The sequence below is a fragment of the Mycolicibacter minnesotensis genome (assembly GCF_010731755.1).
GTDB lineage: Bacteria > Actinomycetota > Actinomycetes > Mycobacteriales > Mycobacteriaceae > Mycobacterium > Mycobacterium minnesotense.
On the sequence record NZ_AP022589.1, the window covers coordinates 2171617 to 2228661 of the forward strand.

The window sequence follows — 57045 nt, forward strand, 5'->3', positions numbered from 1 at the left end:
GCTGAACGACGGTGCACAGGTGGTGCTCGACGCTGTCGCCAAGACCGGGCCGGACACACCGGTCTGGACCTTCCTGGGCCCGCGCCCGGCGTCATGGTGGGTGCGTCGGCGGCTGCACGAAGCCACGGTGCATCGCGCCGACGCCGCCCTGGCCCTCGGGGGCGAGTTCACGCTGGCTCTGGAGTTGGCCGCCGACGGGATCGGTGAGTTGCTGGATTTGTTGCCCGCCGTCGTGGCACGCAACGCCGATGCCCTGCCACTGGCCGACGGCCAGAGTGTGCATCTGCACGCCACTGATGACGGGCTCGGATCGGCCGGTGAGTGGACCATCGGCCGGCCCACCGGCACCGACACCGTGCGCTGGGCGCATGAGCACGGCAAAGCGACGGTGGCGTTGCGCGGTTGCGCGCGTGACCTGTTTCTGGTGGCAACGCGCCGGGTCCCGGTGGCCGATACCGACATCACGGTGTTCGGTGACGCCGCGGTGTGGCAGAAGTGGGTCGAGCACACCGCCTTCTGAAATCGCGGTAGTTTTGGCGACCATGAGCACATCGGAGATCGCAACGGTCCTCGCCTGGCATGACGCCCTGGCCGCCGGTGACCTGGACACCCTGGAGCAACTGTCCAGCGACGACATCGAGGTGGCTGACGCCGACGGGGCCGGGCAAGGCCACCAGGCCTTGCGCCGGTGGGCCGAGACGGCCGCGGTCAACGCCGGTATCGGCCGAATGTATGTGCACGACGGCGTGGTGGTGGCCGAGCTGACCCCCGCGGGCCACGGGGTTGCATTCCGGGTGGTGAACGACCACGTCACCGCGGTGTTCCGCCACGCCGACCTGGACGGCGCCTTGGCCGCCACCGACCTCACCGAGGCCGATCGGGTCGACTAACCCGTTAGGCTGAGCGGCATGCGCGGGATCATCCTGGCCGGTGGCTCCGGCACCCGCCTGCATCCGATCACCATGGGCGTCAGCAAGCAGCTGCTGCCGGTGTACGACAAACCGCTGGTGTACTACCCGCTGTGCACGCTGATGCTGGCGGGCATTCGGGATATTCAGGTGATCACCACCGGTCACGATGCGCCGGCCTTTCAGCGGCTGCTGGGCGATGGCAGCGCATTCGGCGTCGACCTCAGCTACGCCATCCAGGACCAGCCCGACGGACTGGCGCGGGCTTTCGTGATCGGTGCCGACCACATCGGTACTGACTCTGTCGCATTGGTGCTGGGGGACAACATTTTTTACGGCGCCGGCTTGGGAACCAGCCTGAGGCGCCACGAATCCCCATCCGGTGCAGTAATTTTCGCGTATTGGATGGCGGATCCTTCGGCGTACGGGGTGATCGAGTTCGACGCCGACGGCTCGGCAGTTTCGGTGGTGGAGAAGCCAACCCGGCCCAACTCCCACTACGCGATACCCGGTCTGTACTTCTATGACAACGACGTCGTTGAGATCGCCCGGGGTTTAGAACCTTCGGCGCGTGGCGAGTACGAGATCACCGATATCAACCGGACGTACCTCGAACAGGGCCGGCTCACGGTCGAGACCCTGGCTCGCGGTACGGCATGGTTGGACACCGGGACCTTCGACTCATTGCTGGACGCCGGCGACTATGTCCGCACCGTGGAGCGTCGCCAGGGCCTCAAGATCGGCGTTCCCGAGGAGGTGGCCTGGCGGATGGGTTTCATCGACGACGACGCCCTGGCGGTTCGTGCGGCCGCGCTGCACAAGTCCGGCTATGGCGACTATCTGATGGGCTTGTTGGATCGGCGGTGACTTCCCGCTTGCGCGGGGTCCGCGCCGGCGAGCCTCTGCTTGATCAGCTCGGTTGAGCGCCGCAGCGACCGCTCCGCGGCGGGGCGGCTGTCGCCCATCCCGACGAACATGTCGACGGTCATCGGCCCCAGGATTCGGCTCAGCGCGCGGCCGTCTTGCTCGAAAGTGCCGACGAGCTCCAAGAGCACCACGCCGTGGATCATGCTCCAGATTCGCCCGGCCAGCTCCACGGTGTCGTCCCCGCGGATTCGCCCGGTGGCAACGATTCGCTCCACGGCCGCGACGAGCTGGTCGAATGCCGCGGTGGCTACCGGCATCTCGGGTACGTGCAGCTTCTGCGGTGCGGCGAGCCCGAACATCAGCCGATAGCGCTGCGGGCTGGCCAACGCGAATTCCCGGTAGGCATAGCCCATGGAGAAGAAGTCGGTCATCGGATCGTCGGTCTTGGGAGCTGAGGCCAGCGCGGCCCCGAAGCGCTGGAATGCCGCCGACACGATGGCCTCGAGGAGCCCGTTCATCCCACCGAAGTGGGTGTAGACGGCCATGGTGGAAGCCCCGATCTCGGCGGCAACCTTGCGGGCCTGCAAAGCCTCGGGCCCTTCACTGTCCAGCAGGCGAGTGCCGGCCTCGATCAGGCGCTCACGCGGACTCGGATGCACCCTTGCCATCCTGCCATAACGGTGTTATACATGGAGGATAACACCGTTATGGACCGGAGGTGTCCGATGACCAACCCGTACCTACAAGGCGGATTCGCGCCGATAGCGCAAGAGCACACCCTCACCGAGCTGGAAGTGACCGGGGCCGTCCCGGACTACCTGGACGGCCGCTACCTGCGCAACGGTCCCAATCCGGTCGGCGAGATCGATCCCGCCTTCTATCACTGGTTCATCGGCGACGGCATGGTGCACGGAGTGCGGCTGCGCGACGGCAAGGCGCAGTGGTACCGCAACCGCTACGTGCGCGGCCCCCAGACCGCTGCTGCCCTGGGGGAGAAGCCGCGTCCCGGCCGGCATGGCGGCCCGTCGGGAATCGGAGCCAACACCAACGTGATCGGGCACGCCGGGCGGACCTTGGCGCTGATCGAAGGCGGCATCTCCTGCTACGAGCTGACCGAGGAGCTGGACACCATCGGGACCTGCGACTTCGACGGCACGCTGTCGGGTGGATACACCGCGCACCCCAAACGCGACCCCGCGACCGGTGAACTGCACGCTGTCTCTTACGCATTCAACCGCGGAAACACTGTCCAGTACTCGGTGATCGGTACGGACGGGCGCGCGCGGCGCACCGTCGACGTCGAGGTCACCGGTTCGCCGATGATGCACGATTTCTCCCTGACCGAGAAATATGTGGTCTTCTATGACCTGCCGGTCACCTTCGACACTCGCCGGGTTGCCGCGGGTGCGGCGCCACGTGGCCTGCGGCTGCCGGTGCGGCTGATCATGTCGGCCGTTATCGGGCGGGTGCGCATCCCGGACCCGATCACTGCCCGCATGCCGATGCCCAAGAGCAGTGTGCGCACCATGCCGTATCGGTGGAACCCGAAATATCCTGCGCGGGTGGGTGTTATGCCCCGCGAGGGAGGCAATGCCGACGTGCGGTGGTTTGAGGTGGAGCCCTGCTATGTGTTCCACCCAATGAATGCCTACGACGAGGGCGACACCGTGGTGCTCGACGTGGTCCGCCATCCGAAGATGTTCGACACCGAGATGCGTGGCCCAGCTGAGGGGCTGCCCACGCTGGAGCGCTGGACCGTCGACCTGGCCGACGGCAAGGTCCGTGAATCACGAGTCGATGACCGGGGGCAGGAGTTTCCGCGGGTGGACGAGCGGTTGGTCGGCAAGCGTCACCGTTTCGGCTACGCCGTCAGCATCGGCAACGGTGTGGTGCCCGATGCGACGCTGCTCAAGCACGACCTGATTGGCGGGTCGACGGCCACACGGTCATTCGGCGAGGGAAAGCAGTTGGGCGAATTCGTCTTCCAGCCCGCCACGGCGGATGCCACCGAGGATGACGGGGTGTTGATGGGCTTCGTCTATGACAGCGTGACCGATACGAGCGAACTGGCGATCTTGGATGCCGCCACACTGGACGACGTCGCGGCCATCCACTTACCGCACCGTGTGCCTGCCGGATTCCACGGCAACTGGGTGCCCACCGGCCAGTAGGAGCGCGCGATGTCCCGGAGGATCGTTAGGTCATCCGATCCTGCTGTGCGCGTGGGCGACTCGGAGCGGGCGCGAGCGGCCGACCAGATCGGCGCCGCATTCACCCAGGGATACCTCGCGATGGAGGAATACGAGACGCGACTGACCCAGGCGTTCGAGGCCCAGACCGCCGGGGCGCTCGCTGAGCTGGTGGCTGATCTGCCTGCTAAACAGATCAGAGGGCGAGTCTCGCGCCGTCGGGCTCAACGCGGTGCGGCCGCCCTAGGGGTGCGGATTCACCTGGGCGCCTACGTGGCGGTGTCGGTGCTGATGATCGGCATCTGGTTGGCGACCGCGGTATTCGCTGGGGCGTGGTACTTCTGGCCGGTCTGGCCGATCCTTGGGTGGGGCATCGGTGTCATCGCGCACGCGACTTCGGTCACGGCTTCCGCTCGCCGCAGTCGCCGAGCCTGTAGTTAGCGTGCTCGGTACTCGAACCTTCCCGCGATAACGACAGGTTCGACGCACGCGCCGCAGATCAGGGCCGGTAGCTGACCAGGAAGTTGCCCAACCGCTCGATCGCGTTGGACAGGTCGCGAGCCCAGGGCAGTGTCACGATGCGCAGATGATCCGGTGCCGGCCAGTTGAACCCGGTGCCTTGGGTGACCAGGATCTTCTCCTGCAGCAACAGGTCCAGTACCAGCTGCTCGTCGTTGTCGATCGGGTAGACCTCGGGGTCCAGTCGCGGGAACGCGTAGAGCGCACCGCGGGGCTTGACGCAGGACACGCCCGGAATCTCGTTGAGCTTGGTCCAGGCGACGTCGCGCTGCTCAAGCAGGCGCCCACCCGGCAGTACCAGATCGTCGATGCTCTGGTGACCACCCAACGCCACCTGGATGGCGTGCTGTGCAGGAACATTCGGGCACAGCCGCATGCTTGCCAGCAGGTTGATGCCCTCCAGAAAGCTGGTTGCGTGCTCCTTGGGGCCGGTGATCGCCAGCCAGCCGGAGCGATACCCGGCGACCCGGTAGGCCTTCGACAGGCCGTTGAAGGTCAAGCACAGCAGATCCGGCGCCAGGGTGGCCAAGCTGGTGTGCTGGGCGTCGTCGTAGAGGATCTTGTCGTAGATTTCGTCGGCCAGCAGCAGCAGCTGGTGCTTGCGCGCCAATTCGACGATCTGGTTGAGAATCTCGCGGCTGTAGACCGCACCGGTCGGATTGTTCGGGTTGATCACGACCAGAGCCTTGGTGCGCTCGGTGATCTTGGATTCCATGTCGGCGATGTCGGGCTGCCAGCCCTGGGTCTCATCGCACAGGTAGTGCACCGGCGTACCGCCCGCCAGGGACGTCGAGGCAGTCCACAGCGGATAGTCCGGCGCCGGGATCAGCACTTGATCGCCGTTGTCCAGCAGCGCCTGCAGCACCATCGAGATCAGCTCGGAGACCCCATTGCCCAGATAGACATCGTCGACGTCAAAGCGGGGGAAGCCCTCGATGAGTTCGTAGCGGGTGACGACCGCGCGCCGCGCCGGCAGAATGCCCTGGGAGTCCGAGTAGCCCTGCGCGTAGGGCAGCGCCTGGATCATGTCGCGCATGATCACGTCGGGGGCATCGAAGCCGAACGGTGCCGGGTTGCCGATGTTGAGCTTGAGGATCCGATGCCCCTCGGCCTCCATTCGGGCGGCCTGGGCGTGGATCGGACCACGGATCTCGTAGAGGACATCCTGCAGTTTGGTGGACTGCGCGAACGTACGCTGCCGTGGCTGACTGCCGGCGGCAGGCCAGGGCATCTGGTGCGGCAACGGATGAGCGGTCACGTCGACAATGGTCCCATAGCTGTCCAATCAAAATTTGCCCGAAAAAAAAGTTGGGGCCGTATGTGCACCCACACGGCCCCAACCTGTTATCTCAGCGTTTGCCCGGCGGCCTCGCGCCGCGCTGGATACCCAGACCCTTCACCGGCGGCTGTTCCTTGGGCGCCTCCGCTGCCGGAGCAGGCTCGGGAGCGGCCTGCTCAGCCTCGGGCTCGGCGACCACCGGCGCGGAAACCGGTTCAGAAACCGGTTCAGAGGCGGCTTGCGCCGGCTCGGCAGCCGGGGCGGCCGCGGCCGCCTTCTTGGCGCCGGGCTTGCGGGCGCCGGCGGCCATTCCCAGGCCCTTGACCGGCACAGCCGCTGCCGCGGGTGCCGTGGGCTCGGCCGGTGCGGCAGGTTCAGCCGGTGCGGCAGCGCTTGCCTCGGCGGCTGGGGCGGCGGCCGGGGCGGCTTTCTTGGCGCCGGGTCGCTTGGCGCCACTGGCCATGCCGAGCCCCTTCACGGGTGCAGCAGGTGCGGCGGGTGCGGCTGTGCTGGCCTCGGGAGCGGGGGCAGCCTCGGCGGCGGCCGGGGCCGCTTTCTTGGCGCCGGGTCGCTTGGCGCCACCGGCCATGCCGAGCCCCTTCACGGGTGCAGCGGGTGCGGCAGCGCTGGCCTCGGCTGCGGGAGCGGCAGGTGCTGCGGCCGCCTTCTTGGCGCCCGGGCGCTTGGCGCCACCGGCCATCCCCAGACCCGTGACCGGAGCAGCGGCCTTGACCTCGGCGGCCGGCTTGTCGGCCGTCGAGGTGGCCACGGCAGCCGCTGCCGGTGCCTTCTCTTCGACCTGCTTCGGGCCCGCCTTGGCGGCGGCCTCGGCAGCGGTGCCCTTGGCCGGCAGCGTCACCGCGGCCATGTCGAGGGACTCCAGCAGCAGCTGGGCGATGTCTCGCACGTCCACGCCCTCGCGACCCGAGGCCTCGATGCGGTCGTCGATGCCGTCGCTGACCATCACCCGGCAGAACGGGCAGCCGGTGGCGATGGTGGTGGCGCCGGTGGCCAGCGCCTCGTCGACGCGGTCGTGGTTCACCCGCTTGCCGATGTGCTCTTCCATCCACATCCGGGCTCCGCCGGCGCCGCAGCAGAACGAGCGGTCGGCGTTACGCGGCATCTCGACGAGGTTGGCGCCGGATGCCTCGACCAGCTCGCGCGGCGGCTCGTAGACCTTGTTGTGGCGGCCCAGGAAGCACGGGTCGTGGTAGGTGACTTCCCGCGACACCGGAGCGACCGGAATCAGCCTCTTGTCGCGGACCAGCCGGTTGAGCACCTGGGTGTGGTGCAGCACCGTGTATTCGCTGCCCAGCTGCGGGTATTCGCGAGAGATCGTGTTGAAGCAGTGCGGGCAGCTGGCGATGATCTTGCGGTCGGGCTTGTCCAGGCCGTCGAACACCTCGTTGAGCATCTCGACGTTCTGCGAGGCCAACTGCTGGAACAGGAACTCGTTGCCGGCACGCCGGGCCGGATCGCCGGTGCAGGTCTCGCCGGTGCCCAGCACCAGGAACTTCACGCCCGCAGCGGCCAGCAGTTCGGCGGTCGCCTTGGTGGTCTTCTTGGCGCGGTCCTCATAGGCGCCCGCGCAGCCCACCCAGAACAGGTACTCGAAGCCGTCGAAGCTGTCGACGTCTTGGCCGTAGACCGGGATGTCGAAGTTGAGCTCGTCGATCCAGGCGGTGCGCTCCTTGGAGTTCTGCCCCCAGGGGTTGCCCTTGTTCTCCAGGTTCTTGAACAGCACACTCAGCTCGGAGGGGAACTCCGACTCCACCAGCACCTGGTAGCGGCGCATGTCCACGATGTGGTCGATGTGCTCGATGTCCACCGGGCACTGTTCCACGCAGGCGCCACAGTTGGTGCACGACCACAGCACGTCGGGGTCGATCACGCCGCCTTGCTCGGCGGTGCCCACCAGCGGCCGGACCGCCTGCGCCGGGCCGGAGCCGCCGATGCGCTCGAAGCCTTTCTCCGGGACGTGGTGTCCGGGGGCCGGGGCGGCATCGGCCAGGTCGACCTCGCCGGTCGGCATCGGCTTGTCGCCGAGCAGGTACGGGGCCTTGGCCATCCAGTGGTCACGCAGGTCCATGATGACCAACTTGGGGCTCAGTGGCTTGCCGGTGTTCCAGGCGGGGCACTGCGACTGGCAGCGGCCACACTCGGTACAGGTGGCGAAGTCGAGCATGCCCTTCCAGGTGAAGTCGTCGATCTTGCCGCGGCCGAACACCGCGTCCTCCGGCGGGTTGTCGAAGTCCAGCGGCTCGCCCTGGTATTCGATCGGCAACAACGGACCCAGCGCGTTCGGCAGCCGCTTGAACGTGACGTTGATCGGGGCCAAGAAGATGTGCAGGTGCTTGGAGTTCAGCACGATCAACAGGAAGCCCAGCGCCACCGCAACATGCAGCAGCAGTGCGGAAGTCTCGATGATCTCGTTGACCTCCAAGCCCAGCGGCGCCATGAGCTTGCCCATCAGGTGAGACAGGTAGGCAGCCTTGCCGTAGGGCAGGGTGCCGGTGTTGACCGCGGCCCCGCGCAGCAGCAGGAAGGTCCAGACCACGTTGAGGATCATCACGAGGATCAGCCACGCGCCGCCGTTGTGCGAGCCGTAGAACCGCGACGACCGGCCATGTTCGGTCGGATTGCGCAGAACGCGGATGATCATGAACACGAAGATCGACAGGGTGACCGTGGTGATGAAGAAGTCCTGCAGGAAGCCCAGGGCGCTCCAGCGGCCGACGATCGGGATGGTGAAGTGGGAGTTGAACATCTGGCCGTAGGCCTCGATGTAGACCGTGATGAGGACGAAGAACGCCCACATGGTGAAGAAGTGGGCGATCCCGGGGATGTTCCACTTCAGCAGTTTGGCCTGGCCGGCGACCTCGCGGATCTGCGTTTCGATCCGCGACTTGATGTCGTTGGTCCGCTCAGCGCCGACCTTCTGGCCGGACGTGACCAGCCGGAAGAGCCAGAACACTCGGCGGGCGGCCAGCAGTACGACAAGCCCTGTCAGGGACATGCCGAGCACCAGCCGGATCAGCATGTGGACATTTTCGGTCACGGAGAACCTCTCCCATCACAAGTTACCGGCCAGTAACTTAACCCTGGTTACTGGCGGGTAACTTATCGCCAATCGTGCGCAGCACCTGTTCAAGCCCTGCAAGGTGCTCGCTCATAGTGCCACCCCGAGGCGGTTCAGCGCGACGAAGGTAGGCCTAACTGAATCGGCCGGCAACCGCGTGGACCGTCGCGCTCCGGCCAGCGGGCTGGGTCTGATTCAGAAGCCGGGCAGCGGGATGACGATCTCGGGCGGCCGCCGCGTCGTCGTCGGGGTGCTGGGTTCAGTGGGGGCGCTCGGCGTTGTTGAGGTACTCGACGGCGCCGTCGTGGTGGGCGTTTCTGGGGTGCTCGACGTGGTGGGCGGTGCAGTGGTTGTCGTGGGGGTTGGTTCGGCCGTGGTGGACGGCGGCGGTTCGGTCTCGGTCGACGGCGCCGGGTTCTCGCCAACAGCGGTGCTGGGAGTCGCCGGTTCCGGCGCCACGGGTTCCGCGGCAGGTGCGGTCGTGGAAGTCGTCGACGTTGTCGTCGGTGCGGTCGTGGCCGGTTCCTTGTGGACCAGCCCGACCATTCCCCACACCAGCAGGGCCAGCAGGATCGCCGTCAGCACTCCCAGGCCGATCAGAGCGACTGGTCGCAGATACCAGGGAGTCGGGGGTGTCGGCTCCGACCACAGTGGCTGGTGTTCGGTGGGCTCGCGCTGCTCGCTGTAGTAGCCCGGCTCGCCGTAGTGGCCGCCGTAGCCGAGATCGGCCCGCTGGGTGGGCTCGCTGTTCTGGTCCTGCGGCGGTCGGTTCACGCACACCGAGGATAGGGGCCGCGCCTGACGAAACCCCGCGACGAAACTGGCCGAAATCCGTCAGTTGACCGAGTGTCGGCGGGCGACAAGGGCGAACACTGCCCGCCAGCCGAGCAGAAACACGGCGGTCACTGTGGCCGCGACCAGGACGAAACTGCGTGCCACGCCGGCCGAGGTCGCTTCCCGCAGGAGCATGCCGACCAGCACCGTCGATATCCAGACTGTCACCCCGGTCGGCAGCACGGCAGTGGGAGCACGCCAGCCGCGAGACAGTAGCCAGCCCACCGCCGTGCCGCTCAGAAACGGCCATGCGGTGGTTGCCAGGCCGCTGATCGTCAGGCCTTCATCGTGGCTACGACGGCCGAGGGCGCAGAAGATCAGGACGGCCACCACGTCGATACCAAGCCAGGCGGGTTGCCGCGGTGATTGCATGCGGCGACAGTACCGGGCCGCGTGCCTACCGATACGGGGGAATCGTGATGACCGTCGGCAACTGGGGGACCTTAGGCACGGGCGGGATGGTGACCACCGAGGGCAACGAGGGCAGGTGCGGTCGGTGGCGGTGGGGTGGCTCGCTGGGCGCCGGGGCCTGCTGGACCGGCGGTTGCTGGGGTGGGGCCTGTCGTGGCGGCGCGGCAGATGGCGCCGTGGTGCTGGGTGCGCTGGACGAGGCGCTGGTCGAACTGCTGCTGGTACTGGTCGTGGTGCTGGTGGCGCTGGACGAGCTGGTCCCCGGGGCGGTGCTCCCGCCGCCGGGTCCGCGGCTGGTCAGTTGGATGATTCCCCAGACCACCAGCGCAAGCATGACCGCGATGAGCCCGAACCAGGCGACCAGCACCGATCGTCGGCGGAACCAGGGAATGGCGGGCGTCGCCGCGAAGTCCGAAGCCGCCGGGGTGGGCGGCTCCTCGAAGGGGTTGTAGGCGGCGTATTGGGTGGGGGCGTCGCCGGGGCCCTGGCCGGGACCGCCGGGATTGTGCCCCGGGTTGGGGGGACCGAACGGTGCCGGATGGGGGCCGGGCGGCAGTGGGCCGCGCTGGCCGTAGGGCGTGAACCGAGTCTGGTCCTCGCTGGGTTTGTCGGAGCCACCTGAAGATCCGAAGCGCGCCATTTCATCGATCGTAACGGAAAGCGCTGACTGCGACGGGCGCTGAAAATCAGAAGGTGTCGACCTTGTCGATGCTGACGACCATCCCGTGGCCGGTGCGGTCGTTGGTGAACCGAGTGCCGTCGATATCGGCTTTGATGGTCCAACCCGCGGCCTCATACATCAGGTAATCGATCGTGACCACCGGGATGTCGCCCAGATTGCCCAACACCCACTGCACCGTCCCGTCGGCGCTGACACTGACGCCGTTGGTGTGATGTCCGTCTTTGAGCGGGCTGTTGGTGAACTCCGCCTCGCAGTCGACCTGTGGTGAGGAGATCTGGCAGCGGGTGCGGCCCGATTTCGTCTCGATGAACACGTAGCCGTTGTCGTCGGGAGGCAGCGGAATGACCTCGGCCGGCCGGTTCGGGGTGACCGGGGTAGTCGGGGCCGGAGGGTTCGGCGGCGCGGTGCTGGTCCGGGGCGGGCGAAAAGACGGCTCCGCCGGCCCTTCTCCGCCCGGCACGGCCGTCGGGTGACCGTCGACGGTGCTACTGCATCCGGCCAGTAGCAGCGCGGCCGCCAGCGTCAGCTTGACGAACGTCCTGGGCCTCGTCTGGTCTGGTTTCCGCACGCATTCCCCCGCCGACGTCACTTGCGGCCAGCGTACGCATCCCGTGACTTTCGTGGCTGTAGTGACGCGCGGTACTGCCGGTGCGACGCCTGGGTCAGGAGAAGTCGCGGAACGCCAGGGCCATGCCGAGCACCGCCGTCACCGCGGCGAGCCCGTAGCCCACCAGCGACCACCAGCCGGCATGCAGGTATGCGGTGACGGCCACGATCGCGATGGCGCAGAAGAACAGCACCATTCCATACAGCGGGGGTCTGGCTGCGTATCGGTTGCGGGCCATGGGCGCTCGAGCCTTCTACTCGTCCGGGTCCGGCTGTGCGGCCACAGTCGGCGACTTCTCGGGGGGGTGTTGCACGGTCGCGGCGTGCACCCGATCACGCACCAGGTACCAGCCGCCGACCAGAGCCGGTGTGCCGATGAGCAGAACGCCCCAGATGAACGGGCCGCTGCGGTGATCGAACAGCATCAGCACCAGGACGCAGCCCAGGAAGGCCAACGTCGCGTATCCGCTGTAGGGAGCCATCGGCATCCGGAACGAGGGCCGTTGCAGCACCCCGGCCTTGGCCAGGCGCAGCATGCGCAGCTGGCAGACCACGATCGTCGCCCACGACGTCATCACCCCGACCGAAGCGATGTTGAGCACGATCTCGAACGCCTGGCCGGGACGAAGCGCGTTGAGCAGCACACCCAGCAGGCCCACGCTGCTCGTGAGCAGAATGCCGCCGTAGGGCACGCCGTTCTTCGATATCTTGCCGGTGAACGCGGGGCCGCTGCCGTTGACGGACATCGATCGCAGGATCCGTCCGGTGGAGTACAGCCCGGCATTGAGGCTGGAGAACGCCGCCGTCAGCACCACCACGTTCATGATGCTGCCGGCCCCGGTGAAGCCGACCTTGGAGAAGAACGTGACGAACGGGCTCTGGTGCTCTTTGAAGGCGGTGTAGGGCAGCAGCAGCGCCAGCAGCACCACCGACCCCACGTAGAAGATCGCGATCCGGGCCACCACCGAGTTGATCGCTCGCGGCATGACCTTCTCGGGATCGGGAGTCTCGCCGGCGGCGGTTCCCACCAGCTCGACCCCGGCGTAGGAGAACACCACTCCCGAAGTCACCAACACCAGGGGGATCAGGCCGGTCGGCAGGAAGCCGCCGTTGTGGGCGATCAGTTGCAGGCCGGTCTCCTGGCCGTCGACCTGGTATCGGCCGCCCAAGAAGATGGTGCCGACGATCAGGAACGTCAGCAGCGCGATCACTTTGACCAACGCGGCCCAGAACTCCAGCTCGCCGAAGAGCTTCACCGAGATCAGGTTCATCGACAGGACCGCCAGCAGCGCGATCAAGGCCAGCGCCCACTGCGGGATCACCGCGAACAGGTGCCAATAGTGGAAGTAGGCGGCTATCGCGGTGGTGTCCACGATGCCCGTCATCGACCAGTTCAGGACGTAGAGCCACCCGGCGACGAATGCGGTTTTCTCCCCGAAGAATTCGCGCGCGTAGGAGACGAACGATCCGGTCGTCGGCCGGTGCAGCACCAGCTCGCCGAGCGCACGCAGGATGAGAAAGACAAAGGCGCCGCAGACCGCGTAAGCGATGAACAGGCCCGGCCCGGCCGAGGCAAGCCGACCGCCGGCACCCAGGAACAACCCGGTGCCGATAGCGCCGCCCAGGGCGATCATCTGCAGCTGCCGGGGCGCCAGGTCTTTGCGGTAGCCCTCGTCCTCGCGGGCCAGCGTCGCCTGGGAAGCCAGGTGAGAGTTGGGGGCTTGTGCCATCGCGCTATTTACCGTGCCTGTCGTCGTGAGGTTCGTGCCATGGTGTCAGAGGCGCCCCGAGTAGGCCAGCCCTGATAGCCGAGGTGCCTCCGGCGTGGCGGCCGCCGTGGATTACCACGAACGACTGCTATCTTGCGGTGCTCCCAAGCCGGTTTACGCCGGGCCGCCGAGTCAGCCGAAGCTGAGCGCCGCGCTGGCCGCGACCCGAGGACGGTACGTAAGGGCTGGTTAGGGTTGAGGTCATGGCCGATCGACCCGCGCGAGTCGCAGACGTGCACGAAGTCGCCGCGGCTATGCCCCACGTAACCAGAATCGAAGGGCCGAAAGGCAATCCGATCTACCAGGTGGGCGGTAAATCGTTTGTGTTCTTTCGTACCGCACGGCCCGATGCCACGGACCCGGTAACCGGCGAGGCCTACCCCGATGTCATCGTGATCTGGGTGGAGTCGGACGCCGACAAACAGGCCCTCATCCAAGACCCCACCACACCGTTTTTCACCACTGACCATTTCAACGGTCACCTGTCCGTTCTGGTTCGGGAGGCAGACTTGCACACGATCAGCGCGAGTGAACTGACCGAAGTGCTCCAGGACGCCTGGCTCTCTCGCGCTTCGAACAGGCGAAGAGCCGCCTGGCTGGCTACCTGCGGCAACGACGGTTCGGGCCGATGAACTGGCGGATCGGCGTGGTCGGGGCCGGCATCGCCGGGCTGGCGACCGCGATCGGGCTGCAGCGTCGTGGCCACGATGTCACCGTCATCGAACAGCGGACCGACACGTCATCGGGCGCGGGGATCAGCATCTGGCCCAATGCCCTGGCCGCCTTGGACCACCTCGGTCTCGGTGACGCGGTCCGCGCGGCGGGCGGCGGCATCACTGCAGGCGCGGCCCGCTGGCACGACGGGTCGTGGCTGCGCCGCCCCGAGACGGAACGAATCGTCAGGGCGCTCGGCGAACCGCTCGTCGTCGTGCAACGCTCCGCACTGCGTGACGTACTCACCCACGCGTTGCCGGTGGGCGCCGTCGAGTACGGCCTTGCCGCCACTGCGGTGACGACCGCCGGTGACGTTGCGCAACTTCACTTTTCTGACGGCTCAACCCGCACTTTCGACGCCGTAGTCGGCGCCGACGGCACTAACTCGGCGGTGGCTCGCCATCTCAACGGCCCACTGAGCCAGCGCTATGTCGGGTATACGGCCTGGCGTGGAGTCGCCGCTTATGCCCTCGATCCAGACCTGGCCGGGAAAACCCTGGGGCCCGGGGTGGAGACCGGTCATATCCCCATGGGCCCGGACCTTACTTACTGGTTTGCCACCGAGCGGGCGCCCGAGCCGCGACGGGCGCCGGAGGACGAGCTGGCCTACCTGCGGGCGAAGTTCGCCCGGTGGGCCGACCCGCTGCCAGGCATTCTCGCCGCGACCGATCCGTCGGACGTGCTGCGCGACGACCTCTACGACCGCAGTCCAGCCCGGTGCTGGGCGCGAGGTCCGATCCTGTTGGTCGGCGACGCCGCCCACCCGATGCGGCCGCACCTCGGGCAGGGCGGATGTCAGGGTTTGGAGGACGCCGCGATCTTGGCCGAATTCGTCGGGCAGGAGCCCGACCTGCCGACCGCATTCACGCGGTTCGCCTCCTTTCGTCGTCGACGGGTGGCATCGGTGGTGCGGGAGTCGGCGTGGCTGGGGCGGGCCGTCAACGTGCGGTCGGATCTGCTCAGCGCCGTCATCAGCCGCTCCAGTGCGATGGTCCCGGAGTTCGCGCTGATGAGGCATATGGCCTCGATCGCCGCGCGAACCGCGTTCGTGCTGCCTCCGGGTCCCAGCCGCTGATCAGCGGAACCGCTCCGATCTCGACAGCCGTGGCGCCCGCGGGCCGACAGCTGTGAGCTGGCGGGAACAAACCCGGGACCCAGCCCGTTGACCACATCGACAAGTTGAGTCATAAGCACTCAAGTCTAGGTTGACAGGAAGGCCGCTCGAGGAGCATTCTTGAGCGCAGTCCGCTCAGACTAGGGATATCGTCTATCAGGGAGGAATCACAATGGCTCGTGCGGTCGGAATCGACCTCGGGACCACCAACTCGTGCGTCGCAGTGCTGGAGGGCGGCGACCCCGTCGTCGTAGCCAACTCAGAGGGCTCGCGCACCACCCCGTCGGTCGTGGCGTTCGCCCGCAACGGCGAGGTTCTGGTTGGCCAGCCCGCCAAGAACCAGGCGGTCACCAACGTCGACCGCACCATCCGCTCGGTCAAGCGCCACATCGGCACCGACTGGAAAGTCGAGATCGACGGCAAGGACTACACCTCGCAGGAGATCAGCGCCCGCGTGCTGATGAAGCTCAAGCGCGACGCGGAGGCCTACCTCGGTGAGGACATCACCGACGCGGTCATCACCGTGCCGGCCTACTTCAACGACGCCCAGCGCCAGGCCACCAAGGAAGCCGGCCAGATCGCCGGCCTGAACGTGCTGCGCATCGTCAACGAGCCGACCGCGGCTGCGCTGGCCTACGGCCTGGACAAGGGCCACAAGGAACAGACCATCCTGGTGTTCGACCTCGGTGGCGGCACCTTCGACGTCTCCCTGCTGGAGATCGGCGAAGGTGTGGTCGAGGTGCGGGCCACCTCCGGCGACAACCACCTCGGTGGCGACGACTGGGACGACCGGGTCGTCGACTGGCTGGTCGACAAGTTCAAGGGCACCTCGGGCATCGACCTGACCAAAGACAAGATGGCAATGCAGCGGCTGCGTGAGGCCGCCGAGAAGGCCAAGATCGAGCTGTCCAGCTCGCAGAGCACCTCGATCAACCTGCCCTACATCACCGTCGACGCCGACAAGAACCCGCTGTTCCTCGACGAGCAGCTCACCCGGTCGGAATTCCAGAAGATCACCCAAGATCTGCTGGACCGCACCCGCAAGCCGTTCCAGTCGGTGATCAAGGACGCCGGTATCTCGGTATCGGAGATCGACCACGTGGTGCTGGTGGGTGGATCCACCCGGATGCCCGCGGTCACCGACCTGGTCAAGGAGCTGACCGGTGGCCAGGAGCCCAACAAGGGCGTCAACCCCGACGAGGTTGTCGCCGTGGGTGCCGCGCTGCAGGCCGGTGTGCTCAAGGGCGAGGTGAAAGACGTTCTGCTGCTTGATGTCACCCCGCTGTCCCTGGGTATCGAAACCAAGGGCGGCGTGATGACCAAGCTGATCGAGCGCAACACCACCATCCCGACCAAGCGCAGCGAGACCTTCACCACCGCCGACGACAACCAGCCGTCGGTGCAGATCCAGGTCTTCCAGGGTGAGCGCGAAATCGCTTCGCACAACAAGCTGCTCGGTTCGTTCGAGCTCACCGGAATCCCTCCGGCCCCGCGTGGTGTCCCGCAGATCGAGGTGACTTTCGACATCGACGCCAACGGCATCGTGCACGTCACCGCCAAGGACAAGGGCACCGGCAAAGAGAACACGATCAAGATCCAGGAAGGCTCCGGCCTGTCCCAGGACGAGATCGACCGGATGATCAAGGACGCCGAGGCGCACGCCGAGGAGGACCGCAAGCGTCGGGAAGAGGCCGACGTACGCAACCAGGCCGAATCGCTCGTCTACCAGACGGAGAAGTTCGTCAAGGAGCAGCGTGAAGCCGACGGTGGCTCGAAGGTTCCCGAGGACACCCTCGCCAAGGTCGACTCCGCTATCGGTGACGCGAAGAAGGCCCTTGATGGCACCGACATCGGCGCCATCAAGGCGGCGATGGAGAAGCTGGGCGTCGAGTCACAGGCGCTGGGTCAGGCGATCTACGAGGCCACTCAGGCCGAGCAGGCGGCCAATGACGCCGCGTCCGGCGGGTCTTCCCGGGACGACGACGTCGTGGACGCAGAGGTGGTCGACGACGGAGACGTCAAGTGAGCTCGGAGGGTTCAGCGAACTCGACCGATCTACCTCCGGAGAGCGTCACCGTCACCGACAAGCGGCGTATCGATCCCGAAACCGGTGAAGTGCGTGAAGGTTCCTCCGGTCCGGCCCCCAGTGGGCCGGCACCGGAGGAGTCGGGGGTCGATGATTCACAGGTCGACCCGCTGGCCGAGCTCACCGCGGACCTGCAGCGCGTACAGGCGGACTTCGCCAACTACCGCAAGCGTGCGCTGCGTGATCAGCAGAATGTCGCGGACCGCGCCAAGGCCGCCGTGGTGACCGAGCTGCTCGGGATCCTCGACGATCTGGATCGGGCCCGCAGTCACGGTGATCTGGAGTCGGGTCCGCTGAAAGCGGTGGCGGACAAGCTGTCCGGTGTTCTCACCGGGATGGGACTGTCCGCGTTCGGTGCCGAGGGCGACGAGTTCGACCCGTCCCTGCATGAGGCGGTCCAGCATGAGGGCGAGGGCAGCCACTCGGTGATCGGTGCCGTGCTGCGGCAGGGCTACAAGCTGGGTGAGCAAGTGCTGCGGCACGCGATGGTCGGCGTGGTCGACACGGTGCCCGGCGCGGGCTCGGTCGTCGACGGCGACACCACTGAAGACAAATGACAGGTAAGGAGGTGACGCGTCATGGCTCAGCGTGAATGGGTCGAAAAGGACTTCTACAAGGAGTTGGGCGTCTCCTCCGACGCCAGCGAGAAAGAGATCAAGAGCGCCTACCGCAAGTTGGCCTCCGAACTGCATCCGGACCGGAACCCGAACAACCCGGCTGCCGCGGATCGCTTCAAGGCGGTCTCCGAGGCCTACAGCGTGTTGTCCGACGAGGCCAAGCGCAAGGAGTACGACGAGACCCGGCGGCTGTTCGCCGGCGGTGGCTTCGGGCGGCGCTTCAGTGGCGGCGGCGAGAACTTCGATCGGTTCTCCACCGGTGGTGACGGCAACGAGTTCAACCTCAACGACCTGTTCGGTGCGGCCGGCCAGACCGGCGGGGCCAACATCGGTGATCTCTTCGGCGGCCTGTTCGGGCGGGGCGCGCAGCAGCGGCCCAGCCGGCCACGTCGCGGCAACGACCTGGAGACCGACTCGGAGCTGAGCTTCCTGGAGGCCACCAAGGGCGTGGAGATGCCGCTGCGGCTGACCAGCGCCGCGCCGTGCACCAACTGCCACGGCAGTGGAGCGCGGCCCGGCACCAGTCCGCGAGTGTGCGTTTCTTGCAACGGATCCGGGGTGATCAGCAGCAACCAGGGTGCCTTCGGGTTCTCTGAGCCGTGTACTGACTGCCGCGGCAGTGGGTCGATCATCGAGCACCCGTGCACGGAGTGCAAGGGTACCGGTCGGGCCGCTCGGACTCGGACCATCAATGTGCGGATTCCGCCGGGAGTCGAAGACGGCCAACGGATTCGGCTGGCCGGTCAGGGTGAGGCCGGCCTGCGCGGCGCACCCTCGGGCGACTTGTACGTGACGGTGCGGGTGCGTCCGGACAAGGTCTTCGGCCGCGATGGGGATGACCTGACGGTCACCATCCCGGTGAGCTTCTCCGAACTCGCTTTGGGTACCACCCTTTCGGTGCCCACATTGGATGGCAAGGTCGGTGTTCGCGTACCCAAGGGCACCGCCGATGGCCGGATCCTGCGCGTGCGGGGCCGCGGTGTGCCCAAGCGCGGCGGCGGCAACGGCGACCTGCTGGTCACGGTCAAGGTCGCGGTGCCCCCGAACCTGGAGGGCTCGGCGCAGCAGGCGCTGGAGGCCTATGCGGAAGCGGAGCGTTCCAGCGGATTCGACCCGCGGGCCGGCTGGGCGGGTAACCGATCATGAGCGCGGGAGAGAACTCCCGTACGTTCCTGATATCGGTGGCCGCCGAGCTGGCCGGGATGCACGCCCAGACGCTGCGCACCTACGACCGGATCGGGCTGGTCAGCCCGCGCCGCAGCTCCGGCGGCGGACGGCGCTACTCCGAACGCGACGTCGACATGCTGCGAGAGGTGCAGCGGCTGTCGCATGACGAGGGCGTCAACCTGGCCGGAATCAAGCGAATCATCGAGCTCACCAACCAGGTCGAGGCCCTGCAGTCGCGGGTCAAGGAGATGGCTGCCGAGCTGGAGAGGTTGCGTGCCAACCAGAGTCGCGAGATCGCGGTGGTGCCCAAGAGTACCGCTGTGGTGGTCTGGCAACCGCGTCGCTGATTTTCTCGCGGGGTTAGCTGACCCGGATCGAGAACTGGGCCACGCCTGGTTGCCCTGGTCGGGCGAGCGCATAGCCCCCGCTGCGCAGCGCGTCGGTGGGCGCGGCCATGGGCTCGAAGCAGACCACATCTTCGGTGGCCGGCGCGTAGATCTGTGCCGCCGGATATCCGTGGTCGAAGCGGACCTCGATGCGTCGGTCGCCGCCGGAGACCGCGAACACCGACCCATCCGCCACCTCGTCGAAACCGTGGTCGAAAGCCTTGTCGCCCAACACCTCTGTGCTGGCCGGGTGAGGCGCGAGCTCGCCGGTGGGTAGGCCGTGCGCATCGACGACCCGGGACCGCATCAGCGGGGTGTCGATGCGCCACTGGGGCCGCGGTGCGTCGGGCAGCTGGAAATAGGGGTGGAAGCCGAAGCACAGCGGCACCGCCGCCTCGCCGGTGGCAGTGACCTTGGTGCGCATCGTCAAGGTGCGGTCGGCGAGCGTGATCGCCAGCTCCAGAAGGTGCGGGAACGGGAATGTCGCCAACAGGTCTGGTCTGGAGCCGAAGTCCAGCTCAGCGGTCAGCGTAGATACTGACCGCGCAGTCACCCGCCAGCCGGTGTCTCCTGCGAGGGTGCCGTGGATCGGTGCGCCGAAGGCGTCGGCGTGCACCCCACCCAATCCCGGGGTGAGCTTCACCGAAGTTGCACCGACCCGATAGTCGTTGCCGCTGAGTCGATTCGCCCACGGATACAACAGGGGAATGCCCATGGTCTTGTGTGCGTCGAGGTAGGCGGCCACTCCGTGGCGCTGGCCGAGCAGTTCTGCTCCGTCATCGCACAGCGACGTCCCGATCATGCCGGCTTGTGGCACGAACGTCGCGGTGAGCCGCGACGAAGAATCCGACAAGACGCAAGGCTCGAGATCGCTCACTTCTCACTCCGATAGCGGGTCGTGTTGAATGCGTTGTGGGGGAGCTCCTTTGGCGATCAGCGCGGCCACCGTCGCGCGCGTCATCTTTGGTCCTCCGCAGACCAGGATCTGCCGGTCGCCCCAGCCGCCGTAGCGGGTGACCACCTCTGCCAACTGCCCGGTCTGTCGCACGTGCAGCCCTCGTGGCGGTGTCACATCGGGGTAGTCGCCGGCCCATCCCGGATCTCGCGCGTACTCCGAGACCGGAGTCACCGACAGCCACGGGTTGTGTGCCGCGATCTGCCACAGGATGGGCAGGTCGTAGAGCTCACAGGGATACCTGCCGCCGAAGAACAGGTGCACGCGGGGGTTCACCGCCCACCGGGTGAGGTCCATGATGATCGACCGCAGCGGCGCCAACCCCGTGCTGCCGGCCACCATCAGGATGTCGCCGGCGTCCCGGTCAACGTGCAGTCCGCCGTGCGGGCTCGACAGTCGCCACCGGTCACCGGGCCTGGTCTCATGCACGACCGCGGTGCTGACCAGACCTCCGGGCACTACGCGGACGTGGAACTCGATGGCCCCGGTCACGTCCGGCGGCATGCTTGGGCTCAAGTAGCGCCATGACCGCGGGCACTGGGGCACCTCGACTTTGACGTACTGGCCACTGTGATAGGGCAGCGGCTGATCCAACTGCAGCCGCACCACGGCCAGGTCGCGCGAGACCCGGAGGAACTCGACGACGGTGCCGTCCCACCATGCCGGACCCTCTTCGGCATCGGCGGCACCGCCCATCACCCCGACGATCAGGTTCAGTGCTTCACGGGCGGCGTCGTCGACGGCCGTGGTCCACCGGTCGGCCAAGGCGTCACGCAGGGCTGCGAAGAGCACCTGACGAACCACTACGTAATGACGTTGCGTCACACCGTACTTACGGTGATCGCGTCCCAGCTGGGCCAGGAACGACACGGGAGTCTGAGCTCGCTGAGCGATGAATTCGCCGAATACCCAACTCATGGCGTGGGCAAAGGCAGACCGCGAGGTGGTCAGGTCAGCGGGAAACAGGTCACGCACCGAGGGGTCAGTGCCAAACCATCGGGTGAAGAACTGGGCGACCACTCCGGAACCGTCGGGTGGCTCGGCAAATGCCTCGTGCAGGACGCGCAATGCGTCACGGTCGTCCAGGCCCACGGCCGCGATCTTAATGCGGGCGCCGGCTAGAGCGCGTGAATCCCGTTGTAGACCACCATCGCACCGATGAGCACTAAGACGACGGCGACCAGCGCGGCGTGCTGCTGCTCCATCCAGTCCTTGAGTCTGATCAGAGTCGGATCAAGCCGGTGACTGGCCGCCAGGTAGCCCAGAACCGGAATCGCCACCGAGGACGCGGCGAGCGCGACGAAGAAGACGGCCGACGGCCAGCTGTCGGTGAGGCGCATTCCGGCACTGCCGATGGCCAGGCCCGCGGCCGCGCACATGAACAACACCTCCGGTCGAACCACGGCCAGCACCGCGGCCGTCACTCCGGCGCGCAGGGGTGTCATGGAGGTGAAGGAACGCATCCAGCGCGGCATCTCGCTGGGTCCGTGCCGGTTCGCCCAGCGGTAGACCCCGAACGCCATCAGCGCCCCACCGACCACGATCCGCAGCCACGACGCCCAGGTCGGTGGCGACTTGTGCAGCCCGCCCAGCAGGCCGGATATCGCGATGAAGGCGACGGTCAGGGCGGCCAGGGCTGCCAGCCAGCCGATCAGAAAGGCCAGCCCGCTCTGGCGGGGACGTGCGGAGCTCAACACCAGCACCGCCGGGATGACGGTGAGCGGGGAGAGTGCCACCACCAGGGCGAGCGGGATCAACGCGGTCCACACCGAAGCCAGGCTGGTCGTCATAGCAGCACCGTAACGGACATGTCCCGATTGACCTGGTAGCGACGAAGCCACTCTTGCCTGATACCCATACGGGGTATAGGTTTCATGGAACAGCTACGAGAGGCGGACATGTCTTCCACGTCAGAATGCCGCGACCGGCCACGCCCGGCGGGCCCCGCCGGGCGCCGCTTCGGGGCGGCGGGAGTGCTTGCCGCGCTGACCTGCACGCTGGCGTGTTGCCTGCCGGCTGTCCTGGTGGCGCTCGGGGTCGGAACGTCAGCCGTCGCCGGGGCGGGGCATGCCGGACACGGGGCCGGCCAATCCCCGGGGTGGTTGGCCGTGCTCCTCGAAGCGCTACATCGGATCAGCCCGGTCCTCTTGATCGTGTCCATCGTGCTCGTCGCCACTGCGTTGGGGCTGCGCCGCCGCGCGGCCGTGTTGCCCGCACTGATCGCCGGTGCGGTGCTCTACCTCAGCGTGCACGGGCAAGCCGATCCAGTGGTCATGTACGTCGGGATGGCACTGGGCTACGGCGTTTGGGTAGCCCTGTATCTCTGGACGCGTCCGCGACCAGGCGTGGACGCCTGCGGGGCATCAACCCTGTGACGGAGTGGTCCCGCTGAGCTCGGCTCGCACCAGGCTGGTTGCGAACTTCACCAGCTCGTCGCGGCTGACGTGGAGCCGGCCGTCGGCCCAGTCGAGCACTAAGGCGGTGAGTCCGCCGGACAGTGCGCTGGCGCTCATGGCTTGAATCGCGGTGACCGACGATGAGCCACCATTGCCGGCCGGGCCGGCCAACGAGCTCAGCAGGCCGGGCAGGACGTCGGCTCGGTGGTCGGCGAGCAGGCTGCTGGACTGCGGCTCGCGCAGCAGGATCCGTAGGCGCCGGGGATCCTCCTCAAAAAAGGCCACCGCGCTGTTCAGTGCCACGCCGATCGGAGGCACTTTGCCGTCGGCGCCGACCATGAGCGTGAGCAGTTCGGCGTTGCAGTGGTCATACACGGCCAGAACCAGTTCGTCGGTGTCGCTGAAGCTTTCGTAGAAGTATCGAAGGCTGAGGCCCGCCAGGCGGCAGGCCGCGCGCATGGTGACGCCTGCCGTGCCCCCGGTGCCCATCAGCTCGATCCCGGCCTGGACCAACTGGGCCCGGCGAACCTGGGCGCGGTCATCATGGGTCTGACCGCGCCATACCCGCGGCGCTCTGGTCTCCATCGCCCACCCTCATCTCAAGTTATAGGAATCAATTGATTCTACTTGTACCGCCTGACAGCATAGGGGAACCAAACGATTCCCATCATGTCGAAAGGCGGGCGCAATGTTCGATGAGGCACTTTTCCGCGAAGCGATCGCCAAACCGCGGCTGCGGCAGCCGCTACCGCAATACCTTGCCGGAAACCGGGCCGGCGGCAAAGTTCCGGTGCTCACCGAGCCTGAGCTCAACGCCATGACCGAGCAGTGGTTCGTCGACCTGGATCGCAAGGTCGCCTATTACGCCGATCGTGGGATCGACGTGGCGTTCACCGTCGAATGGGCCAAGAAGTATTGGTGGAGTTGGCTGATGCGGGACATGTCGCTCAACCACGAGCTCTATACCCCGGACCTGCGCTACAAGGACCCCACCACTTTTGGGCGAACCATCGTGGGGTTGGAGGAGTTCGAGCGCTATAACTTCGCTTTCCTCGACGCCATCCCGGACTGGCGCTATGACCCGCTGCCCGGCCAGATCTACTTCGACATCACCCCAGAGGGTGAGGCCCGGATCGTCGTCCGCTATATCGGTAGCGGTCATTTCAGTGGAACGTTGAAGTTCTATCCCTACGACGATTCCGCCCCGGCGATCCATGGGGTGGGCACCTTCGTGCAGTGCACCGCGGTCGACCGGTACCACTTCAACTCCGACGGACTGATGTACGAAGGGGAGACGCTGTTCGATCTGCTCGACGCCACCCAGTCGGCGGGAGTGCTGCCGTCGGACGACAGTTGGTTGTTCCGGGCGTTGATGGGTGCTTCCCGACTGCCCCGAATGGTGCAGAACGCGCGCCGGACTCTGCGGCTGGCCTGAGCCGGCGCGACCTTTGGCAGAAATATAGACCTGAGCGGAACAGACTCAACCTTGACGGCGTTGGACAACACGACAAGCATTTTCGGCGGGCCGTATGTGGGCCCGCTCTGACCCCGAATGGAGGTGTCGTGGACTCGTTCAACCCGACCACCAAGACGCAGGCAGCTCTGACCGCGGCTTTGCAGACGGCAACCGCCGCCGGCAACCCTGAAATACGGCCCGCGCATCTGCTGCAGGCCCTGTTGACCCAGAACGACGGGATCGCCGCGCCGCTGCTCGAGGCGGTCGGTGTCAACCCGGCGAACATCCGCACCGAGGCCCAGCACCTGATCGACGTGGCGCCCCAGGTGACCAACTCCAACGCGCAGCCGCAGCTGGCGCGTGACGCGCTGGCGGCGATCACCGTCGCCCAGCAGCTGGCCACCGAGATGGACGACGAGTACGTCTCGACCGAACACCTGATGGTGGGCCTGGCCACCGGTGACTCCGACGTCGCCAAACTGCTCACCAGCCACGGGGCGTCACCGCAGGCGTTGCGGGAGGCGTTCGTCAAGGTCCGTGGCAGCGCGCGGGTCACCAGCCCGGACCCGGAGGCCAGCTACCAGGCATTGGAGAAGTACTCCACCGACCTGACCGCCCGCGCCCGCGAGGGCAAGCTTGACCCGGTGATCGGCCGGGACACCGAGATCCGCCGCGTGGTGCAGGTGCTGAGCCGACGCACCAAGAACAACCCGGTGCTCATCGGTGAGCCCGGTGTCGGCAAGACCGCGATCGTGGAGGGCCTGGCCCAGCGGATCGTCGCCGGCGATGTCCCGGACAGCTTGCGCGACAAGACCGTTGTCTCTCTGGACATGGGTTCGATGGTGGCCGGCGCCAAGTACCGCGGCGAGTTCGAGGAACGGCTCAAGGCTGTCCTCGACGAGATCAAGGACTCCGCGGGCCAGGTGATCACCTTCATCGACGAGCTGCACACCATCGTCGGCGCCGGTGCCACCGGTGAGGGCGCGATGGATGCCGGCAACATGATCAAGCCGATGCTGGCCCGTGGTGAACTCCGCCTCGTCGGCGCCACCACACTCGAGGAATACCGCAAGTACATCGAGAAGGACGCCGCGCTGGAACGCCGCTTCCAGCAGGTCTATGTCGGTGAACCCTCGGCGGAGGACACCGTAGGCATCCTGCGTGGGCTCAAGGACCGCTACGAGGTGCACCACGGTGTCCGCATCACCGACTCGGCGCTGGTCGCCGCGGCCACCCTGTCCGACCGTTACATCACCTCGCGGTTCTTGCCGGACAAGGCGATCGACTTGGTCGACGAGGCCGCGTCACGCCTGCGGATGGAGATCGACTCCCGGCCCGTCGAAGTAGACGAGGTCGAACGACTGGTGCGCCGGCTGGAGATCGAAGAGATGGCGTTGAGCAAGGAATCCGACGACGCCTCCAAGGACCGGCTGGTCAAGCTGCGCGCGGAACTGGCCGACTACAAGGAAAAGCTGGCCGAGCTCACCACCCGGTGGCAGAACGAGAAGAGCGCCATCGACGTGGTCCGCGAGCTCAAGGAGCAGCTCGACGCCCTGCGTGGTGAGTCCGACCGTGCCGAACGCGACGGCGACCTGGCCAAGGCTGCCGAGCTGCGGTACGGCCGTATCCCCGAGGTGGAGAAGAAGCTCGAGGCGGCGCTGCCCAAGGCCGAGGCCCGTGAGCAGGTCATGCTCAAAGAAGAGGTCGGCCCCGACGACATTGCCGACGTGGTCAGTGCCTGGACCGGTATCCCGGCCGGGCGGCTGCTGGAAGGCGAGACCGCCAAGCTGCTGCGGATGGAAGAGGAGCTGGGCAGGCGGGTGGTCGGCCAGCGCAAGCCGGTGCAGGCGGTGTCGGACGCAGTACGGCGCAGCCGTGCCGGGGTCGCCGACCCCAACCGGCCGACGGGCTCCTTCCTGTTCCTGGGGCCCACCGGCGTCGGCAAGACCGAGCTGGCCAAGGCTCTGGCCGACTTCCTGTTCGACGACGAACGGGCCATGGTCCGCATCGACATGAGCGAGTACGGCGAGAAGCACTCCGTGGCTCGGCTGGTCGGGGCGCCCCCGGGCTACATCGGCTACGACCAGGGCGGCCAGCTGACCGAGGCGGTGCGTCGCCGGCCCTACACCGTGGTGCTCTTCGACGAGGTGGAGAAGGCCCATCCGGACGTGTTCGACGTGCTGTTGCAGGTCCTCGACGAGGGCCGCCTCACCGATGGCCAAGGCCGGACCGTGGACTTCCGCAACACCATCTTGACCCTCACCTCCAACTTGGGCTCTGGTGGCACCGAGGAGCAGGTGATGGCCGCGGTACGGGCGGCGTTCAAGCCGGAGTTCATCAACCGGCTCGACGACGTGCTGATCTTCGAGGGCCTCAACCCCGAGGAGCTGGTGCAGATCGTCGACATCCAGCTCCAGCAGCTGGCCAAGCGGCTGGCCCAGCGCCGCCTCACCATCGAGGTCTCTTTGGAGGCCAAGAAGTGGCTGGCGCAGCGCGGATTCGACCCGGTTTACGGTGCGCGTCCACTGCGGAGGCTGATTCAGCAGGCCATCGGCGACCAGCTGGCCAAGATGCTGCTGGCCGGACAGGTGCACGACGGCGACGTGGTGCCGGTCAACATCGGCGTGGATGGCGAGTCGCTGGTCCTGGGCTGAGAGTTCCCTCACGCGCAGGCCCCCCGGAAGCAGTTCCGGGGGGCCTTAGCGCTGTCTGAAGCTCCTTTGCGGATGCGGTGTTCAACCTGATCGGTTAGCCTGGCCCTTACTGAGAGATTCCGGTGTTTTCCTGCACCGTTGTTCATCTGGAGGGGTAACCATGTCAGCTCGTCGCCATCGTCTGGTGGGCGCCGTCGGTGCCGTGGGAGCCGTCCTGGCACTGGGTGCCCCCGCCCCTTCGGCTCAAGCCGACTGGGACGACCTGTTCCAGCCCTTCATCGACGCGATCAGCTGGGTCGACCCGGGCATCGCCGCTGACACCGATCCGGGTGCCGCGCTGGCCTCGTTGGACTCCCTGTTCAACGGCTGGTACCAGGACCTCATCTACACCCCCCTCAACAGCATTGCTCCGTGGCTGTTCGGATCGACGTTGGACCTGCCGGGCAGTGCCGCGGCCTACGGACCGGACACCCCGCTGGCCGACCTGCCGGACAGCTTCACCGTTCCGATGGACGTCAACCTCACCACCCAGCCGGTGATCAGCGTCTCGGTCGGTGGCGGCGCAGACGTCGATGTCCTGGTCGACACCGGTGCGGCAGGTCTGGTCGTGCCGATCTGGAACATCAACCCCTTCGGTATCACCGGCCTGCCCACCGGCTTCAACATGGGTCAGTTCGGTGGCGCACTGAACTACTTCTACGTGGAGCTGCCCACCACGGTCACCTTCACCGGCGAGGGCGGGGACACGCTGACCGCCGATACCACGGTGGACGCCGTGCTGTTCGCGTTCCCGTCGGATTTGAATCCCTTCGGCTCCTGGTCCATCGAGAGCTACCTGGCCGGCTCCTCCACCGGAATCCTGGGGATCGGACCGAACGCGCTCGGACCGACCCCCGACCACATTCCGACCGCCGATCTGCCCGGCACCCTAGGCAACGGTGTGCTGATCGACCAGGCCAACAACCAGCTGATCTTCGGGAACAACCCGTATGAGGGCGGCACCGTGATCAACGGCGCGCCCTGGTCGCCCCTCTACGTAAGCATCAACGGCGCGCTACCCACCCAGGTCAACGGCGTCATCGACTCCGGTGGGGTCTTCGGCACCATGCCGTCATCGGCGCTGACCAACTCGGGTGTGACGCCGGTCAACGGCTACCTGCCGAACGGGACCCAGATCCAGGTCTACACCCCGTCCGGGCAGCTGCTGTACCAGTACACCGTCGGCAACACGCCCTACTCGGACAACCCGGCCGACGGAGCCGTGCGCAGCCCGTACGTCACCAACGGGACCAGCATGAACACCGGAAACTGGCTGTTCGCCCAGGAACCGGTCTACATCAACTACCAGGTGCCCGGCGGGCAGACCATCGTCGGCGGCACCCTCATCGAACCCTGATCCACCGACCCCGCTGAGCGGCCCCGCGAAATTTGGCGGTTTCTTGGGTGAATCCCCTGGTGTTCTGCGCCCTTGACTGGGTTAGCTGACGCCCTCGGTCGCGGCTCATCGGATGCCCGCGACCTCCTGCGGGGAGGTTCGGAAGATGACGGCTCGTCGGTGCACGATCGGCGTCACGGCAGCGGCCGGGGTGCTGCTCACCCTGGGGATCTCCGCTTCGCCGGCTCACGCCGACATCGATGATCTGTTCCAGCCCATGATCGACGTGCTCAGCGCGATGGACCCCGGGATAGCCGCAGACACCGACCCCGGTACCGCGCTGGCTTCGCTGGACACGCTGTTCGACGGCTGGTATCAGAACCTCGTCTACACCCCGATCAACGACCTGGACCAGTGGATCTTCGGTGGAGCCGCCGACGCGGGCGTGGCAGGCAGTGCCGCTGCGTCGGGCTTGGCCGCCACGATCCCGGACACCTTCACCGTCCCCTTGCAGGTCAACGCGGCCACAGAGCCGGTGGTGGACATCTCGGTGGGTGGCGGGGCAGCGGTGCCCGTGCTGGTCGACACCGGCTCCTCGGGCCTGACCATACCGATCTCGGACATCAACTGGGCCGGCATCACCGGCCTGCCCACCGGTTTCAACCTGGGCCAATACGGCGGCTCGCTGGACTACTTCTATGCCGAGCTCCCGACCACCGTCACCTTCACCGACGCCGCCGGGGCCACCGTCACCGCCGATACCACCGTCGACGCGGTGCTGTTCGCCTTCCCTGCCGACTTCAACGTCTTCGGTCCCTGGTCCATCGGCGACTACCTAGGGCCGGCAAACGTGGACGGCGTACTGGGCATCGGGGCCAATGCTGTCGGTCCCAGCCCCGACAACATTCCCACCGCGGATCTTCCCGGGGATCTGGGCAACGGTGTACTGCTCGATCAAACCAACGGAGCGATGGTGTTCGGGGACAACCCACTGACCGGCGGGACCACGGTCGACGGGTCGCCCTACGCCACCCTCCTGGTGAGCATCGACGGCCAGCCACCCCAGTCCGTCAGCGCGGTGATCGATTCCGGCGGGGTCTACGGCACGATGCCGGCATCGGTGCTGGGCAACGTCACGCCGACCGCCGGCGGCCTCCTGCCGGACGGAACGACGGTTCAGGTCTACTCCGCAGACGGTTCGACGCTGCTCTACTCCTACACGGTGAACTCGGCCGCCGCCGGCTCCCTGAGCCCGAGCGTGCTCGCCGGCAGTGGCGCCACGATGAACACCGGCAACATCCCGTTCGCTCAGCAGCCCGTCTATATCTCCTACGTCAACGGGTCCACCATCTTCGGCGGATCCAACGCGATCGAACTGTGACGTGACCTGCTGGAATACTGCTGATACAGGGTTGTGATCAGGAACCATTCTCAGTTCGGGGCCGAGAACAGATACGCTAGGCGCAATGGTCCCGCTTTGGTTTACGCTGTCCGCGCTGTGTTTCGTCAGCGCGGCCGTATTGCTGTACGTGGACATCGACCAGCGGCGCGGCCGCAGTCGGCGCCGCAAGTCCTGGGCTCGCTCCCACGGTTTCGACTTCGAGCCCGAATCCGCTGAGATCCTGCACCGCTGGAAGCGCGGCGTGATGTCGACGGTGGGCGAAGCGCCGGTGCGCAATGTCGTACTCGGCCAGATCCGCGGCGAAGCCGTCTACATCTTCGATCTGGACGAAGTGGCGACGGTGATCGCGCTGCACCGCAAGGTCAGCACGAACGTGGTCGTCGACGTGCGGCTCAAGGGCCTGAAAGAACCGCGCGAGAACGACATCTGGTTGCTCGGCGCGATCGGCCCGCGGATGGTGTACTCGACCAACCTCGACGCCGCCCGGCGGGCCTGCGACCGGCGAATGGTGACATTCGCCCACACCGCCCCGGACTGCGCGGAAATCATGTGGAACGAGGCGAACTGGACGCTGGTGAGTATGCCCGTCACCAGTACCCGCGCCCAATGGGACGAGGGCCTGCGCAGCGTCCGCCAATTCAACGACCTATTGCGGGTGCTGCCACCCAACCCACGCAGCCAGCCCGCCGACGCCGTTGGCGCCTCAGCGGGACGGCGCAACGGGCAGCCCAGCCGGCCGCTGGGGTCAGCGGGCGCCACCGAGGCGTCCGAGGACAGTGCGGGTGAGCAGGTTCCGGCGGCGGCATCGCGGCCGGCCGCGTCGGCACCGGGCGGTCCCGCCCCGGCGGCCGAACCGCTGCCACGGCGCCGGCCGAGCCGGGAGTCTTCGGACGTGCTGCACGCCCCGGGTGGCCGCAACGGTCGGCAGACCGCCCACCACCAGCGCTGACGGCCGACGCCGGTCCACACTGGCGGCTTCGTTAGGCTGTCCGTCATGTCTCGCCCCGTTGCCGTGGTCACCGGACCCACCTCCGGGCTGGGAGCGGGCTATGCCCGCCGCTACGCCGCTGACGGCTACGACGTGGTCCTGGTATCTCGCGATGTCGATCGCCTCGAAGCGCTGGCCGCCGAGCTTCGCGGCAGCTACGGCGGAGCCGTCGAGGTGCTGCCCGCCGACCTGACGGACGCCGACGGCCGTGGGCGAGTGGCCGAGCGCCTACACGCCGGAGTGCGGGTGCTGGTCAACAATGCCGGCTTCGGCACGTCCGGGGAGTTCTGGACCGCCGACCCCGCTCTGTTGCAGTCGCAACTGGACGTCAACGTCACCGCGGTCATGCAGCTGACCCGGGCCGCGCTGCCCGCGATGATCGAGGCGGGTGGCGGCAGCGTCATCAACATCGCCAGCGTCGCCGGGTTGCTGTCGGGACGCGGCTCGACGTACTCGGCGTCCAAGGCCTGGGTGGTGTCGTTCACCGAAGGCCTGGCCGGCGGCCTGCACGGCACCGGCGTCGGCATCCACGTCGTCTGTCCCGGCTACGTCCACACCGAATTCCATGAGCGCGCCGGAATCGACATGGCCACCTTGCCGTCGTTTATGTGGATGGAGGTCGACGACGTCGTTACGGCGAGCCTGGCCGACATCGCCCGGGGCGAGGTGGTCAGTGTGCCCGGCCTGCAGTACAAGACATTGGTAGGCGTCAGCAGGTTGATTCCGCGCGGACTGTCGCGCACGCTGACCAACACGTTCGGGAGGGGCCGTGGCCGCACTTAACAACGACGAACGCCAAGAGCTGGCCGCGCTGGTGCGTGAGCTCTCGGTGGTGCACGGCCGCGTGACGCTGTCCTCGGGGGCCGAAGCCGACTACTACGTGGACTTGCGCCGCTCCACCCTGCACCACCGTGCGGGCGCCCTGATCGGGCGGCTGGTGCGTGAACTCACCGACGATTGGAACTATGTCGCCGTGGGCGGCCTGACGCTGGGTGCGGACCCAGTGGCGACCGCGGTGATGCACGCTCCGGGACGTCCGATCGACGCATTCGTGGTGCGCAAGTCGGTGAAAGCCCATGGCATGCAACGTCTTATCGAAGGCTTCGACGTGGCCGGTCAACCGGTGCTGGTGGTCGAGGACACCAGCACCACTGGTGGTTCGGCGTTGACGGCGGTGCGTGCGGTGCGTGAGGCCGGTGGGCAGGTGGTCGGTGTGGTCACCGTGGTCGACCGTGCCACCGGAGCGGCCGAGGCCATCGAGGCCGAGGGCGTGCCGTACCGCAGTGTGCTCGGGCTGGCCGAACTGGGCCTGGGCTGAACGCCCCGAGGACGGTTGTGCGCAGACTGATCGCGATGATGGCGGCGTTGGCCGTGACCTGCGCGGCCGCCTGCTCGGATTCCGCCGCAACCGGGCCCTACGGCGCCCAGGGAGCCCGGATCGATTCGGCCCTGACCGTGCTGGGCTGGGAGATGACCGTCTCCAACCTGCGCTGGGAAGTCGACTACGCACTGATCGACGTCACGGCTCAGGTCGTCGGCGCCCCGAATGCCCCAGCTCCACACGCCGCGGCCGGCGACCTGCGATTCGGGGTGTATGGCACCCCCGCGCATCCGATCGAGGCCACGGGCCTGGGCAGCTGCGCCTTGCTGGGGGAGTTGACGCCGACGCCGCTGTCGGCCAAGGACCCCGACCGGTTGAACGGAACCGTCTGCCTGGGGCCACTCAAGGAACGCAGTGCCGTGCGTGGGGTCTATGTCTATTCGCCCGCAGACCGGATCAAAGACACCACGGTGGCCTATGCCGCGGCGTTCCCGGTGGGGCTGGCGCCGGTCAACCCGGGAGACACCGGTCTGCAGCTCACCACTCAAGGCGTGGCGGCCTACCGGGCCGACGGCATGCCGCTGGCGCCGACGGCCCTGGGTGATCCCAAGGCGTTCACCGGCCTCGGTTATATGGTGCTCAATCTGTCTGCTGACGCGGTGGCAGGCCATTACCTCGACGGGGCTAAGGCACGTGGCGGACCGCTGATGCTGGTCGCCGGACCGTCGACGCCCATGCCCGGCTTGGGCGCGGATTGTCGCGCGGCCGGCTCCTCGGTCCTGATCCTGCCGGAGGCGACGCTGAACTCGGTGCACGTACCGACATCGCTGTGCACGCACGGCGAGATCAACTCCGCCCTGCTGTACCCCTCGGTGTCGGTGGTAGGCACCCACGCCGCCGTGTGGACCACTTCGTGAGCGAACCCGGCGACTCTCCCGGTCCTACCGAGTGGTTCTCGCCGGCCAACGGGGTGGGACCGTGGCAGGGGCAATGGCCCAGCGATCCCCGCTTCGACCCGGAGTTGCTGCGCGAGGGAGATCGCCGCAACGTCGTCGACGCCTACCGCTACTGGACCCGCGAGGCTATCGTCGCCGACATCGACAGCCGGCGCCACCGGCTGCATATCGCGATCGAGAACTTCGGGCACGACGCCAACATCGGCTCGGTGGTGCGCACCGCCAATGCCTTCGCCGTGCACACCGTGCACATCGTGGGTCGCCGACGGTGGAACAGGCGGGGCGCCATGGTCACCGATCGCTATCAGCGGCTACTGCATCACGAAACCGCCGATGATCTCTTGGATTTCGCCACCGCGCACAGCCTCGCCGTTGTCGCCGTGGACAACGTGGCCGGAGCGACGCGCCTGGAGCAGACTGCGTTACCCGCCGACTGCGTGCTGGTGTTCGGCAGCGAAGGACTCGGCATCAGCGATCAGGTTCGCGCCGGCGCGGACCTGGCGGTGTCGATCGCCCAATTCGGCTCGACCCGCAGCATCAACGTCGGCGTAGCCGCCGGAATCGTCATGCACGCCTGGATCAGCCGGCATGGACACCTCGACCAGGCCTGGTAGGGCAGGATCTAGGGCCATGGATCTGCTCTGGGCTAATCGGGCCGAAAGCGCCGAGGCCGCCGTCACCGCGAGACACCTCAAGTCGCTCTGGCACCTGCCGGGCACCCAGCTCGGGGTGGTGGCGTGGCCGCCGATCCGGCGCGCCCCCCATTGGCACTATTGGTGGCAGGCACACCTGCTGGACTGCCTGGTCGACGCCCAGCTGCGTGACCCGCAACCGGAACGGGCCAACCGGATCAAGCGGCAGATCCGCACCCACCGGCTGCGCAACGTGGGCCGCTGGACCAACGCCTACTACGACGACATGGCCTGGCTGGCGCTGGCGATCCAGCGCGCGGCCGGCGTGACCGGTGTCGACCGGCGCCGCGCGCTGGGCACCTTGACTCGTGAGCTGACCGACTCGTGGATGCCCGAAGCCGGCGGCGGCATTCCGTGGCGCAAGGACGAGCAGTTCACCGAGCCGTTCTTTAATGCCCCCGCCAACGGTCCGGCGGGGATCTTCTTGGCCCGCGAACCCGGCTGGCTCGACCGTGCGAGGGAGATGGGCGACTGGATCGACGCCACCCTGATCGACCCGGACACCGACTTGGTTTTCGACGGCATCAGGGGTGGTTCGCTGGTTCGGGCGCAGTACACCTACTGCCAGGGGGTGGTGCTCGGGCTGGAGACCGAGCTGGCCGCGCGTACCGGTGCGCCGCGACATGCCGAGCGGGTCCACCGGCTGGTGGCCGCGATCAGCAAGCACATGGCCCCGGGTGGAGTGATCAAGGGCGCAGGCGGCGGTGACGGCGGGCTGTTCGCCGGGATCACCGCCCGCTACCTGGCCTTGGTTGCCACCGACCTGCCGGGGGAGTCCGACGCCGACGCCCAGGCGCGTGACACAGCCGGCAAGCTGGTGCTGTCTTCGGCGAAGTCGGCCTGGGACTACCGGCAGTCCGTCGACGGGTTGCCGCTGTTCGGTGCGTTCTGGGACCGGATCGCTGGGGTGCCACGCGCAGATGGTGCGGTGGCCACCTCCATCGCCGGCGCAGTACGTGAGTCGGAGGTGCCCGAACGTGACCTGTCGGTGCAGGTGGGGGGCTGGATGCTGATGGAGGCCGCGCACGTCGTCGCGACCGTGCCCGCGCAATGACTCTGCGCTGAGGGTGCGGCCTACTCGGAGTTCTGCGCCGTCAGCGCAGAGTCAGTGCCAACCGAGGGTGCGCGGCGGCTGCGGAAGGCCTTCGCTGTGGCGATGAACGCCGGGATCATCGACACGAACAGGATCGCCAGGACGATCTTTTCCAGATTCTCGTGGACGAACGGAACGTTGCCCAGGAAGTAACCCAGCGTCGTCACCCCGCCGCCCCACAGCACGCCGCCGACAATGTCGAACGCCAGGTAAACGGGATAGCGCATGTACGACACACCCGCCACCACCGGCACGAATGTTCGGACGAACGGTGCGAACCGCGCCAGGATGATCGCCCACGGCCCGTACTTCTCGAAGAAGGCGTGCGACTCGGTGACGTAGTGCTTCTTGAAGAAGCGGGAGTCTTCCTTCTTGAACAGCGCCGGCCCGATTCGCCGGCCGATGAAATAGCCGCACTGATCGCCCAGGATCGCCACGACGGCCACCGCGGGTGCCAGTATCCAGATGTCGGGGGCCAGTCCCTTGGCGGCCAGCAGGCCGCCGGTGAACAGCAGGGATTCCCCCGGCAACAGGGGGAACAGCAGACCGGTCTCGATGAAGACGACCACCAGGATGGCCGGCAGTACGGCGCCGTGGAAGATGCCCCCGGCGCCCAGCCAGTACATCGGATCCAGGAAGCCGGGCATCGCGACCACGGTGGTGCTCATGAGGCACCAACATACCGGGGGGCACCGGCGAAACCGCCCCTGCGATACTCGAAGGCAGTTTTGGTCAGCTCAGAGGAGAGATTCCCCATGCCCATCGCCACCCCCGAGATCTACGCCGAGATGCTGGGCCGCGCCAAGGAGAACGCCTACGCGTTCCCGGCGATCAACTGCACGTCGTCGGAGACCATCAACGCGGCGATCAAGGGCTTTGCTGACGCGGGCAGCGACGGCATCATCCAGTTCTCCACCGGCGGAGCCGAATTCGGCTCTGGACTGGGCGTCAAGGACATGGTGACCGGTTCGGTGGCACTGGCCGAGTTCACCCATGTGATCGCCGCCAAGTACCCGATCAACGTGGCCCTGCACACCGACCACTGCCCGAAGGACAAGCTGGACGGCTTCGTCCGGCCGCTGCTGGCCATCTCGGCCGAGCGCGTCAAGGCCGGCCAGAACCCGCTGTTCCAGTCGCACATGTGGGACGGCTCGGCGGTACCGATCGATGAGAACCTGACCATCGCGCAGGAGCTGCTGGCCAAGGCGGTGGCCGCCAAGATCATCCTCGAGGTCGAGATCGGCGTGGTCGGCGGCGAAGAGGACGGCGTGGAAGCCGAGATCAACGAGAAGCTCTACACCTCGCCGGAAGACTTCGAGAAGACCGTCGCCGCGCTGGGCGCCGGCGAGCAGGGCCAGTACCTGCTGGCCGCCACCTTCGGCAACGTGCACGGTGTCTACAAGCCGGGCAACGTGGTGCTTCGCCCGGACATCCTGGCGCAGGGCCAGCAGGTGGCCTCGGCCAAGCTGGGCCTGGCGCAGGGCTCCAAGCCGTTCGACTTCGTGTTCCACGGCGGCTCGGGATCGCTGAAGTCCGAGATCGAGGAAGCGCTGCGCTATGGCGTGGTGAAGATGAACGTCGACACCGACACCCAGTACGCGTTCACCCGCCCGATCGCCGCGCACATGTTCAGCAACTACGACGGCGTGCTCAAGGTGGACGGCGAGGTCGGCAACAAGAAGACCTACGACCCGCGCAGCTACCTGAAGAAGGCAGAGGCCGCCATGACCGAGCGGGTCATCGAGGCCTGCAACGACCTGCACAGCGCCGGCAAGAGCCTCAGCAGCTAGGCGTTGACTCTGCGTCCACGGCGGAGAAGTCCGAGTGACCCCCGCCGTGGGCGCAGAGTCAATGAGGCTGGGCTAGCTGCCGTGGGACTGGCAGATCTTCCACTGGTCGTCGCGGAACTGCAGGTCAAAGCTGCGGGTTGAGCGGACCCGCGGCTCGTAGGCCATGAATGCGGTGACGTTGGCCTCGGCTTGACCGTCATTGACCACGACCTCGTCGATGCTGGCCACCACCGGATACTGCTTGGCCGCCGCGATCCGCCGGTAGGTGTCGTCCCAGGTCTTCTGGTCGTAGTTGACGTAGCGGTCGCGGATGTCGCCGCAGGTGAGGCTGCGCAACGCGGCCAAGTCACCGTTCTGCATGGCGACGTCGAAGTTCGAAATTGTGGTGCGGACGTGCTCTTCCTGCGACGCGGCCGCCCGAGTGTCGCGGGTCAGCCACAGCGTGCCCAGCACCGCGATGGCGGCGAGCGCCAAGATGATCAGGATCACCGCCATCACCCAGCCCCAGCTGCGTGACACGGTGGCTGGCAGTTTGACGCCAAGCCGCGCCGGAATCTGTTGCGGTATCGCCTTCCCCGCATCGTCGCCTTGCTGGGCGATCAGCTCGGTCTCGGCGTCACCCACCGACGGGATGACCTCGGTGTGCCCGGCATCGAAACCTGGGGCGGTGAAGCGGCGCTCCGGTGAACCGTCGGGCGCGGGTGCGGCGGGTGGGACCTCGGTGGTGATCACTTCGGTGACGGCCTCGGCTTCCGCCGCTGACTCGTGATCCGCTGAGGTGACAGGCTGAATCTCGGTGACCTGCTCGTCACCGTCGGGCTGATCTGTGGGAGTGGCCGTGGCGCCTTCGGTCGGCTCGGCGTTGTCCGGTTCCGGTGGGTTCGGCATGAGTGGCTGATCCTCCAATGTCCGCCGGCTGATTCGGATCGGCTGCCGCCAGTTTACTGAGCCAGCCGCCGGCTTGCGGGAGTGGCTGGCCGGGGACGGCACAATGGATGGCGTGACTCTCTCCGGTGATCTCCTCAGGCCCGAACCGATCTTGCTGCCCGGCGACCCCGAAGCCGAGGCCGGCCTGCGGGCCAACCAGAACCCTGCGATTGTCGCGGCCGCGCATCCGGCGGCGTCGGTCGCATGGGCGGCGCTGGCCGAAGCGGCGTTGGCCGAAGACAACGCGGTCACTGCCTACGCGTATGCACGCACCGGGTACCACCGGGGCCTGGACCAGCTGCGTCGCAACGGCTGGAAGGGATACGGTCCGGTGCCGTATTCGCACGAGCCCAACCGAGGTTTTCTGCGCTGCGTCGCCGCGCTGGCGCGTGCCGCCGACAACATCGGGGAGACAGACGAGCTGGCGCGCTGTCTGCAGCTGCTTGACGATTGCGACCCCGGCGCCCGCTCGCCGCTGGGGCTGAGCTGACCGCCGGCGCCATCAACTGATCGAGCAGCCCGCGCCCTGCCCGGGCGGTTCCACCTGCACGGTGGCGTGGGTCAGCCCGCGCGCCGCCAGGACTGCCCGCGCGTCGGCGAGCACCCGGCCGGCGTCGCTGGTGGCCCCCAGATGGGCGGTGGCCATGTCCCGGCCCGGGACCAGCGTCCAGACGTGCAGGTCGTGTACGTCGGTGACCCCGTCGAGGGCGGCGAGCGCCGCGCGGAGTTCCGCGACATCGATATGGCTCGGTGAGGCCTCCGACAGGATCCGCAGTGCAGCGCCGGCCAATGCGAACGCGCGCGGCAGCACCCACAGCGCGACGAAGACCGCGACCACCACGTCGGCGTAGGGCCATTCGGTGGTGAGGGTGACGATTCCAGCGATCAACACCCCCACACTGCCCACGGTGTCGGCGATCACCTCGAGATACGCGCCGCGCACCGCCAGGCTCTGTGCGGAGTCCGACCGCAGCAGCAGCGCCACGCCGATATTGACCACCAGCCCGGCCAGGGCGACCACGATCATCGGCATACCGGGCACGTCCGGCGCGGTGCCGATGCGGCGGATCGCCTCGGTGAGGATGAAGGTGGCCACCCCGATCAGCAACACCGCGTTGGCGACCGCGGTGAACACCTCTGCGCGGTGCCAACCATAGGTGCGCGACGGTGACGCGCTGCCCCGCCGGGCCAGCATCACCGCTGCCACGCCCATGAACAGGGCGGCCAGGTCGGTGAGCAGATGGCCGGCGTCGGCCAGCAGCGCCATCGAGTTGATGGTGATCGCGGTGGTCAGTTCGATGGCGAAGAACGCGGTCAGGATCGCGGCGCCGAGGGCCATCCGGGACAGTCGGGTGTCGGTGTGACGGTGTTCATGGCCGGCGCCCATGGGAGGTGAATATAGGCCGACGGTCCCGTTTACGGGCGTGAAGTGGGGTTCACGTACGCCCGGGGTTGGCCCTCGATCTCACAACCAGGAGCTCCAGAACTGGGTCAGGCTCAAACCCCAGGACACCAGTGCGCGCGGGACGTCGAACAGGTCGAAGAACCACAACACCAGCGAGAAGAACTTGTGGTTCACGGCGGGCGAGGCGAGCAGCAGCATCATCAGCACCAGCAGACCCCACTGCTGGAACGGTGCGACGGCGCGGCGCGTCGCGGGGCTCAGATGGGGCTTCAGCGCGCCGTAGCCGTCCAAACCCGGCACCGGCAACAGGTTCAGCACCATCGCCGTCAACTCCAGGAATCCCAGAAACGCCACCCCAGACCAGAACACGGGGTGCGCCGGGTCGTAGAGCGTCCGAGCGGCGCTCAGCAGGAGTACCGCCAGGATCAGGTTTGCTGCCGGTCCCGCCAGGCTGACCAGTGTGCGTCGACGCGGTGTCATGAACGAGGTGTTCACAAAGACCGCTCCGCCCGGCAGCCCGATACCGCCCAACAGGATGACTACCATCGGCAACACCAGGGATAGTGCCGGATGGGTGTAGCGCAGCGGGTTGAGGGTCAGATAACCGCGCATCTGCACGTCGTGGTCACCGAAGCGCCACGCCGTGTAGGCGTGGCCGAATTCGTGCAGGCACAACGAGACCAGCCAACCGGCGATGACGAACACGAACACCCCGGCGTAGGCCAGCGGCCGGATCTCCTCACCCGCCTGCCACGCCAGCGTTCCGCCGAGGGCCGTCAGGGCCATCAGCGCCAGGAACACTGGACTGGGACGAACCGCCTGGCCGCGCAGGGGATGGACGTTCACGCCCGTGAACCTATCGGCTGCGTCGACGGTGCGCCGTCATCGGACCAGCAGCCAGTCCTCGATGTGACGGTAGAAGGTAGACCGCTTCACCGTTCTGCTGCTGAAGGTGCCGTCGCGGACCACCACCGCGCCGGTGGTGCCCAGCTGCGCTGCGCGTCCCGTCGCCCAGCGGGCCACCCGGCCGCGCCGTCGCGGAACCCCGGCGCGCAGGCCCGGTGCCACGCCGATCGGCTGAATCAGCACTTCGGCCACCTCGCCGTCGAACAGCGTGGTGTCGTCCACGACGCCCTCCCCGCGCAGCGCCTGCGCGCCGTCGACCGGGAGCCACCGGCCGACACCGACCAGGGCGGTGCCGGCGTCGTCGCGGATCAACGGTGCCGGTCGGCCCGCGCCGCGCCGTGCTAGCCGTGCCGCCCGCCACCCGGCCGGGAGCCGGTAGGCGGCAGTGGCAGGCGTACGCCGTCGTGGCGCGTAGCCGACTTCGATGTCGAGGCGGTCGGTGCGCAGCAGCCGGGTCAGAGTTCGCGCCAGATCCGCGTCGGTGCCCACCACCACCAGACGGCGGTAGCGATCAATTGCGGCATCCATCAGATTGACGTCATTTTCGCCTCCGACCTGCACAGTTGGCAGTCCGCGGAGGGGTCGTGGCAGGGGTAGTCCGGCAAAGAGCAGCACGGTGGTTTCAGGCGGCATCGAGGCTCTTAATGCCGTTAGTGGCGTTCAACACGCTCCTTGTGAATCGCTTCGGATAGGCTCATTCCCCGGCTGGACCACAGTAAGCCAAGACAGTTAGCGAGAAATCCATGCCGGCAATCGTCGTCATCGGCGCCCAGTGGGGCGACGAGGGCAAAGGTAAAGCCACCGACCTACTCGGAGAACGAGTGCAGTGGGTGGTGCGCTACCAGGGTGGCAACAATGCCGGCCATACGGTGGTGCTCCCCACAGGTGAGAACTTTGCGCTGCACCTGATCCCCTCCGGGGTCCTGACGCCACACGTCACCAACGTGATCGGCAATGGTGTGGTGGTCGATCCCGGGGTACTGCTCGAGGAGCTGGCGGGCCTGGAAGGCCGTGGCGTAGACACCTCGAGACTGTTGATCTCCGCCGACGCACATCTGCTGATGCCCTATCACGTCGCGATCGACAAGGTCACCGAGCGCTACATGGGCAGCAAGAAGATCGGCACCACCGGCCGCGGCATCGGGCCCTGCTATCAGGACAAGATCGCCCGGATCGGGATCCGCGTGGCCGACGTGCTCGATCAGGAGTCACTGGCGAACAAGATCGAAGCCGCCCTGGACTTCAAGAACCAGGTGCTGGTCAAGATCTACAACCGCAAGGCACTGGATCCCCAGCAGGTCCTCGAAGATCTGCTGGAGCAGGCCGAGGGCTTCAAGCACCGCATCGCCGACACCGGCCTGCTGCTGGGTGCCGCGCTCGACCGCGGTGAGAACGTGCTGCTGGAAGGCTCGCAGGGCACCCTCCTCGACGTCGACCACGGAACTTATCCGTACGTGACGTCGAGCAATCCGACCGCGGGCGGCGCGGCGGTGGGATCCGGCGTCGGGCCGACCCGCATCACCACGGTGCTGGGCATCCTGAAGGCCTACACCACCCGGGTCGGCTCCGGGCCGTTCCCCACCGAACTGTTCGACGCTCATGGCGAATACCTGTCCAAGACCGGCGGCGAGGTCGGGGTCACCACCGGCCGTCAGCGTCGCTGCGGCTGGTTCGACGCGGTGATCGCCCGCTACGCCACCCGGGTCAACGGCATCACAGATTATTTCCTGACCAAGCTCGACGTGCTCTCCAGCCTGGAGACTGTGCCGGTCTGCGTCGGCTACACCGTGGACGGCAAACGCACTGACGAACTGCCGATGACCCAGGAAGAGTTCGCTCGCGCGGAGCCGGTCTACGAGGAACTCCCGGGCTGGTGGGAGGACATCTCCACGGCGCGCACCTTCGAAGACCTGCCCGCCAATGCTCGCGACTACGTGTCGCGCATCGAGGAGATCGCCGGGGCTCAGGTCTCCTGCATCGGAGTCGGTCCGGGACGCGAACAGACGATCGTGCGACGCGACGTCGTCGGGGACAGCGCGTGAGCGAGGCACGGCCGGAAGACGTCGATCCCGACTACGCCAGCCACGGAGGCTTCCCCGACCACGCTGTCGTCGATCCGAGTGCGGGCTTCGCGCGGTACGTCACCACGATGCGCCGCCTGCTGGACTTGTCGGTGTCCGCCGACCCCGACGAGGCCACCTGGGATGACGCTGCCGACCGCGCCCAGGCGCTGGTGGAGCTGCTGGACAAGTATCCGGCGCCGGAAGGCGTCGCCCCGGCCGGGCGAGCTCCCTCGCTGCCGGGCATGGGTAGCTTGCTGCTGCCGCCGTGGCGAGTCACGCGATTCGAACCCGACGGCGTCTCGATGAACGGCGCGTTCAGCCGGTTTCATGTGGGAGGCAATTCAGCGGTGCACGGCGGCGTGCTGCCGCTGCTGTTCGACTGGATGTTTGGCATGGTGGTGCACGCCGCAAACCGGCCGATCAGCCGGACGGCATTCCTGCACGTCGACTACCGCAAAGTCACCCCGATCGACACCCCTCTGCTGGTGCACGGCCGGGTCGAGCGGGTCGAGGGCCGCAAAGCCTTCATCGGCGCCGAACTCACCGACACCGACGGGACCGTGCTGGCGCAGGCGCAGGGGCTGATGGTGCGCCTGCTGCCCGGCCAGCCCTAGCTGTCGGTCACGGCCAGCGGCGCGGCGCACGCAGGGTCATGGCCGCGAACAGGGCCAGAAACGATGCCGCCGGGACGGTGTTGGCGACGCTGTCGCGGACGCGGACGTGGGCTCCGACCGCGAGAACGAAGTACAGCGTCAACGCCGCGGTGGTCAGTCTGGCCAGCCCCGGAAACCGGTGCACCGACAACAGACCGACAGCCGAAGCCGCTTTGACGATCGGCAGTACCGGCCGGATCTGTTGCGGGCACTCGACGGTGTCGAGCGCCGTGCTGATGAACGGGGCGGGGATGGCGCACAGCACCGCGTCGGCGGCTTGGAAAGCAGCCAGCCCGGTGTAGGTCTTCGGTGACGTCAGCACACTCATGCGACCAACTGTATTCGTGCGCGCCGGCGGCGGCGCTAGTCCACGTTCAGCGCCGCCTCTTCCAGATCCAGCCGGTACATGAGCGCGCGCAGGACCTGATCATCGATGCGCCCCTGGTCGCGTTCGGCGATCAGCGCCGCGCGCTCGGCGATCAGCATCTCCAGGCGCAGCCGGCGAAACGCCGCGGCGGCGGTCTCGTCACTGTCGGCGTCAGCGTCGGGGTCGAAGCGGCGCAACCGCTCCCGGGCCGCGTTACGCCGCCGCGTGTTCCAGCCACGCAACGCCTCAGCGGCTCGCTCGCTGGCCGGCGACGGCTCGGTCGACGCAAGTACCTCATCGAGCCGGTTGGCGGCTGCTCGGGCCGCCTTGTCTTGCGCGTTGGCCGAGGCGAGCGCGTCGGCGTGGGCCTGTTCGGCCTGCACGCCGAGTCGCCGGATCATCCACGGCAGGGTCAGCCCGTGCAGCAGCAAGGTTCCGATGACCACCACAAACGTGAGGAAGACCAGTTGAGGGCGGCCCGGGAACGGCTCTCCGGACAACGTCGTCAACGGAACACCGAACGCGGCCGCCAGGGAGACCACACCGCGCATCCCCGCCCACGACAGCACCAGCACCTGACCGTGCGTGGGGGCGGGCTCGTCCTGGCGGATCTTCGCCGACAGCGAGCGGGGCGCATAGGCGAAGACCACCATCCACACCGCGCGGACCACCAGTACCGTGCCGAAGACCGCCAGCGAGGCGAAGGTCAGTGTCGAGAACCGCACCCCATGCATGTCCTGCACCACCGTGGGCAGCTGCAGACCGATCAGCAGGAACGCCAACGACTCCAGCAAAAATTGCATGGCGCGCCAGACGGCCTGGTCCTGCAGGCGGGTGGCGTGGTGGGCACGGGTGAAGCGCTGGCCCAGAATCAACGCGGCGACCACCACGGCCAGCACCCCGGAGCCGTGGATCTCTTCGGCCACCAGATAGATCACGAAGGGCGCCACCAGACCGACCGCGCTCTCCACCAGCGGGTCGGACAGCCGGGCGCGGATGATCACGATCAGCGATCCGAACACCACCCCCGTCACCGCGCCGCCCACCGCGGCCATCGCGAAAGTCGCCAGGCCCATACCCCAGCCGGTCGCCGCGCCTATCGCCGCGGCCAGGGCCACCTTGTAGAGCGTCAGTGCGGTGGCGTCGTTGAGCAGACTCTCGCCGCTGAGCAGGGTCATGATCCGGCGGGGCAGCCCGAGCCGACGGCCGATCGCCGTCGCAGCGACGGCATCCGGCGGGGCCACGATGGCACCCAGCGTCAGAGCGGCGGCCGGGGTCAGTGCCGGCACCGTGAAGTAGGCGACCGCGCCGACGGCGACAGTGGTGGCCAACGGCAGGCCGACCGCTAGCAGCAGGATGGGGCGCTTGTTGCGGCGCATGCTGATGAAGGAGCTCTCCAGCCCGGCCGACCACAGCAGCGGCGGCAGGATCACGAATAGCACCAGATCGGGCCGCAGGGTGAACTCGGGGACCGCGGGAATCAGCCCCACCAACAGGCCGGTGATCACCAGCACCAGCGGGGCCGACAACTGGTGGTGCCGGGCGATCGCGGCTACCAGTACCGCGGCCACCAGGGGGCCCAGCATCGCCGCGTTCACTGGCCTTGCACCTCCGTCCGCTTTCACACCTATCCTGAAGGAGCATGCAACATTGCCGTGACGCGGGAGGGTGGGGCGGTGAACGGGCAGGCGGGTGAGTTGACGACCGAGCGGTTGTCCACAGACGGCCCCAGCCGGACCAGGGTTGCGTTGCTCGGGTCCGGTGACCTCAGCCGCGAATTGGTGACGGCATTGCAGCGCCTGGGCGCCGAGGTGATCGCGATCGACCGCTACGCCGATGCCACCCTGCACGGGGTCGTCGATCGCTCGGTGGTGGTCGATATCAGCGACAACGACGAACTGACGGCGGCCATCAGATGGTTGCAGCCCAAGTTCGTCGTGGTGGCCTCCGAAGTCGTGGCCACCGACGCGCTGACGGTCGCCGCCGACACCGGAGTCACCCAGTTGGTCCCCGGCATTCGCGGGGCCCGGTTGGCCGCGGATCCGGAGGGGATGCGGCGGCTGGCCGCCGAGGAGCTGGGGCTGCCCACCGCGCCGTATTGGTTCGTCGGCTCGGTGGAAGAACTGCGCGAGGTGTCCGAGCGGGCCGGCTACCCCATGTCGGTCAAACCGGTGGGCGGCTCGGTGGGCGAGGGCCGCTCGGTGATGGTGCGTGACAGCGACATCGAACCCGCGTGGCAGCGTGCGGTGGCGGCCGGTTCCGCGGAGACCCCGCCGCGGGTGCTGGCCGAGACCGTGGTGGAGTTCGACAGTGAGGTAACACTGCTGGCCGTGCATCGCGACAGCCCGGGCGGGCCGGCGCTGGACTTCTGCGCACCGATCGGCCACCGCAGCATCGAGGAGCCCGGCGGGCAACTGACGGTGGAGTCGTGGCAACCGCATCCGATGAGCGCGGTGGCGCTCGACGCGGCCAAATCGATCGCCGCGCGGGTCGCGCGGGCACTCGGGGGTCGCGGTCTGTTCGGAGTGGAGCTGTTGGTCTACGGCGATGAGGTGTACTTCGCCGGAGTCACTATGCGCCCCTACGATGCCGCGCTGCTGACCCTGCGCACCCAGCGGCTCTCCGGTTTCGAGTTGCAGGCACGCGGGATCCTCGGAATGGCGACCGACACCATCATGGTCTCGCCCGGTGCCGCTCGGCTGATCTACTCCCGCCGCGGCACCGTCAGCACGCCCACGCCGGACAGTGTCGCGGTGGTCGCCGATGCGCTCACCGTGAGCGAAAGTGACGTGGTGGTGTTCTCCCATCATGAGGGGCACCCCCGCCGGCGACTGGGGTTGGCGCTGGCCACCGGGCCGGACGTCGTGGTCGCGCGTGACCGAGCGGCGCAGGTCGCGACCGTTTTGGGCAAGCTCTGGCCGTGACCCCCCATGGCGCGAAACCGGCGCAGGTGCGAGACTTCCGCAGGTGAGCTACGCAGGAGATATCACACCCGAGCAGGCCTGGGCGATACTGCGCGACGACCCGGCGGCGACGCTGATTGACGTGCGCACCGACGCCGAATGGCGCTTCGTCGGTCTGCCTGACGTCTCCGGACTGGACCGCGAAGTCATCTGCATCGAGTGGGTGCACTCCGACGGAAGCCCCAACCGCGACTTCACCCGCGAACTGGCGGCGCGGGTGGCCGGCGGGCCCGCGATCTTCCTGTGCCGTTCGGGCAACCGCTCGATCGGCGCCGCCGAGGCCGGCACCGCGCTGGGTCTGACCCCGTCCTACAACGTGCTCGACGGCTTCGAGGGCCAGCTGGACGAGCACGCCCACCGGGGTGGCACCGGCTGGCGAGCCGTCGGCCTGCCCTGGACCCAGTCATGAGTGAGCAGGACCCCACACCGTCGGTTCGCATCCCCCGACCGCTGCCCGACGGCGTCAATGCGGCCACCCTGGGCGTGCGTGGTGGCCTGCTCCGCTCACAGTTCGACGAGACCTCCGAGGCGCTGTTTCTCAATTCCGGCTATGTCTACGATTCGGCGGCCGCCGCGGAGCAGGCGTTCACCGGCGAGATCGATCGATTCGTCTACTCGCGATACGGAAACCCGACGGTCTCGATGTTCGAGGAACGGCTGCGACTGATCGAAGGCGCTCCGGCGGCTTTCGCCACCGCCAGCGGTATGGCGGCAGTGTTCGTCGCACTCGGCGCACTGTTGAAGGCCGGCGACCGTCTGGTGGCCGCCCGCAGCCTGTTCGGGTCGTGCTTCGTGATCTGCAACGAGATCCTGCCCCGCTGGGGTGTGGAAACCGTCTTCGTCGACGGCGAGGACCTCACGCAGTGGGAGCAGGCACTGTCGGTGCCCACCGACGCGGTGTTCTTCGAGACACCGTCGAACCCGATGCAATCGCTGGTCGATATCGCCGCGGTCGTCGAGCTGGCTCACGCCGCGGGCGCGAAAGTTGTGTTGGACAACGTTTTTGCCACCCCGCTGCTGCAGCAGGGGCTGCCCCTGGGAGTGGACGTGGTGGTGTACTCGGGTACCAAGCACCTCGACGGGCAGGGGCGGGTCCTGGGTGGGGCGATCCTGGGAGACAAGGACTACATCGACGGCCCGGTGCAGACCCTGATGCGCCACACCGGGCCCGCCCTGAGCGCCTTCAACGCGTGGGTTCTGCTCAAAGGTCTGGAGACGCTGTCGATCCGGGTCGACTACGCGAACTCCGCGGCGCTGCGCATCGCGGAGTTCTTGGAGCAGCACCCGGCCGTGCGCTGGGTGCGCTATCCCTTCCTGGCGTCGCACCCGCAATATGACTTGGCGCGCAGACAGATGTCCGGAGGCGGCACCGTCGTGACCTTCGAGCTCGACGCTGCGCAGAATGCGGCTAAGCACAAGGCGTTCGAGTTGTTGGACAAGGTGAAGCTGATCGACATCTCCAACAATCTCGGGGACGCGAAGTCCCTGATCACTCACCCGGCGACCACCACCCACCGGGCGATGGGTCCGGACGGGCGGGCCGCTATCGGACTCGGTGACGGGGTAGTGCGCATCTCTGTCGGCCTGGAAGGCACCGACGATCTGATCGCCGACCTGGATCAGGCGCTGGGCTAGCTGTTACTGGCCCAGCGCCTGGTCAGTCCTAGTTGTCTTCGACGACGCCGGTGGCGTGCTGCGCGCGATCCTCGTAGGCCTTGCGGGCCGCGGTGTCGAACTGTAGAAACACGGTGTCGTTCTGGGTCTTCTTGTTCAGCCAGCGACGGCCCCCGTCCGGCAGCAGGCTCGCCAAGATCGAGACGCGCCGCCCAAAGCTGGGCACAGAGACCAACGTCTTGGGCTTGTCGAGCACTTTGACGACGCCGGCGGCGATGTCTTCGGGCTCCACCGGCTTCTGGGCTGACGACGGTGTCGTGCCCGAGATCAGTTCGGTGTTGGTGAAGGTGGGCAGCACAGCGGAGACCTTGACGCCGTGCGGCGCGAACTCGTCGGACATCGCGGTACTCAGACCGACGACGGCGAACTTGGTCCCGGCGTAGAGCACCTGGCCCGGTACGGCCACGATGCCGGCCAGCGAGGCGATGTTGATGATGTGGCCGCTGCGCCGCTTGATCATCTCGGGAAGCACCAGCTGGCAGCCATTGAGCACACCGTAGAAGTTGACCTCGGTCGCCGAGCGAATGCTCTCCGGCGACTGGTCGAGAAACGGCCCGACCGGCATCACGCCGGCGTTGTTGATCAGCACGTCGATGTGCCCGTCGCCGTCGGCGCGTGCCTTGTCCAGGAACGTCGAGAACGACTCACGGTCGGTCACGTCGAGCGGGTGTCCGGAGACCTGACCGCGCGAGCTCAGTTGCTTGACCGCTTTGTCCAGGACCGCGACGTCGCGGTCGCCGATGACGACACGGGCGCCCCTGGCCAGCAAGGCGGTGGCGGTGGCCAGCCCGATACCACGGGCCGCGCCGGTGATGGCAATGGTCTTGCCGCGAATGTTGTCCACGACGACGAACTTAACAGGTGTCAAGTTCGGTGTCGACGGTGCGGGAGGGCTGGTTCAGGACCAGCGTGTCAGTACTTCTGCGGCATGTCGGCCCAGGGCGCTCTGCAGCAGCGGCCCGAAGCTGACCCGTGCAACGCCCAGTGCTGCGAAGGAGGCACGGTCGGCGGTGTCGGCCGCGGCGAGCGCATTGATCGGCTTCGGCAGCGCGGCGGCCAGGACGCGCAGGGTGTCGGCGTCGTGGAAACCGATCGGGTAGAGCACGTCCGCTCCCGCGTGCGCACATTCGGTCAGTCGCGCGATGGCCCGATCGATGCGGTCGGCGTCATCACCGTCGTTGCGAAGGAAGAGGTCCGTACGAGCATTGATGACCAGATGGGCCCTGCCGCGTCGGCGGCAGCCCGCAGCGCGGCCACGCACTCGGCGTGCTCAGACGAAGAACGCAGGCGCTTGCCCTCACGGTGTACCGAATCTTCGATGTTGCACCCGACCACGCCGACATCGAGCAGACCCTCGACCAGTCGAGTGGGCGATTCGGCGTAGCCAGACTCGATGTCGAGCGATACCGGCACGTCGACCACGGCGGTGATCTGACGCGCTCGGTTTAGCACTTCGGTGAACGCCATACCTTCGCCGTCGGACTTGCCCAGAGATAGCGCGACCGGCTTGCTACCGATGGTCAGTGCGGGGAACCCGGCGTCGACGGCCAACGTCGCCGACCATGCGTCCCACACGGTCGGCAGGATCACCGGGTTGCCCGGCTGGTGCAGCGCGAGGAACGCCGCTGCCTGTTGTCCCAGAACTTCGCGAGTCGTCATGGTCGCAGCCCGCGCAGGTCAGCGGAAGGCGGCGAGGCCTGTGAAAGCCTGGCCCAGCACCAGCTGATGCATCTCGGGCGTGCCCTCGTAGGTCAGCACCGACTCCAGGTTGACCATGTGCCTGATCACCGGGTACTCCAGCGATATCCCGTTGCCGCCCAAGATGGTTCGGGCGGTCCGGCAGATATCCAACGCTGTCCGCGTGTTGTTGAGCTTGCCGAAGCTGACCTGTTCGGGGCGTAGCCCCGCACCGTCTTTGAGGCGGCCCAGGTGCAGCGAGAGCAACTGCCCCTTGTGCAGATCGAGGGCCATGTCGACCAGCTTTGCCTGGGTGAGCTGGAAGCCCGCGATCGGTTGGCCGAATTGGGTGCGCGCCATTGCGTAGTCGCGGGCCGCCTGCCAGGCCGACCTCGCCGCGCCCATCGCACCCCAGATGATCCCGTAGCGAGCCTCGGACAGGCTGGCCAGCGCGCCCTTGACGCCGCGGGCGTGGGGCAGCAGGGCGTCGGCGGGAAGCCGGACATCGTCGAGCACCAGTTCACTGGTGATCGAGGCGCGCAGCGACAACTTGTGGTGGATGGTGTTGGCGGTGAACCCGGGGGTGTCGGTGGGCACGATGAACCCGCGGATGCCCTCGTCGGTGGCTGCCCACACCACCGCGACGTCGGCGATCGAGCCATTGGTGATCCACATCTTGCGGCCGTTGAGAACCCAATCGGAACCATCGCGGCGGGCCCGAGTGGTCATGGCGGCCGGGTCCGAGCCGACGTCGGGTTCGGTGAGCCCGAAGCAGCCGATGAGCTCACCAGCGGCCATGCCCGGTAGCCACTGCTGCTTCTGCTCTTCCGAGCCGTTGTTGTAGATCGAGTACATCGCCAGCGAGCCCTGCACCGACACCAGCGAACGCAGACCGGAGTCGGCGGCCTCCAGCTCCACACAGGCCAGGCCGTAGTGCACCGCTGACGCCCCGCTGCAGCCGTATCCGTCCAGGTGCATGCCCAACAGCCCGAGTTTGCCGAACTCGCGCGCGAGTTCCCGGGCCGGCAGGTCGCCGATCTCGAACCATTCGGCGATGTGCGGCGTGACGTGTTCGGCGCAGAACTTCGCGACGGTGTCACGCAGCGCGATCTCGTCGTCGGAGAGCAGGCTGTCCAGACTCAGCGGGTCGATCGGGTCGAAGGGCGCGGTGCCACCGGTTGCCATCCGTTCATCCTGCCACCTGGGTGGCGGCGTGGATCAGCTCAGCTTCCGCCGTCAGAACTCGCGCTGGGCACCCCGGGCGCTCCCGGGGTGCCATCGGCTCCGCCGTTGCCGCCGGCCCCACCGGCCGCTCCGGCCACGCCGTCGGGCTCGCCGTCGGCACCGTTGCCGCCGGCCCCACCGCGACCGTTGCCGCCCGCGCCGATCTGACCACCGTTGCCGCCGTCGCCGCCCGCGCCACCGGCACTGCCAGGCCCGGTCTCGGTGGCGTTCGTGCCATTGCCGCCGTTGCCGCCGGTCCCGCCGTCGCCGCCCTTGACCGCCCCTACGCCGGTGCCGCCTGCGCCGCCCTTGCCGCCAGCTCCGCCTGCGCCGCCGGGGACGGTGGTGCGCTCGGTGGTCTCGTCAGCGGGCGTGGTGTAGTCACGGCCGCTGGTGCCGGCGTTGCCGCCGGTGCCCCCGTTACCGCCGGTGCCGCCGTCCAGCCCGGTGCCACCGTTGCCGCCGGCGCCACCCTGGACAGTGGTGCTGGTGCCGCCGGTGCCGCCGTTGCCCCCGGTACTGCCGGTACCGATTCCGGCACCGCCATTTCCTCCGGTGCCGCCGGCGACGCCACCGGTCAGCGAAGCCGCGGAACCGCCCTGGGCGCCGGCCCCGCCGGTGCCTCCGGTGCCGCCGTTGACTCCGGTGCCACCGGTGCCACCGGTGCCGCCGACGGCTTCGGTTCCGCTGCCCCCGGCTCCGCCGTCGCCACCTGTGCCGGCATTTCCGGCGCCGCCACCGCCGCCGCCACCGCCGCCGCCCGAACCTGTCTCCGGCCGGGTGCCGCCGTTCAGGAGGGTCTCGAAAGCGTTGAAAAGGCCACCCAGGCCGACGGCTCCGGTACCGCCGGACCCGCCCTGCCCGGCGACTCCGCCGTTGCTGCTGCCCCCGGCTCCGCCGGCTCCGCCATTGCCGCCGCCGCTGCCGAAGAGAGAGCCCGTCCCGCCCGTTCCTCCGGCGCCGCCGTACCCGGCAGACGCACCGTCGGTGCCGTCGCCGCCCGTCCCACCGGTACCGCCATTGCCTCCGGTTCCGGAGAAGAGGCCGCTAGAAGCCCCGTTTCCGCCTGTTCCGCCGTTGCCGGCCAGGGCGTCGGTGCCGCTGGCATCGCCGCCGTTACCTCCCGCGCCGCCGCTGCCGGTGGCACCTGAGCCGCCCAGCAAGCCGCCGCCGCCGCTGCCGTCGCCGCCCGTGCCGCCGCTGCCGGCCAGGCCCTCGGGCCCGCTGACGTCTCCGCCCGCTCCGCCGGCGCCGCCGTCTGCGCCGCTACCGCCGAAAATCGAGGTGATCGAGCCGAAGAGGGGATTCTCCAACACTCCGGACGTAGCGGCGAGCCGGTCGATCTGGGCCTGGATTTCCTCGGGCGTTTTGCCGGAGAGGACCGAGAGCTGCCTGAGCGCTCCGCCGAACTGCTCGGGCGAGCTATAGACACCGCCGAAAGAACCGGCGTTACCGCCGTCACCGCCGCTGCCCGCCGTGGCACCGGTGCCGGTGCCGGCACCGCCCGTTCCGCCGACACCTCCGGCGCCGGCAGTACCGCCGCTGACGATGGCGCCCAGCCCGCCAGTGCCACCGTCACCGCCCGTACCGGCGACGCTGTCGGCACCGGTGGCAGCGCCGCCGGTGCCGCCGGTCCCGCCGTTTCCGCCCTGCCCGCCGAACAGGAACCCGCCGATACCGCCGAAGCCACCCTGGCCGCCCGCGCCGGCAGTGCTGCCGCCACCGACTGCGGCGCCGCCGGTGCCACCGCCACCGCCCGCACCGCCGTTGCCGCCGAAGATGGCGAAGGCAGTGCCGCCTTGACCGCCGACGCCGCCGGCTCCTGCGAGGGCGTCGTCGCCGTCAACGGCGCCGCCGGCCCCGCCCTGGCCGCCGGCGGCGCCGGTGCCGCCGAACAGTGAGAAGGTCCCGCCGCCCATTCCGCCGTTGCCGCCGGCGCCGCCCGCCTCGGTGGCGTCACCGCCGGTGCCACCGGCACCGGCCGCCCCACCGGTCACTCCGCCGAATCGCGCCCATGACAGGCCGCCGTCGCCGCCGGTGCCGCCGACTCCACCGGTCAGGCCGGCGCCCCCGGCCCCGCCGTTGCCGCCGGCGCCGCCGATCTTGAACAGTTCAGCTCCCAGCGATGGTCTCGAACCTTCGTCCGTCGGTCCGTTGGCGACGGGGACACCGCCGTTGCCGCCGTTGCCGCCGGCCCCGCCGATTCCGTCCAGTGCGTCGCCGCCGGCACCGCCGTTGCCGCCGAAACCGCCTACGGAGAACCACATTCCGGCCGCGCCGCCGCCGTCGCCGCCGTCGCCGCCGATTCCACCGACCAGGCCCTCGCCGCCGTCACCTCCGGCGCCGCCGAACCCGATCAGCGCACCGCTGATGCCGCCGTCGCCGCCATCGGCGCCGGCCCCGCCGATTCCGCCGGCCCCGCCATTGCCGAACCAGACCGCTGCGCCGCCGTCTCCGCCGGCCACCCCGGCGATGTCGGCGTCATAACCATTACCGCCATCGCCGAACAGCCAGCCACCCGTGCCGCCATTGGGGTCGATCTCGGTGCCGTCGACGCCATTGCAGATCAGCCCGCACACCGCGCCGGAGGCGAACAGGGGATTGATCAGATCGCCAACCTGCTGCCCGAAGGAGCTGGACATCCAGTCCTGCATGCCGGTGTGCAACTGCAGATAGAGGCCCTGGGTGAAGTCATCGAGGCTGAATGCCGAGTAGTCGGCCGCGCCCACGCCGTCGAACCAGGAGGACAGGTCGCCCAGGCCCAGGGCGGTGGGGTCGAACACCGCGGTGCCGATCTCGGTGAAAAATCCGGTGTCTGACCAGTTGGCCGGGTCGAACCAAAAACTCGGGTCGAGCAGGTCCTCCAAGTCCGCGTTGGCGGTGGGCGCCAGCCCCAGCGGGCTCACCCCCAAGGCCAGAACGGCCGCCGCGGCGCCCGTCACCAGGCCTCGACGACGACGGTGAGCGGTGCGGTGTTGACGCGACATGGGGGCCTCTCAGCGGGCGGTCGCGGCGACAGCGCCGAACCGGATCAGGGGTCTGTGATCCGGAATTTACCGTAACTTAAGCATGTCTGCAGGGTGCTGACTGGCCGCTGCCGGTGACTTCGAAGGTGCAGGCGGTTATTGCGCGTCCTGCTGTGGTGAAAGCCTCTCGCGGAGCTGGTATTTCACCACTTTGCCGGACTGTGTCCGGGGTAGGGCGTCGATGAACTCCAGCCGGATGGGCAACTTGAACGCCGCGAGTTTGCCGCGAGCGTGGTCGCGCAACTCCTCGAGTTCCAACGACGCGCCCGGGCGTAGCGCCACCACCGCGGTCACCGCCTCACCCCACTTCTCGTGCGGGGTGCCCAGCACCGCCACCTCGGCCACGGCAGGATGCCCGTACAGCACGTCTTCGACCTCGGCGGGATAGACGTTCTCGCCGCCTGAGATCACCATGTCCTTCACCCGGTCGAGCACCCAGATGTAGCCCTCGTCGTCGGCCTGCCCGATATCACCGGTGTGAAACCAGCCCTGCGCGTCGATCACCGCGGCGGTGGCCTCGGGGTTGCGCCAGTAGCCGGCCATCACCTGCGGCCCGCGTACGCAGATCTCCCCGCGTACGCCGGCCGGTACCGGCTGATTGTCGATATCGACGAGCCGCACATCCGACAGTGGCAGCACCTGATTGCCCGCGGCACCGATCTTCACGCCGACCTCATCGGTGCGCAGCACCAAGGCCAGCGGCGCGGTCTCGGTGAGCCCGTAGCCCTGGGCGAACGGAATGCCGCGATCGCCGTAGAGCCGGATCAACGGTTCGGGCACGGGGGCGCCACCGCAGACGAAGTTGCGCACGCTGGACAGGTCGGTGTCGGCGAACTCCGGCCGCTGGCTCATGAACAGAAACATCGCCGGGACCCCGAACATGGTGGTGATCCGGTGCTCGGCGATCAGCCGGAGCGCCTCGGCGGGGTCGAAGGTGGGCATCAGCACGATCTGCCCACCCTTTTGCAGGGTGACCAGCGTGGTGACGTTGAGGCCGCCGATGTGAAACAGCGGCGCGCAGACCAACGACACATCATTCTGGCTGGTGTCGAACGTCAGCAGCGCATTGACGTTGTTCCAGAACAGGTTTGCGTGGGTGAGCATGGCCCCCTTGGGGTGCCCGGTGGTGCCGGAGGTGTACATGATCACCGCGATGTCGTCGGGGTCGGCGAACACCGGCTCGGCCAATGGAGCGCGCTGCGCCAGGAGCTCATCGAGCACCTCCGTGCCCGTTACGGGGTCGAGGGCGATCAATCGTTGCAGCCCCGCCTCCGCGCGCACCGGATCGATCACCGCCGCGCGCTCGGCGTCGGCGATCAGGGTGTGCACCTGCGCATTGCCCAGGATGTAGCCGAGTTCGGCGGCGGTCAGTCGCCAGTTCAGCGGGACGAAAGACGCCCCGATCCGGGCGGCGGCGAACAGTGTCACCAGGAAGTCGGGGTGGTTCAGCCCCGCGTAGCCGACTCGATCTCCGCGCTCGGTTCCCCCGGCGGTCAGCTCGGCCGCCAATCGGTCTATCCGATCGGCGAAATCGCGGTAGTTCCAGGTTGTCTCACCGAAGGTGATGGCCGGAAGCAGCGGCGTCGCCGCCGCCCGCCGGGCGATCCAGGAGCCGAGGTCGATCGGGGGTGTCTGCACTCGAAGAACGCTAACCCCGGCGGTGTCGGGGCGTGTGCGGTTCGCGGTACGCGCAGCGGGATCCATCGAGGACCGATCAGACCTGCGCTGTAGCGCACAAACGGTCGATGGCAGGCTAAACCGGTGCCCGGTTCGATCTGCGACATTCTGCCCTCCACGGCCGCACTGCTCGGGGCTCCGGACGCAACCGACACACTCGGCCTGCGTGAGAGTGTCGGGGACGTGCGGCGAGTGGTGTTGGTGCTGGTCGACGGGCTGGGCTATCACCTGTTGCCGCAACTGACCCGCGATGCGCCGCTGCTGGCCTCGGCGCTGGCCGGCACCACCGGGCACCTGAGCGAGCTGTCCTGCACCTTCCCCTCCACGACGCCCACCAACCTGGTTTCGCTGGGCACCGGCGTGCCGCCCGGTGAGCACGGTGTGCTGGGTTTCACCGTCAACATTCCCGGAACCGAGCAGGTGCTCACACACATCTTCTGGGGTGATCAGCCCTCGCCCACGGTGTGGCAGCCGGTGCCCACCTGGTTCGAGCGGCTGCGTGCCGCCGGAGTGGGCGCCCGCGCCGTGCTGCCAGAACTGTTCGTGGGCAGCGGCCTGACCGAGGCTGCCTATCGCGGCGCGGAGTTCTGCCCGGTGGGCAAGGGTGAGTCCTATGCGAGGCGCGTCGTGGCCGAACTGGCCTCGCCGGGCCTTGTCTACGCCTACACCGCCGCCCTCGACAATGCGGCACACGCGTCGGGCGTCGGCTCAGCGCACTGGCACGCCGCTGCCGCCAGGGTCGATGCCCTGCTGGAGCATCTGCTGACAAACCTGCCCGACGACGCGGCGCTGGTGGTCACCGCGGACCATGGCGGGATCAACGTGCCCGACCGGGCCCGCATCGATCTGGACGCCGATCCGGCGCTGAGCGCCGGCATTCGGGTGGTCGCCGGCGAGCCGCGGGTCCGCTACCTACATACCGAACCCGGCGCCACCGCAGATGTTTTGGCGGTCTGGACCGAGCGTCTGGCCGGTCGGGCAGTGGTCCAAAGCCGCGAGCAGTTGGTTGACTCCGGGGTGTTCGGGTCGGTGCCCCAACGGCATCTGGCGCGTATCGGCGACGTCGTGGTGACCTGTACCGGCGACACCGCGATCCTGGCGAGCAAACACGAGCCCCCGCAAGCGTCGGCGCTGGTGGGCTTCCACGGTGCGCTGACCCCAGCCGAGACAGCGATCCCGCTCATCGTCTTCTCTCGTTGACTCTGCGCTGACGGCGTCGAGTTCGCGCACTTTGGCGCTGTGGCGACCAAGAGATCTTTTCCGCCGGTGAGGATTCGTTAACGTGCGCGTAACCTGAACTTCTGATAAGACTTCGTTATCCACAGGTTGAACTTAGAAGCAGGGGTAGCTGTGATGGCCGGTCGTAAGTCGAAGAAGCGTGGTGGCGTCACCGCAGGTACCGCAGCATCCATCGGTGCTTTTTTGGCGTTCGGGGTCGCCCCGATCAGCGCAGCGCCGACGGTGCACGCGGATGTGCCGGCCCTTGACTGGCTAGTCGATGTGGTTGACCCGGTGACGATGGCCGGGGCGGCCGATGCCTCGACGGCGATCGACGTGGGCTCCTGGCTTTCCCCTCTGGATCTGAACTGGATGGCTCCGTCATTCTGGGATCACCTGCTGACGAGCAGCAGCGAGTCTTGGTGGGCTTTGCCGGGCGCCGGCGACGCTTTGCCGGCGACGGACTGGGTCGAGGTTCTTAACCAGTGGATCTATCAACCTTGGTATTCGTCCATGCAGGATTGGTTCCGTAGCGATCTAGGTCAGGCTGTCAGCGGATTCGTGAACCAAGCCAGCGGCCGATACCTGATCGGTGACGGGGCTGATGGCACCGTGGACAATCCCGACGGCGGTAGCGGCGGATTGTGGTTCGGCGACGGCGGCGACGGTTTTGGTGCCAGCGGTAACGGAGGGAACGCGGGCTGGTTCTTCGGCAACGGAGGTGACGCCGGTAGCGGTACCGACACGGCTGTGGCGGGCGACGGAGCCGGGGAGCAGATGTTCGCCGCAGCTCGGGTTGCTCCGATTGACGGGGCGCCGGGACGTGGCGGCGATGGAGCCTTCCTGTTCGGCAATGGTGGCAACGGCACCAATGGTGGCGATGGTCAATTCGGCGGTAACGGCGGTGCCGGTGGTGCCGGTGGTGCTGGTGGCTGGATCTGGGGTGCGGGCGGAGATGGA

Annotated in this window: 55 protein-coding genes and 1 pseudogene (2 of these 56 cut by a window edge); 32 read left to right on the forward strand and 24 right to left on the reverse strand. The window is 67.7% G+C overall.

Annotation, left to right across the window (positions count from 1 at the left end):
- The 3 genes in view from G6N09_RS10060 to rfbA are tightly spaced (at most 22 nt apart) and all read left to right on the forward strand, a layout consistent with a single transcriptional unit that may run on beyond the window.
- A protein-coding gene (locus G6N09_RS10060; protein ID WP_083022539.1) for a maleylpyruvate isomerase family mycothiol-dependent enzyme crosses the window boundary here: on the forward strand, positions 1 to 520 show its 3' portion. The gene continues 242 nt to the left of window position 1, outside the view; 520 of the gene's 762 nt are visible here — the last part of the coding sequence; its start codon lies beyond the left edge, outside the window; its stop codon occupies positions 518 to 520.
- A gap of 22 nt (positions 521 to 542) precedes the next feature.
- Complete coding sequence (locus G6N09_RS10065) at positions 543 to 890, forward strand: nuclear transport factor 2 family protein (RefSeq protein ID WP_083022540.1); 348 nt, start codon at positions 543 to 545, stop codon at positions 888 to 890.
- Between the two features lie 18 nt (positions 891 to 908).
- Complete coding sequence (rfbA, locus tag G6N09_RS10070) at positions 909 to 1775, forward strand: glucose-1-phosphate thymidylyltransferase RfbA (RefSeq protein ID WP_083022541.1); 867 nt, start codon at positions 909 to 911, stop codon at positions 1773 to 1775.
- Here the strand turns inward: rfbA and G6N09_RS10075 are convergent.
- The gene (locus tag G6N09_RS10075; RefSeq protein WP_109558777.1) at positions 1745 to 2434 is read right to left on the reverse strand and encodes a TetR/AcrR family transcriptional regulator; all 690 of its coding nucleotides are present in this window, start codon (positions 2432 to 2434) and stop codon (positions 1745 to 1747) included. The genes rfbA and G6N09_RS10075 overlap by 31 nt on opposite strands.
- A gap of 66 nt (positions 2435 to 2500) precedes the next feature.
- Here G6N09_RS10075 and G6N09_RS10080 point away from each other — a divergent pair, with 66 nt between their 5' ends.
- Together G6N09_RS10080 and G6N09_RS10085 are read left to right on the forward strand one after the other, a co-directional pair.
- A complete protein-coding gene (locus G6N09_RS10080; protein WP_083022543.1) occupies positions 2501 to 3946 on the forward strand; it encodes a carotenoid oxygenase family protein in 1446 nt (481 codons plus the stop codon).
- Positions 3947 to 3997: 51 nt separating this feature from the next.
- Positions 3998 to 4405: a DUF1707 domain-containing protein gene (locus G6N09_RS10085; protein ID WP_234806882.1), complete on the forward strand. Its 408-nt coding sequence runs from the start codon at positions 3998 to 4000 to the stop codon at positions 4403 to 4405.
- A gap of 58 nt (positions 4406 to 4463) precedes the next feature.
- On the opposite strand, the gene G6N09_RS10090 is transcribed toward G6N09_RS10085, so the two are convergent.
- From G6N09_RS10090 to G6N09_RS10105, 4 genes are all read right to left on the reverse strand, one after another.
- Positions 4464 to 5768 carry a pyridoxal phosphate-dependent aminotransferase gene (locus tag G6N09_RS10090; RefSeq protein WP_083022545.1) on the reverse strand — a complete coding sequence of 435 codons (1305 nt, stop codon included), beginning with the start codon at positions 5766 to 5768 and terminating at the stop codon, positions 4464 to 4466.
- 64 nt (positions 5769 to 5832) lie between these two features.
- Entirely contained in the window at positions 5833 to 8802 is a 2970-nt protein-coding gene (locus tag G6N09_RS10095) for a (Fe-S)-binding protein (protein ID WP_083022791.1), read from the reverse strand.
- A gap of 234 nt (positions 8803 to 9036) precedes the next feature.
- Positions 9037 to 9615 carry a hypothetical protein gene (locus tag G6N09_RS10100; RefSeq protein ID WP_083022546.1) on the reverse strand — a complete coding sequence of 193 codons (579 nt, stop codon included), beginning with the start codon at positions 9613 to 9615 and terminating at the stop codon, positions 9037 to 9039.
- 60 nt (positions 9616 to 9675) lie between these two features.
- On the reverse strand, positions 9676 to 10047 hold the full coding sequence (locus G6N09_RS10105; protein ID WP_083022547.1) for a DUF3054 domain-containing protein: 372 nt from the start codon (positions 10045 to 10047) through the stop codon (positions 9676 to 9678).
- 47 nt (positions 10048 to 10094) lie between these two features.
- On the opposite strand from G6N09_RS10105, the gene G6N09_RS10110 reads away from it, so the two are divergent.
- Complete coding sequence (locus G6N09_RS10110) at positions 10095 to 10538, forward strand: hypothetical protein (RefSeq protein ID WP_083022548.1); 444 nt, start codon at positions 10095 to 10097, stop codon at positions 10536 to 10538.
- Between the two features lie 234 nt (positions 10539 to 10772).
- Here G6N09_RS10110 and G6N09_RS10115 read toward each other — a convergent pair whose 3' ends face one another.
- The 3 genes from G6N09_RS10115 to G6N09_RS10125 all read right to left on the reverse strand — a co-directional run bounded on the left by G6N09_RS10115 (position 10773) and on the right by G6N09_RS10125 (position 13104).
- Positions 10773 to 11294 (reverse strand): hypothetical protein, encoded by a 522-nt coding sequence (locus G6N09_RS10115; protein ID WP_234806899.1) that lies wholly within the window; start codon positions 11292 to 11294, stop codon positions 10773 to 10775.
- 136 nt (positions 11295 to 11430) lie between these two features.
- Positions 11431 to 11613: a hypothetical protein gene (locus G6N09_RS10120; RefSeq protein WP_083022549.1), complete on the reverse strand. Its 183-nt coding sequence runs from the start codon at positions 11611 to 11613 to the stop codon at positions 11431 to 11433.
- 15 nt (positions 11614 to 11628) lie between these two features.
- Positions 11629 to 13104, reverse strand: coding sequence for an amino acid permease (locus tag G6N09_RS10125; RefSeq protein WP_083022550.1), 1476 nt, complete (start codon positions 13102 to 13104; stop codon positions 11629 to 11631).
- Positions 13105 to 13346: 242 nt separating this feature from the next.
- Here G6N09_RS10125 and G6N09_RS10130 point away from each other — a divergent pair, with 242 nt between their 5' ends.
- The 6 genes from G6N09_RS10130 to G6N09_RS10155 all read left to right on the forward strand — a co-directional run bounded on the left by G6N09_RS10130 (position 13347) and on the right by G6N09_RS10155 (position 19188).
- Positions 13347 to 13775: an MmcQ/YjbR family DNA-binding protein gene (locus G6N09_RS10130; RefSeq protein WP_083022551.1), complete on the forward strand. Its 429-nt coding sequence runs from the start codon at positions 13347 to 13349 to the stop codon at positions 13773 to 13775.
- Complete coding sequence (locus G6N09_RS10135) at positions 13772 to 14932, forward strand: FAD-dependent oxidoreductase (RefSeq protein WP_083022552.1); 1161 nt, start codon at positions 13772 to 13774, stop codon at positions 14930 to 14932. The genes G6N09_RS10130 and G6N09_RS10135 overlap by 4 nt, the downstream gene beginning before the upstream one ends.
- Positions 14933 to 15143: 211 nt before the next feature.
- The gene (gene dnaK, locus G6N09_RS10140; RefSeq protein WP_083022553.1) at positions 15144 to 16997 is read left to right on the forward strand and encodes a molecular chaperone DnaK; all 1854 of its coding nucleotides are present in this window, start codon (positions 15144 to 15146) and stop codon (positions 16995 to 16997) included.
- Complete coding sequence (gene grpE / locus G6N09_RS10145; RefSeq protein WP_083022554.1) at positions 16994 to 17614, forward strand: nucleotide exchange factor GrpE; 621 nt, start codon at positions 16994 to 16996, stop codon at positions 17612 to 17614. Before dnaK ends, grpE begins: the two co-directional genes overlap by 4 nt.
- Before the next feature lie 21 nt (positions 17615 to 17635).
- Positions 17636 to 18820 (forward strand): molecular chaperone DnaJ, encoded by a 1185-nt coding sequence (gene dnaJ, locus G6N09_RS10150; RefSeq protein ID WP_083022555.1) that lies wholly within the window; start codon positions 17636 to 17638, stop codon positions 18818 to 18820.
- Positions 18817 to 19188: a heat shock protein transcriptional repressor HspR gene (locus G6N09_RS10155; RefSeq protein WP_083022556.1), complete on the forward strand. Its 372-nt coding sequence runs from the start codon at positions 18817 to 18819 to the stop codon at positions 19186 to 19188. The genes dnaJ and G6N09_RS10155 overlap by 4 nt, the downstream gene beginning before the upstream one ends.
- A 13-nt stretch (positions 19189 to 19201) precedes the next feature.
- On the opposite strand, the gene G6N09_RS10160 is transcribed toward G6N09_RS10155, so the two are convergent.
- The 3 genes from G6N09_RS10160 to G6N09_RS10170 are packed head-to-tail and all read right to left on the reverse strand — an operon-like array spanning position 19202 to position 21972.
- Complete coding sequence (locus G6N09_RS10160) at positions 19202 to 20104, reverse strand: aldose 1-epimerase (RefSeq protein ID WP_234806883.1); 903 nt, start codon at positions 20102 to 20104, stop codon at positions 19202 to 19204.
- Between the two features lie 3 nt (positions 20105 to 20107).
- The gene (locus G6N09_RS10165) at positions 20108 to 21274 is read right to left on the reverse strand and encodes an FAD-binding oxidoreductase (RefSeq protein WP_083022558.1); all 1167 of its coding nucleotides are present in this window, start codon (positions 21272 to 21274) and stop codon (positions 20108 to 20110) included.
- 26 nt (positions 21275 to 21300) lie between these two features.
- A complete protein-coding gene (locus tag G6N09_RS10170) occupies positions 21301 to 21972 on the reverse strand; it encodes a GAP family protein (RefSeq protein WP_083022559.1) in 672 nt (223 codons plus the stop codon).
- Positions 21973 to 22080: 108 nt separating this feature from the next.
- On the opposite strand from G6N09_RS10170, the gene G6N09_RS10175 reads away from it, so the two are divergent.
- Positions 22081 to 22557: a hypothetical protein gene (locus G6N09_RS10175; RefSeq protein ID WP_234806884.1), complete on the forward strand. Its 477-nt coding sequence runs from the start codon at positions 22081 to 22083 to the stop codon at positions 22555 to 22557.
- Here the strand turns inward: G6N09_RS10175 and G6N09_RS10180 are convergent.
- Positions 22546 to 23163, reverse strand: coding sequence for a TetR/AcrR family transcriptional regulator (locus tag G6N09_RS10180; protein WP_083022560.1), 618 nt, complete (start codon positions 23161 to 23163; stop codon positions 22546 to 22548). The two genes, G6N09_RS10175 and G6N09_RS10180, sit on opposite strands and share 12 nt — an antisense overlap.
- Positions 23164 to 23266: 103 nt before the next feature.
- Here G6N09_RS10180 and G6N09_RS10185 point away from each other — a divergent pair, with 103 nt between their 5' ends.
- From G6N09_RS10185 to G6N09_RS10230, 10 genes are all read left to right on the forward strand, one after another.
- Entirely contained in the window at positions 23267 to 24013 is a 747-nt protein-coding gene (locus tag G6N09_RS10185) for a nuclear transport factor 2 family protein (protein ID WP_083022561.1), read from the forward strand.
- 128 nt (positions 24014 to 24141) lie between these two features.
- Positions 24142 to 26688, forward strand: a complete 2547-nt coding sequence (clpB, locus tag G6N09_RS10190; protein WP_083022562.1) for an ATP-dependent chaperone ClpB — start codon at positions 24142 to 24144, stop codon at positions 26686 to 26688.
- A gap of 160 nt (positions 26689 to 26848) precedes the next feature.
- Positions 26849 to 28084: a PecA family PE domain-processing aspartic protease gene (locus tag G6N09_RS10195; RefSeq protein ID WP_083022563.1), complete on the forward strand. Its 1236-nt coding sequence runs from the start codon at positions 26849 to 26851 to the stop codon at positions 28082 to 28084.
- 145 nt (positions 28085 to 28229) lie between these two features.
- Positions 28230 to 29444 (forward strand): PecA family PE domain-processing aspartic protease, encoded by a 1215-nt coding sequence (locus G6N09_RS10200; protein WP_083022564.1) that lies wholly within the window; start codon positions 28230 to 28232, stop codon positions 29442 to 29444.
- Between the two features lie 85 nt (positions 29445 to 29529).
- A complete protein-coding gene (ttfA, locus tag G6N09_RS10205; RefSeq protein ID WP_083022565.1) occupies positions 29530 to 30414 on the forward strand; it encodes a trehalose monomycolate transport factor TtfA in 885 nt (294 codons plus the stop codon).
- Positions 30415 to 30459: 45 nt separating this feature from the next.
- Positions 30460 to 31236, forward strand: coding sequence for an SDR family NAD(P)-dependent oxidoreductase (locus tag G6N09_RS10210; RefSeq protein WP_083022566.1), 777 nt, complete (start codon positions 30460 to 30462; stop codon positions 31234 to 31236).
- Positions 31223 to 31771 carry an orotate phosphoribosyltransferase gene (gene pyrE, locus G6N09_RS10215; protein WP_083022567.1) on the forward strand — a complete coding sequence of 183 codons (549 nt, stop codon included), beginning with the start codon at positions 31223 to 31225 and terminating at the stop codon, positions 31769 to 31771. Before G6N09_RS10210 ends, pyrE begins: the two co-directional genes overlap by 14 nt.
- A 17-nt stretch (positions 31772 to 31788) precedes the next feature.
- On the forward strand, positions 31789 to 32691 hold the full coding sequence (locus G6N09_RS10220; RefSeq protein WP_083022568.1) for a hypothetical protein: 903 nt from the start codon (positions 31789 to 31791) through the stop codon (positions 32689 to 32691).
- Complete coding sequence (locus G6N09_RS10225) at positions 32688 to 33344, forward strand: TrmH family RNA methyltransferase (RefSeq protein WP_234806885.1); 657 nt, start codon at positions 32688 to 32690, stop codon at positions 33342 to 33344. The genes G6N09_RS10220 and G6N09_RS10225 overlap by 4 nt, the downstream gene beginning before the upstream one ends.
- A 16-nt stretch (positions 33345 to 33360) precedes the next feature.
- Positions 33361 to 34476 (forward strand): glycoside hydrolase family 76 protein, encoded by a 1116-nt coding sequence (locus G6N09_RS10230; RefSeq protein WP_083022570.1) that lies wholly within the window; start codon positions 33361 to 33363, stop codon positions 34474 to 34476.
- 20 nt (positions 34477 to 34496) lie between these two features.
- Here the strand turns inward: G6N09_RS10230 and G6N09_RS10235 are convergent, their stop codons facing one another.
- Positions 34497 to 35183 (reverse strand): DedA family protein, encoded by a 687-nt coding sequence (locus G6N09_RS10235; RefSeq protein ID WP_083022571.1) that lies wholly within the window; start codon positions 35181 to 35183, stop codon positions 34497 to 34499.
- 87 nt (positions 35184 to 35270) lie between these two features.
- On the opposite strand from G6N09_RS10235, the gene fbaA reads away from it, so the two are divergent.
- Positions 35271 to 36305: a class II fructose-bisphosphate aldolase gene (fbaA, locus tag G6N09_RS10240; protein ID WP_083022572.1), complete on the forward strand. Its 1035-nt coding sequence runs from the start codon at positions 35271 to 35273 to the stop codon at positions 36303 to 36305.
- Positions 36306 to 36377: 72 nt separating this feature from the next.
- Here fbaA and G6N09_RS10245 read toward each other — a convergent pair whose 3' ends face one another.
- A complete protein-coding gene (locus tag G6N09_RS10245; RefSeq protein WP_083022573.1) occupies positions 36378 to 37193 on the reverse strand; it encodes an Rv0361 family membrane protein in 816 nt (271 codons plus the stop codon).
- Positions 37194 to 37305: 112 nt separating this feature from the next.
- Between G6N09_RS10245 and G6N09_RS10250 the strand changes: the two genes are divergently transcribed.
- Positions 37306 to 37722: a DUF3151 domain-containing protein gene (locus G6N09_RS10250; protein WP_083022794.1), complete on the forward strand. Its 417-nt coding sequence runs from the start codon at positions 37306 to 37308 to the stop codon at positions 37720 to 37722.
- A gap of 12 nt (positions 37723 to 37734) precedes the next feature.
- Here G6N09_RS10250 and G6N09_RS10255 read toward each other — a convergent pair whose 3' ends face one another.
- From G6N09_RS10255 to G6N09_RS10265, 3 genes are all read right to left on the reverse strand, one after another.
- A complete protein-coding gene (locus tag G6N09_RS10255; protein WP_083022574.1) occupies positions 37735 to 38619 on the reverse strand; it encodes a cation diffusion facilitator family transporter in 885 nt (294 codons plus the stop codon).
- Between the two features lie 78 nt (positions 38620 to 38697).
- A complete protein-coding gene (locus tag G6N09_RS10260; RefSeq protein WP_083022575.1) occupies positions 38698 to 39483 on the reverse strand; it encodes a site-2 protease family protein in 786 nt (261 codons plus the stop codon).
- 36 nt (positions 39484 to 39519) lie between these two features.
- The gene (locus G6N09_RS10265) at positions 39520 to 40176 is read right to left on the reverse strand and encodes a peptidase M50 (RefSeq protein WP_083022576.1); all 657 of its coding nucleotides are present in this window, start codon (positions 40174 to 40176) and stop codon (positions 39520 to 39522) included.
- A gap of 110 nt (positions 40177 to 40286) precedes the next feature.
- Between G6N09_RS10265 and G6N09_RS10270 the strand changes: the two genes are divergently transcribed.
- Entirely contained in the window at positions 40287 to 41585 is a 1299-nt protein-coding gene (locus G6N09_RS10270; RefSeq protein ID WP_083022577.1) for an adenylosuccinate synthase, read from the forward strand.
- On the forward strand, positions 41582 to 42220 hold the full coding sequence (locus tag G6N09_RS10275; protein WP_083022578.1) for a PaaI family thioesterase: 639 nt from the start codon (positions 41582 to 41584) through the stop codon (positions 42218 to 42220). The genes G6N09_RS10270 and G6N09_RS10275 overlap by 4 nt, the downstream gene beginning before the upstream one ends.
- A 7-nt stretch (positions 42221 to 42227) precedes the next feature.
- On the opposite strand, the gene G6N09_RS10280 is transcribed toward G6N09_RS10275, so the two are convergent.
- Positions 42228 to 42587 carry a DoxX family protein gene (locus tag G6N09_RS10280; protein ID WP_083022579.1) on the reverse strand — a complete coding sequence of 120 codons (360 nt, stop codon included), beginning with the start codon at positions 42585 to 42587 and terminating at the stop codon, positions 42228 to 42230.
- Positions 42588 to 42622: 35 nt separating this feature from the next.
- Positions 42623 to 44224 (reverse strand): Na+/H+ antiporter, encoded by a 1602-nt coding sequence (locus G6N09_RS10285; protein ID WP_083022580.1) that lies wholly within the window; start codon positions 44222 to 44224, stop codon positions 42623 to 42625.
- A gap of 78 nt (positions 44225 to 44302) precedes the next feature.
- Between G6N09_RS10285 and purT the strand changes: the two genes are divergently transcribed.
- Genes purT through G6N09_RS10300 form a run of 3 tightly spaced genes read left to right on the forward strand, consistent with a single transcriptional unit; the run spans position 44303 to position 47224 of the window.
- Entirely contained in the window at positions 44303 to 45550 is a 1248-nt protein-coding gene (purT, locus tag G6N09_RS10290) for a formate-dependent phosphoribosylglycinamide formyltransferase (protein ID WP_083022581.1), read from the forward strand.
- 43 nt (positions 45551 to 45593) lie between these two features.
- Positions 45594 to 45998, forward strand: coding sequence for a rhodanese-like domain-containing protein (locus G6N09_RS10295; protein ID WP_083022582.1), 405 nt, complete (start codon positions 45594 to 45596; stop codon positions 45996 to 45998).
- Positions 45995 to 47224: an O-succinylhomoserine sulfhydrylase gene (locus G6N09_RS10300; RefSeq protein ID WP_083022583.1), complete on the forward strand. Its 1230-nt coding sequence runs from the start codon at positions 45995 to 45997 to the stop codon at positions 47222 to 47224. Before G6N09_RS10295 ends, G6N09_RS10300 begins: the two co-directional genes overlap by 4 nt.
- A gap of 28 nt (positions 47225 to 47252) precedes the next feature.
- On the opposite strand, the gene G6N09_RS10305 is transcribed toward G6N09_RS10300, so the two are convergent.
- From G6N09_RS10305 to G6N09_RS10325, 5 genes and pseudogenes are all read right to left on the reverse strand, one after another.
- A complete protein-coding gene (locus tag G6N09_RS10305; RefSeq protein WP_083022584.1) occupies positions 47253 to 48107 on the reverse strand; it encodes an SDR family oxidoreductase in 855 nt (284 codons plus the stop codon).
- 54 nt (positions 48108 to 48161) lie between these two features.
- Positions 48162 to 48922: pseudogene (locus G6N09_RS10310) on the reverse strand (isocitrate lyase/PEP mutase family protein).
- 18 nt (positions 48923 to 48940) lie between these two features.
- Entirely contained in the window at positions 48941 to 50125 is a 1185-nt protein-coding gene (locus G6N09_RS10315) for an acyl-CoA dehydrogenase family protein (RefSeq protein WP_083022585.1), read from the reverse strand.
- A gap of 38 nt (positions 50126 to 50163) precedes the next feature.
- Positions 50164 to 53151: a PGRS repeat-containing protein gene (locus tag G6N09_RS20290; RefSeq protein WP_163752758.1), complete on the reverse strand. Its 2988-nt coding sequence runs from the start codon at positions 53149 to 53151 to the stop codon at positions 50164 to 50166.
- 135 nt (positions 53152 to 53286) lie between these two features.
- A complete protein-coding gene (locus G6N09_RS10325) occupies positions 53287 to 54894 on the reverse strand; it encodes an acyl-CoA synthetase (protein ID WP_083022586.1) in 1608 nt (535 codons plus the stop codon).
- Between the two features lie 57 nt (positions 54895 to 54951).
- Here G6N09_RS10325 and G6N09_RS10330 point away from each other — a divergent pair, with 57 nt between their 5' ends.
- Both G6N09_RS10330 and G6N09_RS20295 read left to right on the forward strand, forming a co-directional pair.
- Positions 54952 to 56067, forward strand: coding sequence for an alkaline phosphatase family protein (locus tag G6N09_RS10330; protein WP_083022587.1), 1116 nt, complete (start codon positions 54952 to 54954; stop codon positions 56065 to 56067).
- A gap of 153 nt (positions 56068 to 56220) precedes the next feature.
- Positions 56221 to 57045, forward strand: the 5' portion of a protein-coding gene (locus tag G6N09_RS20295; protein ID WP_163752584.1) for a PE family protein. Its footprint extends 3252 nt past the window's final position; 825 of the gene's 4077 nt are visible here — the first part of the coding sequence; its start codon is at positions 56221 to 56223; the stop codon falls past the right edge of the window.

Bases quoted from the DNA above. Each gene is read 5' to 3' on its own strand.
- G6N09_RS10155 (WP_083022556.1), top strand. From the start codon at position 18,817: ATGAGCGCGGGAGAGAACTCCCGTACGTTCCTGATATCGGTGGCCGCC.
- G6N09_RS20290 (WP_163752758.1), bottom strand. From the start codon at position 53,151: ATGTCGCGTCAACACCGCACCGCTCACCGTCGTCGTCGAGGCCTGGTG.
- G6N09_RS10065 (WP_083022540.1), top strand. From the start codon at position 543: ATGAGCACATCGGAGATCGCAACGGTCCTCGCCTGGCATGACGCCCTG.
- G6N09_RS10280 (WP_083022579.1), bottom strand. From the start codon at position 42,587: ATGAGTGTGCTGACGTCACCGAAGACCTACACCGGGCTGGCTGCTTTC.
- G6N09_RS10245 (WP_083022573.1), bottom strand. From the start codon at position 37,193: ATGCCGAACCCACCGGAACCGGACAACGCCGAGCCGACCGAAGGCGCC.
- G6N09_RS10175 (WP_234806884.1), top strand. From the start codon at position 22,081: ATGTCTTCCACGTCAGAATGCCGCGACCGGCCACGCCCGGCGGGCCCC.
- G6N09_RS10095 (WP_083022791.1), bottom strand. From the start codon at position 8,802: ATGCTGATCCGGCTGGTGCTCGGCATGTCCCTGACAGGGCTTGTCGTA.
- G6N09_RS10135 (WP_083022552.1), top strand. From the start codon at position 13,772: ATGAACTGGCGGATCGGCGTGGTCGGGGCCGGCATCGCCGGGCTGGCG.
- G6N09_RS10210 (WP_083022566.1), top strand. From the start codon at position 30,460: ATGTCTCGCCCCGTTGCCGTGGTCACCGGACCCACCTCCGGGCTGGGA.
- G6N09_RS10300 (WP_083022583.1), top strand. From the start codon at position 45,995: ATGAGTGAGCAGGACCCCACACCGTCGGTTCGCATCCCCCGACCGCTG.
- G6N09_RS10170 (WP_083022559.1), bottom strand. From the start codon at position 21,972: ATGACGACCAGCCTGGCTTCGGTGTGGACCGCGTTGATCCCGCTCGCC.
- dnaJ (WP_083022555.1), top strand. From the start codon at position 17,636: ATGGCTCAGCGTGAATGGGTCGAAAAGGACTTCTACAAGGAGTTGGGC.
- G6N09_RS10120 (WP_083022549.1), bottom strand. From the start codon at position 11,613: ATGGCCCGCAACCGATACGCAGCCAGACCCCCGCTGTATGGAATGGTG.
- G6N09_RS10080 (WP_083022543.1), top strand. From the start codon at position 2,501: ATGACCAACCCGTACCTACAAGGCGGATTCGCGCCGATAGCGCAAGAG.
- G6N09_RS10255 (WP_083022574.1), bottom strand. From the start codon at position 38,619: ATGGGCGCCGGCCATGAACACCGTCACACCGACACCCGACTGTCCCGG.
- G6N09_RS10200 (WP_083022564.1), top strand. From the start codon at position 28,230: ATGACGGCTCGTCGGTGCACGATCGGCGTCACGGCAGCGGCCGGGGTG.
- G6N09_RS10315 (WP_083022585.1), bottom strand. From the start codon at position 50,125: ATGGCAACCGGTGGCACCGCGCCCTTCGACCCGATCGACCCGCTGAGT.
- G6N09_RS10325 (WP_083022586.1), bottom strand. From the start codon at position 54,894: ATGGATCCCGCTGCGCGTACCGCGAACCGCACACGCCCCGACACCGCC.
- dnaK (WP_083022553.1), top strand. From the start codon at position 15,144: ATGGCTCGTGCGGTCGGAATCGACCTCGGGACCACCAACTCGTGCGTC.
- G6N09_RS10230 (WP_083022570.1), top strand. From the start codon at position 33,361: ATGGATCTGCTCTGGGCTAATCGGGCCGAAAGCGCCGAGGCCGCCGTC.
- rfbA (WP_083022541.1), top strand. From the start codon at position 909: ATGCGCGGGATCATCCTGGCCGGTGGCTCCGGCACCCGCCTGCATCCG.
- G6N09_RS10235 (WP_083022571.1), bottom strand. From the start codon at position 35,183: ATGAGCACCACCGTGGTCGCGATGCCCGGCTTCCTGGATCCGATGTAC.
- G6N09_RS10105 (WP_083022547.1), bottom strand. From the start codon at position 10,047: ATGCAATCACCGCGGCAACCCGCCTGGCTTGGTATCGACGTGGTGGCC.
- G6N09_RS10270 (WP_083022577.1), top strand. From the start codon at position 40,287: ATGCCGGCAATCGTCGTCATCGGCGCCCAGTGGGGCGACGAGGGCAAA.
- G6N09_RS10125 (WP_083022550.1), bottom strand. From the start codon at position 13,104: ATGGCACAAGCCCCCAACTCTCACCTGGCTTCCCAGGCGACGCTGGCC.
- G6N09_RS10195 (WP_083022563.1), top strand. From the start codon at position 26,849: ATGTCAGCTCGTCGCCATCGTCTGGTGGGCGCCGTCGGTGCCGTGGGA.
- G6N09_RS10180 (WP_083022560.1), bottom strand. From the start codon at position 23,163: ATGGAGACCAGAGCGCCGCGGGTATGGCGCGGTCAGACCCATGATGAC.
- G6N09_RS10265 (WP_083022576.1), bottom strand. From the start codon at position 40,176: ATGCCGCCTGAAACCACCGTGCTGCTCTTTGCCGGACTACCCCTGCCA.
- ttfA (WP_083022565.1), top strand. From the start codon at position 29,530: ATGGTCCCGCTTTGGTTTACGCTGTCCGCGCTGTGTTTCGTCAGCGCG.
- G6N09_RS10185 (WP_083022561.1), top strand. From the start codon at position 23,267: ATGTTCGATGAGGCACTTTTCCGCGAAGCGATCGCCAAACCGCGGCTG.
- fbaA (WP_083022572.1), top strand. From the start codon at position 35,271: ATGCCCATCGCCACCCCCGAGATCTACGCCGAGATGCTGGGCCGCGCC.
- G6N09_RS10130 (WP_083022551.1), top strand. From the start codon at position 13,347: ATGGCCGATCGACCCGCGCGAGTCGCAGACGTGCACGAAGTCGCCGCG.
- G6N09_RS10110 (WP_083022548.1), top strand. From the start codon at position 10,095: ATGACCGTCGGCAACTGGGGGACCTTAGGCACGGGCGGGATGGTGACC.